Source organism: Streptomyces sp. NPDC053426 (assembly GCF_055585405.1).
The window spans coordinates 399,858-456,220 of record NZ_JBVJKE010000005.1 but is presented as its reverse complement, the minus strand read 5'-3'; the positions used below and the strand labels follow the sequence as shown (position 1 = coordinate 456,220).

General features: G+C 72.2%; 51 protein-coding genes and 2 pseudogenes (1 of these 53 only partly in view). 36 read left to right on the top strand and 17 right to left on the bottom strand.

Annotated elements, in window-relative coordinates; translation table 11 throughout:
• Positions 1-970, bottom strand: the 5' portion of a protein-coding gene (locus ACZ62B_RS13740; RefSeq protein ID WP_344564257.1) for a S1 family peptidase. 353 nt of this gene lie to the left of the window's left edge; only the first 970 of its 1,323 coding nucleotides appear in the window; the start codon lies at positions 968-970; its stop codon lies beyond the left edge, outside the window.
• Between the two features lie 91 nt (positions 971-1,061).
• Here ACZ62B_RS13740 and ACZ62B_RS13735 point away from each other — a divergent pair, with 91 nt between their 5' ends.
• Positions 1,062-1,364 (top strand): trypco2 family protein, encoded by a 303-nt coding sequence (locus ACZ62B_RS13735; protein WP_344564259.1) that lies wholly within the window; start codon positions 1,062-1,064, stop codon positions 1,362-1,364.
• Between the two features lie 264 nt (positions 1,365-1,628).
• Here ACZ62B_RS13735 and ACZ62B_RS13730 read toward each other — a convergent pair whose 3' ends face one another.
• Entirely contained in the window at positions 1,629-3,005 is a 1,377-nt protein-coding gene (locus ACZ62B_RS13730; protein ID WP_469690360.1) for an eCIS core domain-containing protein, read from the bottom strand.
• Between the two features lie 467 nt (positions 3,006-3,472).
• On the opposite strand from ACZ62B_RS13730, the gene ACZ62B_RS13725 reads away from it, so the two are divergent.
• Complete coding sequence (locus ACZ62B_RS13725; protein WP_469690358.1) at positions 3,473-4,546, top strand: hypothetical protein; 1,074 nt, start codon at positions 3,473-3,475, stop codon at positions 4,544-4,546.
• Positions 4,547-4,694: 148 nt separating this feature from the next.
• Here the strand turns inward: ACZ62B_RS13725 and ACZ62B_RS13720 are convergent, their stop codons facing one another.
• Entirely contained in the window at positions 4,695-5,162 is a 468-nt protein-coding gene (locus tag ACZ62B_RS13720; protein ID WP_344564263.1) for a hypothetical protein, read from the bottom strand.
• A 91-nt stretch (positions 5,163-5,253) separates the two neighbouring features.
• A complete protein-coding gene (locus ACZ62B_RS13715; RefSeq protein WP_344564267.1) occupies positions 5,254-5,478 on the bottom strand; it encodes a DUF397 domain-containing protein in 225 nt (74 codons plus the stop codon).
• 321 nt (positions 5,479-5,799) lie between these two features.
• Between ACZ62B_RS13715 and ACZ62B_RS13710 the strand changes: the two are divergent.
• The 3 genes and pseudogenes from ACZ62B_RS13710 to ACZ62B_RS13700 all read left to right on the top strand — a co-directional run.
• Positions 5,800-6,123: pseudogene (locus ACZ62B_RS13710) on the top strand (helix-turn-helix domain-containing protein); the annotation flags it as partial.
• A 300-nt stretch (positions 6,124-6,423) separates the two neighbouring features.
• Positions 6,424-7,632 carry an NAD(P)/FAD-dependent oxidoreductase gene (locus tag ACZ62B_RS13705; protein ID WP_468879395.1) on the top strand — a complete coding sequence of 403 codons (1,209 nt, stop codon included), beginning with the start codon at positions 6,424-6,426 and terminating at the stop codon, positions 7,630-7,632.
• A gap of 10 nt (positions 7,633-7,642) precedes the next feature.
• Positions 7,643-8,584, top strand: a complete 942-nt coding sequence (locus ACZ62B_RS13700; protein WP_468879392.1) for a sigma-70 family RNA polymerase sigma factor — start codon at positions 7,643-7,645, stop codon at positions 8,582-8,584.
• A gap of 340 nt (positions 8,585-8,924) precedes the next feature.
• Here the strand turns inward: ACZ62B_RS13700 and ACZ62B_RS13695 are convergent, their stop codons facing one another.
• On the bottom strand, positions 8,925-10,616 hold the full coding sequence (locus ACZ62B_RS13695) for a PE-PGRS family protein (protein WP_469690356.1): 1,692 nt from the start codon (positions 10,614-10,616) through the stop codon (positions 8,925-8,927).
• A gap of 290 nt (positions 10,617-10,906) precedes the next feature.
• Here ACZ62B_RS13695 and ACZ62B_RS13690 point away from each other — a divergent pair, with 290 nt between their 5' ends.
• Positions 10,907-12,100 (top strand): trypsin-like serine protease, encoded by a 1,194-nt coding sequence (locus ACZ62B_RS13690; RefSeq protein ID WP_468720098.1) that lies wholly within the window; start codon positions 10,907-10,909, stop codon positions 12,098-12,100.
• A 51-nt stretch (positions 12,101-12,151) separates the two neighbouring features.
• On the opposite strand, the gene ACZ62B_RS13685 is transcribed toward ACZ62B_RS13690, so the two are convergent.
• On the bottom strand, positions 12,152-14,062 hold the full coding sequence (locus tag ACZ62B_RS13685; protein ID WP_469690353.1) for an SMI1/KNR4 family protein: 1,911 nt from the start codon (positions 14,060-14,062) through the stop codon (positions 12,152-12,154).
• Positions 14,063-14,446: 384 nt separating this feature from the next.
• Between ACZ62B_RS13685 and ACZ62B_RS13680 the strand changes: the two genes are divergently transcribed.
• Entirely contained in the window at positions 14,447-15,511 is a 1,065-nt protein-coding gene (locus ACZ62B_RS13680) for a tellurite resistance/C4-dicarboxylate transporter family protein (protein ID WP_344564279.1), read from the top strand.
• Positions 15,512-15,775: 264 nt separating this feature from the next.
• A complete protein-coding gene (locus ACZ62B_RS13675; protein ID WP_469690391.1) occupies positions 15,776-18,151 on the top strand; it encodes a glycosyl hydrolase family 18 protein in 2,376 nt (791 codons plus the stop codon).
• Between the two features lie 134 nt (positions 18,152-18,285).
• Here ACZ62B_RS13675 and ACZ62B_RS13670 read toward each other — a convergent pair whose 3' ends face one another.
• From ACZ62B_RS13670 to ACZ62B_RS13650, 5 genes are all read right to left on the bottom strand, one after another.
• Positions 18,286-18,894, bottom strand: a complete 609-nt coding sequence (locus tag ACZ62B_RS13670; protein WP_468720102.1) for a dihydrofolate reductase family protein — start codon at positions 18,892-18,894, stop codon at positions 18,286-18,288.
• 81 nt (positions 18,895-18,975) lie between these two features.
• A complete protein-coding gene (locus ACZ62B_RS13665; RefSeq protein WP_469690351.1) occupies positions 18,976-20,556 on the bottom strand; it encodes a sodium/solute symporter in 1,581 nt (526 codons plus the stop codon).
• Positions 20,553-20,891 carry a hypothetical protein gene (locus ACZ62B_RS13660; protein ID WP_469690349.1) on the bottom strand — a complete coding sequence of 113 codons (339 nt, stop codon included), beginning with the start codon at positions 20,889-20,891 and terminating at the stop codon, positions 20,553-20,555. Before ACZ62B_RS13660 ends, ACZ62B_RS13665 begins: the two co-directional genes overlap by 4 nt.
• A gap of 259 nt (positions 20,892-21,150) precedes the next feature.
• The gene (locus ACZ62B_RS13655; protein WP_344564289.1) at positions 21,151-21,543 is read right to left on the bottom strand and encodes an ester cyclase; all 393 of its coding nucleotides are present in this window, start codon (positions 21,541-21,543) and stop codon (positions 21,151-21,153) included.
• A 322-nt stretch (positions 21,544-21,865) separates the two neighbouring features.
• Positions 21,866-22,564 (bottom strand): SDR family NAD(P)-dependent oxidoreductase, encoded by a 699-nt coding sequence (locus ACZ62B_RS13650; protein ID WP_468879366.1) that lies wholly within the window; start codon positions 22,562-22,564, stop codon positions 21,866-21,868.
• Between the two features lie 112 nt (positions 22,565-22,676).
• Here ACZ62B_RS13650 and ACZ62B_RS13645 point away from each other — a divergent pair, with 112 nt between their 5' ends.
• The 6 genes from ACZ62B_RS13645 to ACZ62B_RS13620 all read left to right on the top strand — a co-directional run bounded on the left by ACZ62B_RS13645 (position 22,677) and on the right by ACZ62B_RS13620 (position 29,376).
• Positions 22,677-23,546, top strand: a complete 870-nt coding sequence (locus ACZ62B_RS13645) for a helix-turn-helix transcriptional regulator (protein WP_344564293.1) — start codon at positions 22,677-22,679, stop codon at positions 23,544-23,546.
• Positions 23,543-24,205 carry an NADPH-dependent F420 reductase gene (locus tag ACZ62B_RS13640; RefSeq protein WP_469690347.1) on the top strand — a complete coding sequence of 221 codons (663 nt, stop codon included), beginning with the start codon at positions 23,543-23,545 and terminating at the stop codon, positions 24,203-24,205. Before ACZ62B_RS13645 ends, ACZ62B_RS13640 begins: the two co-directional genes overlap by 4 nt.
• Before the next feature lie 172 nt (positions 24,206-24,377).
• Positions 24,378-27,134, top strand: a complete 2,757-nt coding sequence (locus ACZ62B_RS13635) for an ATP-binding protein (RefSeq protein WP_469690345.1) — start codon at positions 24,378-24,380, stop codon at positions 27,132-27,134.
• Positions 27,135-27,274: 140 nt separating this feature from the next.
• Entirely contained in the window at positions 27,275-28,099 is an 825-nt protein-coding gene (locus ACZ62B_RS13630) for an alpha/beta fold hydrolase (RefSeq protein ID WP_468720122.1), read from the top strand.
• Between the two features lie 81 nt (positions 28,100-28,180).
• Positions 28,181-28,873, top strand: coding sequence for an SDR family NAD(P)-dependent oxidoreductase (locus ACZ62B_RS13625; RefSeq protein WP_468720124.1), 693 nt, complete (start codon positions 28,181-28,183; stop codon positions 28,871-28,873).
• Between the two features lie 110 nt (positions 28,874-28,983).
• Positions 28,984-29,376 carry an ester cyclase gene (locus ACZ62B_RS13620; protein ID WP_344564302.1) on the top strand — a complete coding sequence of 131 codons (393 nt, stop codon included), beginning with the start codon at positions 28,984-28,986 and terminating at the stop codon, positions 29,374-29,376.
• Between the two features lie 145 nt (positions 29,377-29,521).
• Here ACZ62B_RS13620 and ACZ62B_RS13615 read toward each other — a convergent pair whose 3' ends face one another.
• Positions 29,522-30,247: an SDR family NAD(P)-dependent oxidoreductase gene (locus ACZ62B_RS13615; RefSeq protein WP_468879354.1), complete on the bottom strand. Its 726-nt coding sequence runs from the start codon at positions 30,245-30,247 to the stop codon at positions 29,522-29,524.
• A gap of 1,151 nt (positions 30,248-31,398) precedes the next feature.
• Here ACZ62B_RS13615 and ACZ62B_RS13610 point away from each other — a divergent pair.
• The 9 genes from ACZ62B_RS13610 to ACZ62B_RS13570 all read left to right on the top strand — a co-directional run bounded on the left by ACZ62B_RS13610 (position 31,399) and on the right by ACZ62B_RS13570 (position 40,029).
• Positions 31,399-32,493: a hypothetical protein gene (locus tag ACZ62B_RS13610; RefSeq protein WP_344564305.1), complete on the top strand. Its 1,095-nt coding sequence runs from the start codon at positions 31,399-31,401 to the stop codon at positions 32,491-32,493.
• Entirely contained in the window at positions 32,490-32,972 is a 483-nt protein-coding gene (locus ACZ62B_RS13605) for an NUDIX hydrolase (RefSeq protein ID WP_344564307.1), read from the top strand. The genes ACZ62B_RS13610 and ACZ62B_RS13605 overlap by 4 nt, the downstream gene beginning before the upstream one ends.
• Positions 32,973-32,996: 24 nt before the next feature.
• The gene (locus ACZ62B_RS13600; RefSeq protein WP_344564309.1) at positions 32,997-33,776 is read left to right on the top strand and encodes an SDR family NAD(P)-dependent oxidoreductase; all 780 of its coding nucleotides are present in this window, start codon (positions 32,997-32,999) and stop codon (positions 33,774-33,776) included.
• 514 nt (positions 33,777-34,290) lie between these two features.
• Positions 34,291-35,403, top strand: a complete 1,113-nt coding sequence (locus ACZ62B_RS13595) for an inositol-3-phosphate synthase (protein ID WP_469690342.1) — start codon at positions 34,291-34,293, stop codon at positions 35,401-35,403.
• Positions 35,396-36,430, top strand: coding sequence for a phosphotransferase enzyme family protein (locus tag ACZ62B_RS13590; RefSeq protein ID WP_469690340.1), 1,035 nt, complete (start codon positions 35,396-35,398; stop codon positions 36,428-36,430). Before ACZ62B_RS13595 ends, ACZ62B_RS13590 begins: the two co-directional genes overlap by 8 nt.
• Positions 36,427-37,395, top strand: coding sequence for a phosphoenolpyruvate carboxykinase (ATP) (locus tag ACZ62B_RS13585; protein WP_468890134.1), 969 nt, complete (start codon positions 36,427-36,429; stop codon positions 37,393-37,395). Before ACZ62B_RS13590 ends, ACZ62B_RS13585 begins: the two co-directional genes overlap by 4 nt.
• A complete protein-coding gene (locus tag ACZ62B_RS13580) occupies positions 37,392-37,919 on the top strand; it encodes a P-loop NTPase family protein (RefSeq protein WP_344564317.1) in 528 nt (175 codons plus the stop codon). Before ACZ62B_RS13585 ends, ACZ62B_RS13580 begins: the two co-directional genes overlap by 4 nt.
• Positions 37,916-39,202, top strand: coding sequence for a DegT/DnrJ/EryC1/StrS family aminotransferase (locus tag ACZ62B_RS13575; RefSeq protein ID WP_468720134.1), 1,287 nt, complete (start codon positions 37,916-37,918; stop codon positions 39,200-39,202). The genes ACZ62B_RS13580 and ACZ62B_RS13575 overlap by 4 nt, the downstream gene beginning before the upstream one ends.
• A gap of 98 nt (positions 39,203-39,300) precedes the next feature.
• The gene (locus ACZ62B_RS13570) at positions 39,301-40,029 is read left to right on the top strand and encodes a helix-turn-helix domain-containing protein (protein ID WP_344564323.1); all 729 of its coding nucleotides are present in this window, start codon (positions 39,301-39,303) and stop codon (positions 40,027-40,029) included.
• Positions 40,030-40,058: 29 nt separating this feature from the next.
• Here the strand turns inward: ACZ62B_RS13570 and ACZ62B_RS13565 are convergent, their stop codons facing one another.
• Positions 40,059-41,021 (bottom strand): class I SAM-dependent methyltransferase, encoded by a 963-nt coding sequence (locus ACZ62B_RS13565; protein WP_344564325.1) that lies wholly within the window; start codon positions 41,019-41,021, stop codon positions 40,059-40,061.
• Positions 41,022-41,085: 64 nt separating this feature from the next.
• Positions 41,086-42,360 carry an aspartate aminotransferase family protein gene (locus tag ACZ62B_RS13560; protein WP_469690336.1) on the bottom strand — a complete coding sequence of 425 codons (1,275 nt, stop codon included), beginning with the start codon at positions 42,358-42,360 and terminating at the stop codon, positions 41,086-41,088.
• A gap of 238 nt (positions 42,361-42,598) precedes the next feature.
• On the opposite strand from ACZ62B_RS13560, the gene ACZ62B_RS13555 reads away from it, so the two are divergent.
• From ACZ62B_RS13555 to ACZ62B_RS13500, 12 genes are all read left to right on the top strand, one after another.
• Positions 42,599-43,639 carry a hypothetical protein gene (locus ACZ62B_RS13555; protein ID WP_344564329.1) on the top strand — a complete coding sequence of 347 codons (1,041 nt, stop codon included), beginning with the start codon at positions 42,599-42,601 and terminating at the stop codon, positions 43,637-43,639.
• Positions 43,636-44,196: a hypothetical protein gene (locus ACZ62B_RS13550; RefSeq protein WP_468879344.1), complete on the top strand. Its 561-nt coding sequence runs from the start codon at positions 43,636-43,638 to the stop codon at positions 44,194-44,196. Before ACZ62B_RS13555 ends, ACZ62B_RS13550 begins: the two co-directional genes overlap by 4 nt.
• Positions 44,186-45,187 carry an ABC transporter ATP-binding protein gene (locus ACZ62B_RS13545; protein WP_344564333.1) on the top strand — a complete coding sequence of 334 codons (1,002 nt, stop codon included), beginning with the start codon at positions 44,186-44,188 and terminating at the stop codon, positions 45,185-45,187. Before ACZ62B_RS13550 ends, ACZ62B_RS13545 begins: the two co-directional genes overlap by 11 nt.
• Positions 45,180-45,965, top strand: a complete 786-nt coding sequence (locus ACZ62B_RS13540; RefSeq protein WP_344564335.1) for an ABC transporter permease — start codon at positions 45,180-45,182, stop codon at positions 45,963-45,965. Before ACZ62B_RS13545 ends, ACZ62B_RS13540 begins: the two co-directional genes overlap by 8 nt.
• 44 nt (positions 45,966-46,009) lie before the next feature.
• Positions 46,010-46,663: an HAD family hydrolase gene (locus ACZ62B_RS13535; RefSeq protein WP_468879334.1), complete on the top strand. Its 654-nt coding sequence runs from the start codon at positions 46,010-46,012 to the stop codon at positions 46,661-46,663.
• Positions 46,664-46,852: 189 nt separating this feature from the next.
• Positions 46,853-48,025: an acyl-CoA dehydrogenase family protein gene (locus ACZ62B_RS13530; protein ID WP_468720141.1), complete on the top strand. Its 1,173-nt coding sequence runs from the start codon at positions 46,853-46,855 to the stop codon at positions 48,023-48,025.
• 66 nt (positions 48,026-48,091) lie between these two features.
• Entirely contained in the window at positions 48,092-48,538 is a 447-nt protein-coding gene (locus ACZ62B_RS13525) for a type II toxin-antitoxin system RatA family toxin (protein WP_344564341.1), read from the top strand.
• The gene (locus tag ACZ62B_RS13520) at positions 48,535-49,551 is read left to right on the top strand and encodes an NAD-dependent epimerase/dehydratase family protein (RefSeq protein ID WP_344564343.1); all 1,017 of its coding nucleotides are present in this window, start codon (positions 48,535-48,537) and stop codon (positions 49,549-49,551) included. The genes ACZ62B_RS13525 and ACZ62B_RS13520 overlap by 4 nt, the downstream gene beginning before the upstream one ends.
• Positions 49,552-49,599: 48 nt before the next feature.
• A complete protein-coding gene (locus ACZ62B_RS13515; protein ID WP_468720144.1) occupies positions 49,600-50,790 on the top strand; it encodes a methionine adenosyltransferase in 1,191 nt (396 codons plus the stop codon).
• Positions 50,787-51,788: a hypothetical protein gene (locus ACZ62B_RS13510; protein WP_468720146.1), complete on the top strand. Its 1,002-nt coding sequence runs from the start codon at positions 50,787-50,789 to the stop codon at positions 51,786-51,788. The genes ACZ62B_RS13515 and ACZ62B_RS13510 overlap by 4 nt, the downstream gene beginning before the upstream one ends.
• Positions 51,785-52,573, top strand: a complete 789-nt coding sequence (locus tag ACZ62B_RS13505; RefSeq protein ID WP_344564349.1) for an SDR family NAD(P)-dependent oxidoreductase — start codon at positions 51,785-51,787, stop codon at positions 52,571-52,573. Before ACZ62B_RS13510 ends, ACZ62B_RS13505 begins: the two co-directional genes overlap by 4 nt.
• 4 nt (positions 52,574-52,577) lie before the next feature.
• Entirely contained in the window at positions 52,578-53,393 is an 816-nt protein-coding gene (locus ACZ62B_RS13500) for a histidinol-phosphatase (RefSeq protein ID WP_469690330.1), read from the top strand.
• A 121-nt stretch (positions 53,394-53,514) separates the two neighbouring features.
• On the opposite strand, the pseudogene ACZ62B_RS13495 reads toward ACZ62B_RS13500, so the two are convergent.
• Positions 53,515-54,165: pseudogene (locus tag ACZ62B_RS13495) on the bottom strand (hypothetical protein); the annotation flags it as partial.
• A 296-nt stretch (positions 54,166-54,461) separates the two neighbouring features.
• Positions 54,462-54,836 (bottom strand): peptidase inhibitor family I36 protein, encoded by a 375-nt coding sequence (locus tag ACZ62B_RS13490; RefSeq protein ID WP_344564353.1) that lies wholly within the window; start codon positions 54,834-54,836, stop codon positions 54,462-54,464.
• Positions 54,837-55,259: 423 nt separating this feature from the next.
• Here ACZ62B_RS13490 and ACZ62B_RS13485 point away from each other — a divergent pair, with 423 nt between their 5' ends.
• Complete coding sequence (locus ACZ62B_RS13485; RefSeq protein WP_469690328.1) at positions 55,260-55,571, top strand: hypothetical protein; 312 nt, start codon at positions 55,260-55,262, stop codon at positions 55,569-55,571.
• Between the two features lies 1 nt (position 55,572).
• Here ACZ62B_RS13485 and ACZ62B_RS13480 read toward each other — a convergent pair whose 3' ends face one another.
• Positions 55,573-56,211 (bottom strand): TetR/AcrR family transcriptional regulator C-terminal domain-containing protein, encoded by a 639-nt coding sequence (locus tag ACZ62B_RS13480; RefSeq protein WP_344564357.1) that lies wholly within the window; start codon positions 56,209-56,211, stop codon positions 55,573-55,575.
• Positions 56,212-56,363: the final 152 nt, after the last annotated feature.

Genomic DNA, 56,363 nt, shown 5'->3' with positions numbered 1-56,363 from the left:
GACCCGGCTGCGGCTCCTCGTCGAGCCCGTCGACGAGGACCGTGACCGGCCGTACGGGCGCCCGGTCGGCAGCCCGCTCCGGCCGGGCCTTGGCACCGCGCAGCCAGTCCCAGTACGCCAGGTACTCACCGGCCGGGAAGGTGACCTGGTCCAGCGCGTGGTCGATGAGGTCCGGCCTGCTGGCGCCGCCACGGTGGACGACATGGGCGCGGTGCGTCAGATGGCGCAGTGACCGGTCCTTGCCACTGCCCGGGGTCACCACGGTGATCTTCACCGGGTCCTCGTCCGGATCGTCGAACCACCGGGACAACCGCTCCTCGAAACCGTGGTCCCAGGCGCCCGGACTGCTCAACTCCTTGATGACCGGTGAGAGTTCGGCGATGCGTCCGATGGGGATCAGATACGAGAAGGAGAGCCGGTTGTCCTCGGGCAGGGCCGCGCCCAGGTCCCCGCGCCAGCTCACGACGAGCCCCACCACCCGGGCGGGCCGGTCCTCCCGGGGCCGGGTGCACACACCGGCGCCGCTGAACCCGGCGCGCACCACCTCCGACCTGGTGACGGCGTCGAGCTGCACCCGCTCACCGCTGGCGCCGCCGATCCGCCCCCACAGGCTCATGCCGTCGTCGAAGCCCTCCGCGTAACCGGTCGCGTACACCTCCATGCCGCCCCACAGCCCGGTCTCCAGCGGAGCACGGCGCGCCTGCGGGCGGGGGCTGTCCAGCCGCAGCACGGCGACGTCCTCGCCGCCGGCGCCCTCCGCCAGCCAGCCGCCGGGCGCGACCCGCGCCGAGACCGGTTCGAGCCCGCCGTTCTCGGCGAACTCCAGCCACATGACGGCGTCCGGCCGACGCACCACGTGCGCGCAGGTCAGCGCCGTGTACTGGTCGACGAGCACGCCGGCGCCGCAGACGGGGCCGTGCGCGTCCTCGCGTCGCAGCCTGAGTCTCCAGTCCGCACGCAGTTCCCCCATGCCGTCTCACACTACGTGCAAAGCGTGGGGCGTCCCTAGACTTGTGAGCAGGGTGGATCGGTCAATCAGCCGAAAGTGGCGGTGTGTTGATATGGCGAATGCGGAACCGATCGGTCTGGCGGAGGCCATCGGCACGGTGCGCGCGGAGCTGGCGCGGGCCCAGGCGGAAGGCGCGGAGAGCGACTGGCGGTTCCACGTGGAGCAGGTCAGCCTGGAGTTCTCGGTCCAGTTCCACCGGGCCGGCGAGGGCGGCGCGGGCCTGCGCCTGGGCGTCGTCGAGGCCCGCCTGGGCGGCTCGGTGAGCCACGACTCCACCCACCGCATCGAGGTGGCCCTCAAACCCCTTCCCCGCCCCGACGGCCGCCACCACGAGGTCGGGCGCGAGGTGCGCTGACCCGCGGGGTGGTGGAGACCGCGCCGACGAGCCGGATGCCGGCGTCGACGGCCATCCGGTGACGGGTGGGGCAACGACATGCGACGCACGCCTCGCTCATGATCGGGCGCGCGTCGCCCCCTCCGGCGCCGTGGTGTCGTCCCGGCACCGCGCGGCGAAGCGGGAACCGTCCCCGCCCACGAGGGCGAGGACGTCAAGGACGAGGTACCGCGTCCCAGGTGGGACGGCAGGCCGCGCGGTGGGCGCGGCGTGGACCGGAGACGCTCATTCCTCCTCGGAGGAGTCGGACATTCCCTCCAGCGTGGCCAGCGTCTGTGACGACAGCTGGGGATCCCCCCGGAACGACCCCGCGCCACCGGGCTTCGCCATCGGGAAATTCTCGTAGAACTCTTCCACGGAGTAGCTTCCGCCGTTCTTCCTCAACGCCGCGCGCAAGGCCTTGCTCGCTCCGGGGAACCGGAGCTCCTCGGAGTTGTGTGCCACGCCGTATATGACGGCGGCGGCACGCTTCGCCTTGACGTCGTCCTTGAAGAGGTGCTCGTCGTCGGCGGCCAGCGAGCCCTTCCCCACCGCGTTCGCGAGGGCCACTCTCTGCGCGGGGCTCAGCTGCGGCAGGAGGTGGGCGTACCTCTCCCAGTCCCGCCCCTCCGTCCCGGGGTAGTCGTCCTTTTTGCTCTTGACCACGGTCCCCAGGTCTCCCTGGTATCCCTGGTTCAGGGAAACCGCTCCGAACGGCGTCTCCGGCTTGCTCCCGACGAGGTCGCCCTTCGCCGGCACTCCGCGCTTCGTGCGGCGTGCGTTGGCGCGCTTCAGGCGGGACGCGCCGTCCGTGGGCTTCTCGACGGGATTCTCGGCGGGTTCCTCCGCCGTCACGGTGCCGGGAGGGGCGAAACGCAACGCATCGTCGAACGCGAATTCGTAATCCATTTCTTCGTCCGATGCGTCGATGTCCCTTTCGTTCATCAGTTCGTCGAAATCCTCGTCCCTCATCCGCTGGATCGTGGTGGACGGTGCGAGGGGTTGGTCGACGATCCGCTGGACGGGGGCGTGGTCCGCCAGCACCCGGTGAGCGTTCGCTTCGGCTTCCCGTTCGAAGGAATCGGAAGGGTCGGAGATTCTCAGGCCGCTGCCGTTGTCGGTGCCGGCGACCGGGCCCTGCCGCTGCTGGATGACGTGGGTGAGCTCGTGGGCCAGGGTGTGTTTGTCGGCGCCGCCTTCGCCGATGACGATGTGGTGCCCGGAGGTGTAGGCGCGGGCGCCGACCTCGGCGGCGGAGGCACGGGCCGCGGTGTCGTCGTGGACGCGGACACCGGAGAAGTCCGCACCCATCCGGGGCTCCAACTCGGCCCGGACGGCTGGGTCCAGGGGGCGGCCCGGAGCGTTCAGCACGTCGTGCACGCTCGAGCGCTGCACCACCGGTGACGGCTGCCCGCCGTCCGAGCCGGCACGCCGTTCCTCGAGCATGCGGCGGACGGCGGCGTTCCCGGCGGAGCGCTGAAGGGCCTGCAGCGACGCCGGGTTCACGGCGGAGAGCGGACCGCCGGGCAGGGCCGCTGCGGCGGAGGCCGGCCGCCGCACGTTCCCGTGGGCGGAACGGAGCATCTCGTCGTCAGTCTGCTGGGCGGTTCGCTGAGCGCGCATGACATCCTCCGGTGACCTGCTGTGCCGGGCGTCCACTCTCGTGCACGGCCGGACCTACGTACAGAGCCGGGCGGACGGAAACGAGGGCACGAACCGCTGCCCGAACGGACACATCCCGGCATCGCGCCCGGATCCTGCTCGCAGGTCGAGCACGTACACTCCGCGACGCCCGGTACGGGAATCCGGTGACACCACCGTAACCGACCCGTTCCGGCCCGCCGTTCAAGGCGTGCGGGGCGGCACCGGGGAGCTCCGGGGCGTCCACGAGCGCGCCGTCCGCCCGGAGTTCCGCCCGGAACCGGCGGGCGTGGCGGCCGAGCCCCGGCGTGGACGACCAGGGCGGCACGTTCCGCGCCCGGGTCGGTCGAGCGGTTCGGCGGTCGGCGGGAAGCCTTCGCGGTCGGTTGAGCGTGGACCCCGATCGAGGCGGCGGGAGACTGTCGGTGGCTGGTGGCAGGATCACCGGCATGGTTTCCGTACGGACTACTCCGCCTCGGCCCGTCGAGGTGACCGCGGTCTTTCCCGAGTTGGCTCCACTGGCGCGTCCTGCGATCCGGCTGCATCCCCGCCCGGGAGCGCCTTCGGTCGGGGACAGCTCGGTCGGGGGCCCGTTGCTGTGGCCGGCCGAGGAACCCTGGCCGCACTGTGAGGACTCGCACCTGCACGGTGACAGTGGGTTTCGCCAGTCACCGGCGGAAGTGCGGCTCGACAGGCACGGTCTGGCCCAGCGGCATGAGGACCCCTATGGTCCCTCGTTCACGCCCGAAGAGCAGGCGGCCATGGAACAGAAGGCCGCGAGGCTCGCGGAGCGACTCGACGCCGGCCCTCCCTGGCCCGCGGAGTGCCCGGTCCCCCTGTTGCCCGTGGCTCAGCTGTACGTGCGCGACGTCCCCCTGTTGCGGCCGCCCGGAGAGGCCGATCTGCTCCAGGTCCTCTGGTGCCCCTACGACCACGAGCCGGACTGGAAGCCGGCGACCGCGGTGTTCTGGCGGTCCGCCGCCTCGGTCGTCGACGTCCTCGCCGCGCCACCGGAACCGTACGAGGCCAACTACCCGGGCTACGTGCCGGAGCCGTGTCTGCTGGCACCGGAAGCGATCACCGAGTATCCCGACAGCCTCGACCTGAGCCCGGAGCTGCGGCAGGTGGTGGGGGACTGGAGCAGATGGCAGGCAGCCGGTGCGGAGGTGGACGACTCGTACGCGGACTACCCGGCGGAGTTCTACGACGGCAATCTGGCCGACGCCCCCGGCTGGAAGGCCGGTGGCTGGCCGCCGTGGGGCCGCACCGACCCGGTTCTCCGGTTCTGCGCCGTCTGCGACGCCCGGATGGTCCCGCTGCTGACCATCGCCTCCTTCGAATGGGACGGCGGTACGCGCGGCTGGGCGCCGTCCGAGGACCGGGCCGCCGCCTACGCCGCCGGTCACCGCGCCGGTCTGTCCCCCGCACAGCCGACGAGGGTGGAAGTGGGCAGCACCGACAACATGCAGCTCTACGTCTGCCCGACCTCCCCCGAGCACCCGCACACCGACCTGATCCAGTGAACCGCCGGCTCCGGGGCGGGCGGGCACGGAAGTGCCGGTGACGGAGATGTCCAGGCGCGCGGCAGCACGCCCGGGAGCGCCGAGGCGAAGGAGACGTTCGCCGCCCGAGCCGCGTGCGGTCAAGGCGGGGGTGAGTGCCGGGTCCGCTCTACGCGCAGGGGCAGGACAGTTCGGGCATCGTACGGTTCGGGGAGCACGTGACCACGGCCAGGGTGAGGTACGAGGGGCGTTCGAGGTAGTGGCCGTACGACACGTCGGCGCCCGCGCGCAGGCGTTCGGCGGCGGCGTCCACCAGCCGGGCCAGGCGCGCGGTGTCCCGGTCGCCCTCCGCCGCGAACCGGGGCGTGTACTCGGCCAGCCGCTCACCGAGCCAGGCCGCCGCCTCCTTCGCCTCGTCCCAGGTGCCCCGCACCAGTGAGCGGGGCTTGACGAGCCAGTACGCCGTCTCCAGGGGCGGGAGGTCCGACGTGCGGAACTCCGCGGCGACCTGGCGGTAGCGGTCGATCAGTTCCGGCCTGCTTCCGGGCGGAGGCGGATCGGGGTGCGGGGGCCGCCGCAGGGCCTCGTCGTCGAAGCGTGCCTTCGGGCCGGTCCAGAGGTAGGCGTGGTGGTGCACGTGCTGCTCCCGTTTCGAGGAACGCCGGCGGCCGGACGCGGGGAGGAACCCGGTCCGGCCGGCGGCGGGGAGGGGAGGGGAGGGGGAAGGGTCAGGCGCCGAGGCCGAAGCGCGCCGGGTCGATACCGGCGGCGTCCAGCTCCTCGGTGGTGAACCGCAGCGGCTGCGCGTCCGGCCGCTTGCTGTCGCCCAGCGCCCAGGCGTCCTCACCGATCCGGGCCAGGGTCACGCACCCCTCGGTGCAGGGGCCGCCGCACGCCTTCGTGAACGAGGCCCCGCTGATGTCGAGCGCGTAGAGGTCGGTTCCGTTCCGCATGACTGCACCTTCCAGCTCGTCTGACGCGGCCAGGTCCGGCCGCCGCCGCCCGTGGTGGGCGGGAGTGCACGGGAGGGGAGACGGTCGCCCGCGCGTTTCCGCAGGTGAGCGGTGGACGCGGACGGTTTCTCCCGGCTCTTCGTGATCTCAGGGTGGCGGTCGGGCGGGGGCGGGGACGAGTGTGGCACCCCGTACGGTGAGTCAGCGTACGGACACGAAGAGTGGACGGTACGTCTGATGATCCGTCAGGCTGGAGGTGGACGCGGGCGGCGCGAGGAGCCGTCGTGGTGCGCGGTGCGGAGGAGAGGAAAGGGGCGGCGGATGGACGTGGTCGGGGTCGAGGGGGAGGCGGCCGGGAGCGCCGGCGGTGCGCGGGCGGTTCCGGCGGGGGAGTGGGAGCGGGAGCCGCATCCGTCGGACAGCCTCCGGACGTTCGGGGCCGTCGTCCAGGCGTTGCGCGAGCACGCGGGGCTGAGCCGGGTCGACCTGGGCGCCCGGGTCCAGTACTCCAAGCACACGGTGGAGTCGGTGGAGCTGGGGCGCCGGATGCCGGACGAGGCGTTCGTGGAGCGGGCGGAGGAGGCCCTCGGCAACACCGGTGCGCTGCGGAAGGCGGCACGGCATCTGACGCGGGGGGAGGCGGGCGGCGGCGAGTGCCGCGTCCCGTACGCGGAGTGAGCGTACGGATGTGAAGAGTGAACGGTGCGCCGGATCTTCCGCAGGGCTGGGCGGGGAGCGCGGGTGTGGTGGCGGCCGGGGGATCGGTCCTTCCGGTCCGTGGGCGGCCATCGCCCCGTCGTGGCCGCCCGGTGCGGGGCCGGGAGTCCGCAGGAGGCCCGGCCGTCCGTCCCTGCTCGGTGACCCACGTCACATCCGGATGCTGTCAGCAATCGGGGAGCCGTCTCGTTCAAGGGGCACGCGAACGAGACAGGCAGGAGCATCGCCATGAAGCACCGCATCGTCGTCCTCGGCGCCGGATACGCCGGGGCCTTCGCCGCCGGGAACCTGGCCCGTCGGCTCTCTCCCGCGGACGCCGAGATCACCGTCGTCAACGCCGCGCCCGACTTCGTCGAGCGGATGCGGCTCCACCAGCTCGCGAGCGGCCAGGACATCACGTCCCGCAAGCTCGCCGACGTGTTCGAGGGCACCGGGGTGCGGCTGCGCGTGGCGCGCGTCACCGGCGTCGACCCCGACCGCGGGACCGTCGCCGTGACCGGCGAGGACGGCGACGGCGAACTCGCGTACGACACGCTCCTCTACACGCTCGGCAGCTCCGTCGCCCACCACGGCGTCCCCGGTGCGGCCGAGCACGCCTACGACGTGACCGGCGCGTCCTCGGCGCTGCGGCTGCGCGAGCGCCTGGCCGGTCTGGGCGAGGGCGGCACCGTGCTGGTCGTCGGCGAGGGGCTGACCGGCATCGAGACCGTCACCGAGCTGGCCGAGTCCCGCCCCGACCTCTCGGTCGCGCTCGCCGCCCGCGGCGAGCCGGGCGCCTGGCTCTCGCCCAAGGCCCGCCGCCACCTGCGCCGGGCCTTCGACCGGCTCGGCGTCACCGTCCACGCGCACACCGCCGTCGAAGCCGTCGAGCCGACGCGCGCGATCGCCGCCGACGGCACGTCCGTCCCGGCCGACGTGACCGTGTGGTCGGCCGGGTTCGCCGTGCACCCCCTCGCCGCCGCAAGCGGCCTGGAGGTCGCCGGAACCGGCCAGATCGTCGTCGACGGCACCATGCGCTCGGTCTCGCACCCGGACGTCTACGCCGCCGGTGACTGCGCCTACGCGATCGGCGAGAACGGCCGGCCGCTGCCGATGTCCTGCGCCTCGGCCGGCATCACCAACATGCAGGCGACCGCCGCGATCATCGCGCGCCTGACGGGCGGCGAGGCCCCGACCACCGCGCTGAAGTACTACGGCAACCACATCAGCCTCGGCCGGCGGGACGCGATCGTCCAGATGGTGGACGGGGACGTCCGGCCGAAGTCCTGGTACCTGGGCGGCCGGACCGCCGCACGGTTCAAGTCGGGCGTGCTCAAGGGGGCCGGGTGGGGCATCGCCCACCCGACCTTCGGCATGCCGAAGCGCAAGCGCCGCCTGACCACCGCGCCCGGCCCGGCCGGTGCACCCGACCGGGCCGGCGCGAGGGCCGCCGCATAGGCTGCTCCGCATGGACAGCGCAGCCGTCGAACGCTTCGAGGCCGGCCGGGGCCGGCTGGCCTCGCTGGCGTACCGCCTGCTCGGCTCGGCCGCCGACGCCGAGGACGCCGTGCAGGACGCGTTCCTGCGCTGGCAGGCCGCGGACCGCGAACGGATCGAGGTGCCGGAGGCGTGGCTGACCAAGGTCGTCACCCACCTCTGCCTCGACCGGCTCCGCTCGGCGCAGGCGCGCCACGAGCGCGCGGCCGGCGCCTGGCTGCCCGAGCCGCTCCTCGAGGGCGACCCGATGCTCGGCCCCGCCGACACCTTCGAGCAGCGCGAATCGGTGTCCCTGGCCGTACTGACCCTCATGGAGCGCCTCTCACCGGTCGAGCGGGCCGTCTACGTCCTGCGCGAAGCCTTCTCGTACAGCCACGCCGAGATCGCCCGGATCCTCGACGTCACCGAGTCCGCGAGCCAGCAGCACGCCCACCGGGCCCGGGTCCGGGTCGCCGCCGAGCGCCGCCGCGGCAGCGAGGAGGTGGACCCCGCCTCCGCGCGCCGGGTCGTCGAGGAGTTCCTCGCCGCCGCCACGTCGGGACGCACCGAACGGCTGGTCGAGCTGCTCACCGACGACGTGACGGCGGTCTCGGACGGTGCCGGACGGGCCAAGCGGCTGCTGCGGTTCACGACGCGTGAGCGCGTCGCCTCCTTCGTGCGGGCGGGGTTCAGGCCCACGCCAGCGAAGCGGCGGCTGGCCGGCGGCTCGCCCGTGTTCCACATCGCGCCGGTCAACGGCTCCCCGGCCCTCCTCGCCGTGATCGGCGACCGGGTCGCGGGCGCCGTCGCCTTCGAAGTCGACGGCGGCAAGGTCGCGTCCCTGCGCGGCATCGCCGCCCCGGACCGGCTCGCGCGCCTCAACCAGGCCTGGCGGCGGCACGAACCCGACGCCCCGGTCCTCACCGCTTGGTGACCGACGCCAACGGGATCCGGTGACGCCTCCGGACCACCACGGTCACGGCCACGGGGCCGTGACCAGGCCGGGCCGCCGCCTCCTTCGCCTCGTCGCCGAAGCGTTCCTCCGGGCCGGTCCGGCGGGGTGGGGACGAGCACGGCACTCCGTACGCCGAGTCGGCGTACGGACGCGAAGAGGGGACGGCCCGTCAGCCTGGAGGCGGGCGCGGGACGGTGTGAGGGGCCGTCCGCGGTACGGAGGAAAAGGGCGCCGGATGCCGGACGAGGCGTTCGTGGAGCCACCTGCGTCGGCTTCGGTCCGGAGGTCCGGTCGGAGAGGGCTCTTCGACGGCTCCCTCCTACTCCCGCCGGCCGACCAGTGTCTTGTAGAGCTCCCGCTTCTCCTCCGAGGTCCTGGCCGCCCGGACCCGGTCCGCCCAGTCGCTCTTGATCTCGTCGAGGAAGGCGTGCCAGCTCTTGCCGTCGCCGCCCATCTTCGCCAGTTCCACCAGCCGCTGGTTGTTCTTCATCTTGCCGTCGCCGATCTTGTCCGGCTTGTGGCCGTGCAACGCGGACTCGGGATTGGCGGTCGTCTCCGTGGACTTGACGCCGTGGTGGTAGCCGACCGGGCTGGAGGCGCCCGGCGCGATCGTCTCGATGCCGACGAGCAGGGAGCCGTCCGCGGACGTGGTCGGTGCGGTGAACACCAGGAGCATGTGGCCGTAGGAGCCGTTGGGGAGGATGACGTCGCCGTTCCAGTCCTTGGTGCCGATGCCGCCGATCGCCTGGTCGATCCCCAGCAGCTTCGGGGTGGTCACGCCCGGGACGGCCTTCGACGCCACATTCGTCAGTGACGCCCCGAGGCCGCCCTTCTCCACGAAACGGCCGGACGTCCCGCCCTTGTTCGGGCCGATGGAGGAGCGGTGCGTGGCGAAGCCGCGTTCCTTGACGTGCTCGTCCTGCTTGCCGTCCTCGGTGACGCCGAGGAATTCGAGCAACTGATGGGGGTCGTCGCCGTCCTGGAGGGCGGGGATGCGGATGTTCACGCGTCCGCCGTGCGCGAGGGCCCGGATGACGTCGCCTTCCCGGTAGTCGACGTGCTTCTTGTCCTTGGTGTACTGCAGGCCGTGCCGCAGGATCAGCAGGACGTTGGTGAGGATCTTCCGGGCGAAGGCGTCCTGCGACTCGTGCTCCGGCGCGAGTTCGTTCGCCCCGGGGTGCTTCCGGTCCTCCGGCACGCTCTCCGGGACCAGGGTGTCGAGGGCCGTCTCCCGGATCTGCGCGTCCCGCTCCGCCTCCAGCTCCCGGCGCTCCTCACTGTCCTCGGCGAGCCCTTGGGTCCGCATGAAACGGCCCAGGGTGTAGGCGGGGTTGACCGGGACGGGGGCGCCGGGGGCGGGTCGCTGGGTCCGGAAGGCGAGCGTCGCGGCGAGGATGCGCCGGCCCGGAGAGAGCTTCAGCCAGTCCGAGTAGTCGGGCTTCTCCTCCGTGGCCTTGTCCTTGCCCTTGTCCTCGGACGTGCTTGCCTTCGCCGCGGCGGACCTCCGACCCTCGGCGATCCTGAGGCCCTCCGCCATGGTGCCGATGCCCACACGGTTCAGCCACCCCGGCCGCTTCTCCGACAGCAACTCGATGTCCTTGAGCTCTTTTTCCTGGAAGACCTCGCCGAGGACCAGCCGCCGTTCCAGGACCCACCGCAGTTTGGCGTCGGGAAGCAGCCAGTCCTCCGGCCACTTCTTGTGCGGCTCCCAGACGTTGAACTTCCGCTTCTTCTGACGCGCGTGCTCCTCGCTCGACCGGGCCAGCCGCACGATCGCCGCGTCCGGGTCGGTGGACGTCTCCAGGGACGCCTCGTCGGCAGGAGGGGCCGCCTCGGTCTCCTCCTGCCGCACCCGCTGGACCGCTGTGGTCACGGCCCGGTTCCCGGCGGTGTGCTGGAGCGCCAGCAGGCCGGTGGGGTCGTCCACCGTCCGCGACGGGAAGCCCGATCGTCTCTGCCGCGCGTCCCGGTCCTGCTGCCGCTCCTGTCGCTGCTGCTGCCGTGTACGCATCCCTCAGACTGACCTGTCGCCGGTCCCGCCGGAAGGGTGGATGGGGCATCTGCCGGGGCAGAGCGTTGCCCTTTCGTTCGCTCGGCGTATGCGAGGAGTTCCGCTCCCGGCGGGAGCCCGTACCCGCGTGGGCGGACAGGCGCCCCGACGGGCGTGGAGCCAGGTCGCCTTCCGGCCCGCCGGAGGCCCGGGCGGTGTGGATCATCTGTGGATCGAATGTGGATCGGGGCCCATGAGGATGCCCGTGACGTCTGGTCACGGACGGCTACGGCAAGAGGAAAGGCATACTCATGGGATACAGCAGAACCGGTCTGTGGGCCGCGGGTTCGGCCCTGACCGCGGCGATGGCGCTCGTCGGCGCCCTCGCCCCGGGAGCCGGCGCCGAGCAGCAGCACGACGGTGACGGCGAGAAGGCCGTCCCGATCTCACAGGCCGTCGGCGCCGACCACCTGCGGAAGATGAACGAGCAGCGCCCCCTCGTCGCCGCTGCGAGCATCCTGGCCAAGGCCCAGGAGCGGGGCCACCACGAGGGTTACACCGGCATCGGCCTCCAGGAGGACCACGTCACCCTGTGGTGGAAGGGCGATCTGCCCGAGCCCGTACGGCGGACCGTGGAGCGGGCCCGCGAGACCGCCCCCGTGCGCATCGTCGCCGCGGACCACTCACTGGCCGAACTCAAGGACGCCTCCGAGCTCTTACAAGCCCGACTGGAGAAGGACCCCTCACTCGGCCACAGCGTCAAGATCCCCACTGACGGCAGCGGACTGGTACTGACACGGGACACCACCCGCGCGGCACGCACCGCCTCGGCCGCGCAGGACCACGGCACGGTCGGCCCGATCGCCGGCGTGCCCGTGAGGACGATCAGCGAGGAGCCCCTCCAGGAACGCTCCCGTGTGAACGACGGCGCGCCGTGGTCGGGCGGAGCGCAGATAAACTTCAACGGCGGTGCGTGCACGGCCGGGTTCGGTGTGCGTGACGTGAACACGACCTACCTGCTCACCGCCGAGCACTGCGGCCGGAGCGGCAATCGGTTCACCAACCCGCAGGGCGCCTACATCGGCACCTCCACCAAGTCCAGTGACGCCCACGACGTGATGCTCATCCCCACGAACTCCGACAACTTCATGTACACCGGAGGACCCGACAGCAACGCGGGCGTGCGGGTCGACGGCTGGGACCACGTCTTCCCGGGCGAGTACCTGTGCCAGTCCGGGATCACCAGCGCCCGGGTCACGGGCGGCCCGGTCTGCAACATCAAGGTCCTCTTCTTCTACAACGACTCCGAGGACCTGGTGGAGGCGGAGCAGATGAACGGCCAGGACGTGGCCCGCAGCGGTGACAGCGGCGGTCCGGTCTACACCGCATCGGCCGGCGGCGGCGCGATCGCCAAGGGCACGGTGACCCGCAGTGCGGGGGCGCGCCTGGGCTTCCAGGACTTCTACACGGCCACGCGGGACTTCGGCATCTGGATCAACAGGTAGATCCGTCCTCGCGGCCCGTGCCGCGGAGCGCTCGGGCGGCGTGCGTCTTCGTCACAGGCGCCGCCCGACGTGGACCGTGACGTACGCGTAGGACTCGCCCTCCCGCGGCGCGCGGTTCCAGGACCGTGTGGTCAGGTGCGGCAGGATGCCCTCGGCCAGGGCGTGCCGGGGCAGGGAGAGACCGAACTCGTCCTGTACGGCGGTCAGCAGGCACCGTTCGCGGTCCGCCTCGTCGACGCCGCGCAGGACTTGTTCCGGGTCGAGGGCGCCGGGCACCGGTCCCGAGCGTTCGACGTCCGCGCCGCGCAGCGTGTACGCGTACAGCTCCTCGCCCCGTTCGGCGACCGACAGGTGGAACACCGTGAGGCCCTCGTCGCGGGTGCGGCGCGCCCACAGCACCACCGCGCGTCCGTCGCGCGAGGCGGCGGCGGCCGGGGAGACGAAGAAGTTCCCGGGCGTCGACGTCCGCGGGGCCGTGTCGTGGCCGAACGCCCACCCGGAGCCCGTCCGGCCCACCGCCAGCACGGCCCGGTCCTCCCACGGCGCCGAGTCGTCCCGCTGCTGCCAGGAGTCGTAGGGGAACCACCCGTCGGGGCGGACGGGCGGCGGGGTCAGGCCCTCGCCCCCGTCCTCCCCGATCAGGCCGGGCAGCGCCTCCGGCTCCGCGCCCTCCACCCACACGCACCGGTAGGAGCCGTGCGGGGCGTTCCACCGCTGAGTCTCCGCCAGCCAGCGCAGTCCCGGCGGATCCTGGTCCGGCACCGGATCGGGCACCGGGCCCTCCCGGCCGGCCCGAGGCGTGGCCAGCAGCTCCAGGCCGCGCTCCCGCGTCACCACCGGACCCAGTACGGGGTCCCCCAGCAGACCGAGCGGTGCCAGCAGGTCAGGACCCGGCGGCGACCACGACGGCAGCGCGGCACGGATCACCCGCCACGCCGTGTCCGTGTCCCCCCGTCTCGCCGACTCCCACGCCTCGGCCACCGCCTGCCCGAAGGCACCGCCCGGCGCGTAGCGGTAGGACCGGTCACGCACTTGGGCGAGGATCACGTCCGCGGCAGCGGTGACGTCGTCGTCGGTCCCGGTGCCCAGCACGAAACGGTGGGGAACGGAGCCGGGGCGGTGGTCCCGCAGGTGCGCGGCGGCCAGCACGGGCACCAGCTCGCCCGTGTAGCGCGGATCGGCGACGAGTTCACCGAATCCGTGGTGTCCGCCGCCGTTCGACAGCGCCGCCAGCTGTTGCGCCATGCCCCGGGCGCGGGGCCGTCCGTGGCGCTCCGCCCCGGTGAGCAGCTCCCGGGCGGTCTCCCACCTGCCGCTCAGGGCCTCCTCCCGCGCACGCTCCACGTCGGCGTCCAGGGCGCGGGTGGTGTCGTTCACGAAGCCGGGGAGGCCCGCCCGGTCGGAGTGGAAGTCCTGGTACATCCGCTGCATATAGGCGTGGAACGACGGATACCGGTCCGGGTGTTCGCCGCTCCACCCCTTGTAGACGTACAGGGCCCACTCGCCGTCCTCGTCGGTGTCGCCCGGGTCCAGCAGGGCGTAGGACATGTCCGAGTCGGTCTCCAGTTGCAGTGCCCGCCGCCACATCCCGGCCAGCAGCACCTCCTGCTCGGTCGAGCGCTCGGTCAGCCCCTCCTGGTAGGCCGGGGTCATGCCGAACGGATCCCCGAACCAGTCGATCTCGTGGGCCGCGCCCAGCCGGTAGACGGATCCCCCGTCGAGCCGCCAGCCGTTGCTGGCCCCGAGGAACCGCCGGTAGGACGGAGGGAGCCGGGTGCCCAGGCGCTCCTCGGCGGCGGCTATCTCCGCCTCGGCCGCGGGCGGGGCGGCGAGCGCCAGGTCGGCGAGGGTCACGCCGCCCTCCGCCATGTCCTCCACGTCGTCCTCGGCCGGGACCCATTCCTCCTGCCAGCGACGGAGGAACTGCTGCCAGTCGAAGCGGTTCTCGGTCTTCTCGATCACGTGCCGATTGTGGCAGCCGCCACTGACAACGACGCGGGTCCCCGGATTCCGGTGGTCAGGAGAGGACGAGCCGGCCGGGTGACTCACCGGGGACGGCGGGAAGGACGACGGGGATGCCGCACGCACACGGGACGGAGCGGATCGGGTCCTCTCGCGGTGGCCCGCACCGCTGACGGGCTTCGTCGACGAGGAGGCCGTGTCGCACCACCCCATCGGCGGGGCCGTCCGGGCGGTGTCCGCCGGGCACGCCGTCGAAGGGAACCGCTGAACCGGTGTCGTACGACCGTGCCCCGGTGCTCCGTTCGAGGCCGGGACACGTCCTTCGTCCCCGAGAGGGCCGAACGTCCCAGGACCAGCGGGGTCCTGATCACATACGGTGCCGGAGTGCTCTCCACCCCACTGCCCCCGTCACCCCGGCTGGCCGGCCTGGCACCGGCGCGTCTGTCCCCCGGGTACTTCGCCCTCGTCATGGCCACGGGCATCCTCTCCGTCGGCTGTCAGCTGCGCGGCTGGACCCTGACGGCCCGGTCCCTCCTCGTCCTCACCGCCGTCGCGTACGGCCTGCTGGTCGTCCTCACCGTCTGGCGCTTCGTCGCGCACCGCCGTGAACTCGCCGCGGACGCCCACGACACCCGCAAGGCGTTCCTCTTCTTCACCTTCGTGGCGGGCACCGACGTGCTCGCCGTCGGCCTGGCCGGCCAGGGCCACTTCGTCCCCGCCGCCGTCCTCCTCGTGATCGCCGCGCTCACCTGGGTGGTCCTCGGCTACACCATCCCCTGGGCGGCGGTCCTGGGCCGCAGCGAACGCCCGGTCGTGGCGGCCGCCAACGGGACCTGGTTCGTCTGGGTGGTCGCCAGCCAGTCGGTCGCCGTGGCCGCCGCGACCCTGGAGCCCCACTACGAGGCCGCACGCCACGGCCTGGCCGTCGTCGCGGTCTTCTCCTGGTCGGTCGGCTGCGTCCTCTACGCCGCCTCCGCGATCTTCGTCTCGCTCCGCCTGATGCTCTACCCCCTCGAACCGCGCGAACTCGACCCGCCCTACTGGGTCTCCATGGGCGCGGTCGCCATCACCGTGGTCGCGGGAGCGCGCATCGTGGAGATGGAGAGCGCCCCCATGGTCGACGCGGTGCGCGGACTGGTGGCCGGCATGTCGGTCGTCTTCTGGTGCTTCGCCACCTGGCTCATCCCCGTACTGATCGCCGTCGGCGTCTGGCGCCACTACGTCCACCGGGTACCGCTCACCTACGAGCCCACCTGGTGGAGCATCGTCTTCCCCCTCGGCATGTACGCCGTCGCCGGCATGTACCTCGGCCGCGCCGACGACCTCCCCATCGTGGAATGGATCGGCCGGACCTGGCTCTGGGTCGCCCTCACCGCCTGGACCCTGGTCCTCCTCGCCATGCTCCACGCCCTGTTCACCACCAGGTCGCGGGAGCCGGAACGGACCTGATCGGCTGTCGGCCGTCACCTTGCCGTCCGGATCCGTGACCGCCGGGAAGCCGACGAGAGCGAAGGCGGTGACAGGGGGTTCGGTGTCCGACCGGACCTCTTTCGGTGTCAGTCCGGACCTATTGACGCATTGGTCCAGACCTTCTACGTTGTGGGCGCCCGACCAGAGGCGGCTCCCGCCGCGATCAGGCCGGCCTCCGTCAGGGCATACGCACGCGCACGGTTCGTCTCACCCCTGTACCACCCCACCATGACAGGGAGAGCCATGTTCCACAGGCGCAGACCACTTTCGGGAAGAAGTCCGCGGCGGGGAAGAGGACCACTTCCCGTCGCGGGCGCGCGGCGCCCCTCCGGCACGCACGGCACCGCACGACCGCGGCGGCTGATCGCCGCCCTGGCCGCCGCACTGCTCCTGCCCTTCGCGGCCCTCACCACCCTCGCCTCACCCGCCCACGCGGCCGGGACGCTGACGGCCACCTTCACCACCCAGGACAACGGCTCCTGGTGGAAGGGAACGTACGTCGTCCACAACAGCGGCACGGCCGCGGTCAGCGGCTGGACCCTGGAGTTCGACCTGCCCGCCGGGATGACCGTCACCGGGAACTACCACGGCGACGTCACCGTCTCCGGGCGCCATGTGACCGTCGAGAACGCCTTCTACAACGCGAACGTCCCGGCCGGCGGCAGCACCGAGCCGTACAGCTACTGGTTCACGGCGACCGGGACGGCGGGGACCCCGACCAACTGCACCGTCAACGGCGACAAGTGCGACGGCACCCCCGACGTCCCGCCGACGGCCCCCGGCACACCGGAGGCGACCGCGGTCACCGCGCACTCCGTCGCGCTGGGCTGGGGCGCCGCCCGGCCCGGAGACCACCCCGTCACCTCCTACGAGGTGCTGAACGGTTCGGACACCGTCGCCACCACGAGCGGCACCTCCGCGACCGTCACCGGCCTGACCCCCGCGACGCGTTACACCTTCACCGTCCGGGCCAAGGACAAGCGCGGGAACACCGGACCGGCCAGTGAACCGCTCACCGTCGAGACGGTGGACCCGTCGACCGACCCGACCCCGCCGACGGCGCCGGGCAACCTGCGCTCCACCGGCGAGACCGCCTCCAGCGTCGGTCTGGCCTGGGACAGGTCCACCGACAACGTGGCCGTGGCCGCCTACGACGTCTACCGCGGTGACACGCTGGCGAAGACCGTCGGCGCGGACACCACCACGGCCACGGTGGACGGACTCTCCCCGGCCACCGCCTACACCTTCACCGTCCGGGCCCGGGACACCGCCGACAACTCCTCGGCGGCCTCCGAAGCCGTGCGGGTGACCACCGACGACGTGGCCGGCGAGGGCAAGCAGCTCAAGGTGGGGTACTTCGTGCAGTGGGGCATCTACGGGCGCCAGTACTTCGTGAAGAACCTCGACACCTCCGGCGCCGCGGCCCGGCTCGACGTCATCAACTACGCCTTCGAGAACCTCGACCCGACCGACCTCACCTGCCAGGCGGGCGTGACCAAGGGCACCTCCGGCAACCCGCAGGACCCCGACGAGGGCACCGGCGCGGGCGACGCGGACGCCGACTACGCACGCCCCATGTCCGCCGCCCAGTCGGTCGACGGGGTCGCCGACGACGGCTGGGGCAAACTGCGCGGAAACTTCAACCAGTTGAAGAAGCTCAAGGCCAAGTACCCGCACCTGAAGGTCGTGGTGTCGCTCGGCGGCTGGACGTACTCGAAGTTCTTCTCGGACGCCGCCGCCACGCCGGAATCCCGGAAGAAGTTCGTCGAGTCCTGCATCGACGTGTGGATCAAGGGCAATCTGCCCGTCTACAACGGCGCGGGCGGCCCGGGCACCGGGGCGGGCATCTTCGACGGCATCGACATCGACTGGGAGTGGCCGGGCTCGGAAGGCCACCCGGGCAACCACTACGGCGCCCAGGACAAGGACAACCTGACCGCCCTGCTCGCCGAGTTCCGCAAGCAGCTCGACGCGCTCGGCGGCGAGCACAAGCTGCTCACCGCGTTCACCCCCGCCGACCCGGCGAAGATCGAGGCCGGCTGGGACCTGAGCCGGATCTTCGACTCCCTCGACTACGCCAACGTGCAGGGATACGACTTCCACGGCGCGGGCAGCGACAACTCCTGGGAGCCGAACCGCACCGGGCACGCGTCCAACCTCCACGCCGACGCGGAGGACCCCTACCCCTTCCACTTCAGCATCGAGAACGCGATCCGGACGTATCTCGACGCCGGAGTCAACCCACGCAAACTGACGGTGGGCTTCCCCTTCTACGGGCGCGGCTGGCAGGGCGTCACCGACGGCGGTGCCGACGGCGAGTGGCAGGACGCGAACGGCGCCGCACCCGGCCAGTTCGACACCGAGGCCGGGGTCCGCGGCTACGACAACCTGATCACCAGCTTCCCGAACATGACCGTCCACCACGACGAGGAGTCGGTGTCGACGTTCGGCTACACCGGCCCGAACGGCCAGTGGTGGTCCTTCGACGACGTGTGGTCGATCGAGAGGAAGACGGCCTGGACCAAGTCCAAGGGCCTGCTGGGCGGTTTCGTCTGGGAGATGTCCGGCGACACCCCGGACGGCCGGCTGATGACCGCGCTGGACAACGGGCTGAAGTGACGCAGCGGTCCCGGAACTCCCGGGGCCGCGAGGAATCCCCGGGCGGACGGCCGGCGTGTCGTCCGCCCGGGCCGGCGTCCCGCCAGGAGCCGCGTGCGCGGCTCCGGCGCGCCGGCACCGGTACGAGAACCGGCTCACTCCCCGAGCGTGGTGACGGCCTCCTCGTAACCGCCCGTCGGCGGCGCGGTGTCGGGTCCGTACACGAGGTTCAGCACGCCCGTCGTGAACGTCTGGGACTTCAGCAGCTTCAGCGGGATCGACGGCTCGCCCTCGTCGAAGAGGCGCATGCCCTTGCGCACGGCGATGGGGTGGACGAGGAGGTGCAGTTCGTCGAGGAGGCCCGCGGCCAGCAACTGCCGGACGACGGAGACCGAGCCGCTCAGCGAGACGTCACCGCCCGGCTCGCCCTTCAGCGCGGCGGCGACCTCGGCGACGTCGCCCTGCGCCTGCTCGGAGTTCCGCCACCGCAGGTCGAGCCGGCTGCGTGAGAACACGATCTTCCGCATGTCGCCGAGCTGCTTGGCGAAGCCCGCGTCCTCGCCGCCCGCCGCCTCCCGCTCGGGCCAGGCGCCGGCGAAGCTGTCGTACGTCCTGCGGCCGAAGAGCAGGACCTCCGTGGTGTTCATGCTCGCGCCGACGGCGGCTCCCATCTCGTCGTTGAAGTACGGGAAGTGCCACTGATCGGGCGCCTCGACGACGCCGTCGAGCGAGATGAACAGGCTGGCGGTGATCTTCCGCGGCATGGTGTCCTCCGAATCCGGTGCGTGTACCGGGTACGACCGTGCCACCCACCGAAAGTCATCGGTAGGCGGCACGCGGATCGTTCAGACGGTGTCCATCTGCCTGCGGCGCTGCGGCCCCGGCACGTCGCCCGCCGCCCGGCGCGGATCCGTGACGCTGCCCAGCCAGCCCAGCAGGAACCCGGCCGGCACCGTCACCAGGCCCGGGATCGTCACGTCCCAGACCCTGAAGTCGTACTCCGGGAAGATCGACCCGGGTGCGCCGGACACGTACGGCGACAGCGCGAGCGCCACGATGCTCAGCGCCGTGGCCCCCCACAGGCACCACAGCGCACCGCGGGCGGTGAACCCGGGCCAGTACAGGGCGTACAGCAGGACGGGAGCCAGGGCGGCGCCGCAGACGGCGAGCCAGAGCGTCGAGACGACCACCAGGTTCCAGTCGGCGGCGACGACCGCCACGAGCGCGGAGAGGGCGCCCGTCAGCGCCGCCGACCACCGCGACGCGGCACCGTCCGCCTTGCCCGCCGGGAGCCTGCCGGAGAGCCTGCCGGACGCACCCAGCACGTCCCGCCCCAGGGCGATGCCGGCGGCGAGGGTCACGTCCACCACGGCCGCGAGCGCGGTGAGGAAGAGGACGCAGGCCAGGGCCGCGACCAGGACACCGCCGCCGTCGAGCGCCCGCCCGAGCAGCAGCGGCGTGAACACCTGCGCCGCCGGACCGGCCTCGCGCAGCGCCTCGCCGACGAGGGCCGCCGCGCCGACACCGACGACGGCGAGCGCGCCGTACAGCAGGGTGAGTTCGCCGAGCATCCAGCGGCCGCCGGACCGGGCGCCGCGCGGGCTCTTCGCCGAGATCGCCCGCATCAGCACGGCGGGCATCGCCAGCGTGGCCATCGACATGCCGAAGGTCTGCCCGATCCGGTTCACGGCCCCCACCCACCCCTCACCGGTGTAGCCGCCCGGACGCAAGTACGCCCCGCCCGTCCCCGAGCCGCGAGCGGCGGCGTCGAGCAGCCGCCCCGGATCCCCGCCGAAGCGGTGGAGCACGAGCACGGCGGCGACCACCAGCACGGGCAGGGCGATCGCCGACTTCGCGATCATCACCACGCCCGTGCCCCGGATCCCGCCGCTGACGGCCAGCGCCGTCATCACGCAGCCGATCACCACGATGCAGCCGGTCCGCGCACCGGGCTGCCCGATCAGCGCCGCGGCGACGTTGCCGACCACCACCAACTGCACGACCAGCAGCGGGAAACAGACGAGCAGGGTCACCACGCCCCACGAGACGCGTACGGCGGGCCCGCCGCTGCCGCGCGCGTCCAGCATGTCCGCGGCCGTCAGCGAGGCGTGCCCGCGCAGCGGCTCGACGATCAGCACGAGGAGCAGCATGACCCCGATCAGGCTGCCCAGCATGACGCCGAGGCCGTCGAAGCCGGACGTGGCGACCATGCCCACCAGTACGGTGACCGTCGCGACCGTGGTGGTGTCGCCGCCCATCGCGATGCCCTGCTGCCAGGAGCGCAGCTGGCGGCTGTCGGACCGTACGAGGGCTCGGTCGTCCTCGTCGGCGCCGGTGACGACGCACAGCATCAGGCAGATCACGACGAACACCGAGAACACGGCGAGGACGAGGGACCGGGACGAGGGATCGAGCAGCGCGGTCACGACCACCTCCGGACGTCCGGCCGCGGTTCGAGCCGGTCGACCCGTCGCCCGTACACCACCAGCGCGTGCACACCGACGGCGAGGGGCGCCACGGCCAGGAGCGCGCCGAGGCTCACCGGCCCGGCGATCCGCGTGCCGTACACGGCCGGTACGAGGGCGGCGGGCAGCACGTAGAGCAGCCAGGCGACGGCGATCCGGACGCCGAGCCGTAGCCCGACGGCCAGCCGCGCCGCCTCCCCGTCGTCGTGTCGCTCGTGCTCCGCCGGAGGACGGGCGCCGGCCGCGGGCTCGTCATGGTGCGGCGGCCCGTGCCGGGGCTGCGGTCCGAAGGACATGTGGGCGGCTCCGCTCACGTCGATCCGGCACCCCGGAAGGGGCGCGGGTACGGGTGTGGGGGTGGGCGCACGGAGTCAACCAGACCTCCGCACGCCTCCGTGCGCCGCGGAGGCGGAATTGTTCTCCCGCCCAATCCGGAGCCGTGCGGACGGTGAACGGGCACTGCGCGGGCGGGAACGCGAAGGCACCCGGATGCCTCGGAGGTCCCGGAGAAGTGCCGGAGGACTCCCCGGGACACCGCGCCGGCGCCGGCCGAGGTCAGGCGGCCAGCTGCCGCAGCAGGTCGGACGAGTCGTGCAGCGCCGTCATCTGCACGAAGCGGCCGTTCTCGACCTTGTAGATGGCGTACTCGACGATCTCGAAGGAGGCGCCGGAGGGGGGAACGCCGAGCCACTCCTTCACCGGGGTGCCGGTGTTGACCGCGCGCACGGCGATCCGGTCCCGGTCGAACAGCAGCTCCTCGACCTCCCAGTGGAGGTCCGGAACGGCGTCGATGTCCTGCTTCTGGACCGTGATGACGTCGTCGCGGACGCCCGGTTCGCCGTTCAGCACGACGTCGTCGGCGATGAACTCGTCCATGCCGTCGAACTCGTGGGCGTTGAGCGCCGCCACGTAGCGCAGGTACCAGTCCTTGAGGCCGGAGTCGGTCATCGGTTTCTCCTTCTGGGGTGTCGGTCCCTGTGCGGGGACCGAATCGATGGGGAGCGGCGGGGATCGGTGCCCCGCTCGACTCACCACCGAGGTTAGGAACGGCGACGTTGGCGGCCCAGAGCCCTCCCGAGCCTGGGGACCGGGAGTACCACGTTCGCCGCGCCGTACGAGGTCGCCCGTGCCGGGCCGAAGACGCGTGCGCCCCTCCCCGTCCGGCTCAGTGCCTGCCGGACGGGGAAGGGCGCGCCGCACACGACGGGGCAGCAATTGGCTCCCGCGTGTCCGGTCGAGGTCGCGTACGACGGTCAGGTCCCGCTCCGCTTCACCAGGTGAGGGGGCCGTAACGGTCGATGATCCGGCCGGTTCCGGCGCTGGGGTTCTCGGTGGCCAGCGTCACGATGGCGTCGGTTCCCTCGGTCACGGTCTGGGTGCCGGTGTGGCCGTTGAGGTCGGTCGCGGTGTAGCCGGGGTCGACGGCGTTGAACCGGATGTCGCCGAACGCCTTCGCGTACTGCGTGGTCAGCATCGTGACGGCGGCCTTGGAGGCCGCGTAGACGGGGGCGATCACCTTCGACTCGACCCGCTCGGGGTCGTGGGTGAGCGCGACGGACCCCAGGCCGCTGGTGACGTTGACGACGGCCGGAGCGCCGGACGCGCGCAGGAGCGGCAGGAAGGCCGCGGTGACCCGCACGACGCCGGCCACGTTGGTGTCGAACACCACCGTGGCCTCCGCGCCGGTCAGCCCCTCGGCGGACACGACGCCGCCGGTGATGCCGGCGTTGTTGATCAGGACGTCGACCCGGCCCTCGTTGGCCGCGACGTCGGCGGCCGCGGCCGCGACCGAGGCGTCGTCGGTGACGTCGATCCGTACGAAGCGGGCGCCGAGCTCGGCCGCGGCACGGCGGCCGCGGTCGACGTCGCGGGCACCGAGGAGCACGGTGTGGCCGAGTTCGGTGAGGCGGCGGGCGGTCTCGAAACCGAGGCCCTTGTTGGCGCCGGTGATGAACGTGGTCTTGGACATGCCCCAAGCCTTCGCCGGGCCTGCCGGACCAGCCAGGGAACGGTTTTCGGTAGGAACAGCAGTACCACCCGGGCGAGCACCGGGACGGACATGAGCTGCTTACGATGCGGTGGTGAACAAGGGACACGCCGTCGACAACCAGCTGGGAGCGACACTTCGGGCCTGGCGGGACCGGCTCTCGCCCAAAGCCGTCGGACTGCCGGTGGACAGGGCGCGCCGGTCGCCGGGCCTGCGACGTGAGGAACTCGCCGAGCTGGCCGGTCTCTCCGTCGACTACCTGGTGCGGCTCGAGCAGGGCCGGGCCGTCAGCCCCTCCGAGCAGATCGTCGTCTCGTTGGCCCGCGCGCTGCGGCTCTCCCAGGACGAGCGGGACCACCTCCACCGGCTCGCCGGATTCCGGCCGCCGCAGGACCAGCGGGTCGTCCACGACATTCCGCCGAGCATGCGACGGCTGCTGGCCCTGCTCGACTCCACTCCGGTCGCGGTCTTCGCCGCGGACTGGCAGCTGGTCTGGTGGAACCCCAGGTGGGCGGCGCTGTTCGGCGACCCCACGCGGATCGGGACCGAGGAGCGCAACCTGGTGCGGCTGCGCTTCCCGGTCGCCTCGGACCGCGGCCGTCTGACGAGCTGGCCGGTCATCCCGGTCAACGCCGAGGCCGCCGACCGGGCACTCGTGGCCGACCTGCGCCGGGCCGCGGCCCGGTTCCCCGACGATCCGCGCGTGACCGAGCTGGTGGCCGGCAGGGTCGCCGGCAACCCCCGGTTCGCCGCGTTCTGGGCCGACGCCGCCGTGGGCCGGCACGCCGAGGACCGCAAGACCATCCGGCACCCCGACATCGGGGAAGTGAACGTCGACTGTGACGTCCTGACGGACGGGGACACCGACCTCAAGGTCGTCGCCTACACGGCGGTCCCCGGCAGCGAGGACGAGTCCAGGCTCGAGAGCGCCGGCATCATCTCACCCCCGAGGAGCGACGCGTGAGGACGATCGGAATCATCGGAGCGGGCGAGGTGGGCAGCCAGCTCGCCCGCGCGGCCGTCGCCCACGGCTACCAGGTGGTCATCGCCAATTCACGGGGACCGGAGACGCTGACGCGCCTCGTCGACGAACTCGGCCCCTCGGCCCGGGCCGCGACAGCGGCCGACGCCGCCGAAGCGGGCGACTTCGTGATCATCGCCGTCCCCCTCAAACCGGTCAACGACATGCCGGTGGAGCAGCTGGCCGGCAAGATCGTGCTCGACACCAACAACTACATGCCCTGGCGCGACGGCCACTTCCCGGCCGTCGACTCGGGGGAGAAGACCGTGCACGAGCTGCGGCAGGAACAGTTGCCCGCCTCGAAGGTCGCCAAGGCGTTCACCCACATCCAGGCTCCGCGCCTCTTCCTCTCCGCCGGCCCTCCGGGCACCCCCGGCCGGCACGCGCTCTCGGTCTCCAGCGACCACCCCGAGGCGGTGGAGCTCGTCACGCGCCTGTACGACGAGTTCGGATTCGACACCGTCGACAACAGTCCGCTCAGCGAGTCCTGGCGCAGCGGACCGGGCCAGCCCGCCTGGCAGTCGCACGCCCACCAGACGCGCGAGCGGCTCGCCGCCAACCTGGCCAACGCGCGCAGGATCAAATACCCCGTCCGAGGCTGAGCCCGGCGTCGGACGGCCCCGGGCGCCGGGCCGGCTCGCGACAGGGTTCCCTCGCGCGCACCGCCCGCCGGTGAGATACTTTCCGGCCATGTGCGCAGCGGGCCGTTCGACCGCTTCGCGCGGCAGGAGGAGCGGCACGGCGGATGCCAGGCGGGCGGGAACAGTGACAGGCGTGGACTTCGATCCGACCGGGCTGGTCGGCCGGGACCGCGAGCTCGGCGAGCTCGCGATGTTCCTGGACAAGGCCGCGTCGGACGGAGCCACCGTCCTGCTCACCGGTGAGCCGGGAGTGGGGAAGACGGCGCTCCTCGACACGACCGCCGAGCTGGCACTCGCGAAGGGAACCCGGGTCGTCCGCGGGAGCGGCGTCGAGTACGAGACGGACATCAGCTTCGCGGGGCTCCACCAGCTCGTCGCCGCACTGCCGTACGAACTCGGGCGTCTGCCGCCTTCCATGCGGGAGGCCCTCGAGGTCGCCCTCGGTCTCGGCCTCGGTCCCGCGCCGAGCCGGATCACCGTCCTGAACGCGGCACTGTCGCTTTTCGAAGAGGCCGCGAAGGAGCAGCCGCTGCTCCTCGTGGTCGACGATCTCCATGTCGTCGACCACGCGAGCCGGTCCGCGGTGGGATTCGTCGCCAGGAGACTGGGCGGTCGCCGCATCGGGCTGATCGGGGCCCAGCGCGCGGAGTCCGGCGAACCCCTCCGGGCCACCGGCCTGACGGAGGTCGAGATCGGGCCGCTGAACGACGCGGACGCACTGCGACTGCTGTCCCGACGCTTCGCCCACCTCCCCCCTCGGGTCCTTTCGACCGTGGCGCGAGAAGCGCAGGGAAACCCCCTCGCCCTGCTCGAGTTCGCCGGGTCCACCAGTGTGTCCGGAGACCGGAACGGCAGCGGGGCGGGGTGGGCGAGCGGCCCGGGGCGAGACGTCCGTGCCCTGTACGGCGCCCGCGTCGAACGGCTGCCGCAGAGAACGCGCGACCTGCTGCTGCTCGCGGTGCTCGAAGGCTCCGGCGACATCGGCGTCCTCGAGGTGGCCGGTGGGCCGGACGGGCTCGGGTCGCTCGCTCCGGCGGAGCGCGACCACCTGGTCATGGTCGCGGAGAACGGCCGTACCGTGCGCTTCCGGCATCCGCTGGTCAGGTCCGCGGTGGTCGACGGCTCCACCGGCGAGCAGCGGCGCAGCGCCCACCGACGGCTGGCCGACGCGCTGGCGGACCAGCCCGAGCGGCGCGGCGATCACCTCGCGAGAGCCACGACGGTGCCCGACGAGGCGGTCGCCGCCGTGATCGAGTCGGCGGCCCGAAGCAGCCTGCGGCGCGGCGACGCCGACGGCGCGGTCGTGAGGATGCGGCGCGCGGCCGAGCTGAGTCCCGACCGGGCGGACCGCAGGCGCCGGATGTCGCAGGCCGCGTACATCGCCGTCTGGATCACGGGCCACCTGGAGACCTCGCACGAGATCATGCGCGAGGTGCGGGGCGATCCGGCGGCCCGGTCGCTCTCGGCGGCCGCGGCCGCCGGCTACCTGGTGCTCGTCACGGAGGGTGACGCCGACACGGCCCACGCGCTCCTGATGAAGGCGATCGAGCAGGCCCCGGCCCCGTCCGGCCCGCCGCACGGCGAGCTGGAGACCGCGCTCTTCACCCTCACGATCGTCAGCGAGTTCTCGGGCCGGCGGGAGCACTGGCAACCTCTGGTCGACGTGCTCGCCCGGTTCCCCGAGGCATCGCCCGCCGCCGCGATGTCACTGGGGCGCATCCACCACGACCTCGGCTCCGTCACCGACGACACGCTGCGCCGCCTGGACGAGGAGATCTCGCGGCTGAAGGGCCAGACCGACGCCGACGTGGTCGTCCGCACCGCCCTGGCCGCCTCGTACTTCGACCGGCTCCCGGGCTGTCGCGAGGCCGTGTCCCGGGTGATACGCGACGGCGGCGCGGTGGGGGCGAGCATGCCGGCCCTGGTCTTCGCCGCCCTCGACGACCTGTACGCCGGCCGGTTGCAGGCGTCGGCCGACGCCGCGGCCGAACTCATCGCGCTGTGCGAGGAGACGGGGTACCACCTGTTCGCCCAAGGGGGGCACTACGTCGCCGCGATGGCCGCAGCGCAGCGCGGCGACCTCGACGCGTGCCATGAGCACTGCGGGAACCTCCGGGACTGGTCGGGGCCCAGGCGCCTGCGGCGGCTGGAGAACCATGCCCACCAGGCGTTGGCCCGGGCGGCCCTCGGCGCCGCGGACTTCGAGACGGCCTACCGGCACGCCACGGCGATCTGCGCCCCCGGCACACTGCCGCCCTTCAACCACGAGGCGGTGCTGTCCGCACCGGACCTCGTCGAGGCCGCCGTGGGCTCCGGGCGGCACACGGAGGCGCTGCGGCACGCGGACGCGATACGCGACGCCGGTGTCGGCCGCCTGTCGTCGCGGCTGGCGCTCTGCGCGGCCACGATCACGGCGATGACATCGGCTCCCGAGGCCATGGCCGAGCGCTTCGAGGAAGCCCTCGCACTGCCGGGCATCGAACAGTGGCCCTTCGAGGCCGGCCGCGCTCATCTGGCATACGGCGAGCGGCTGCGCCGTCAGGGACTCAACCGCGACGCCCGGACGCAGCTCACCGCCGCCCGCAGGCTCTTCGAGGAGCTCGGGGCCCACCCGTGGGAGGACCGGGCAGCGGCGGAACTGAGGGCCACCGGAATGACGCGGACGTCCCGGGGCAAGGCGGGAGAGGCCCTCACCCCGCAGGAGCTGGAGGTCGCCAGGCTGGCGGCGACGGGGCTGTCGAACCCGCGGATCGCGTCGCGCCTGTTCCTGTCGCCGCGGACGGTGTCGTCCCACCTCTACCGCGTGTTCCCGAAGCTGGGCATCACCTCACGCGCCGAGCTCCGCGACGCTCTGGAGGCGTTGCCCCCCGAACCGCCGGCCGGGCTGTAGTACTGCTCCGGCCCCGACGTAAGCAATCCGTCGGCCGGATGTCAGTCAGCTGACGGAGGCTGTCGGCACGGCGGCCGAGCCACTCTCGTGGAGACAGCGAAACCGCCCGGCACCCCGGGCCGGACCACGAGGAGCAGACCATGCCGTACGTCACCACCGGCGACGGAACCGAGATCTTCTACAAGGACTGGGGTTCGGGCCGGCCCGTCATGTTCCACCACGGCTGGCCGCTGAGCTCGGACGACTGGGACGCCCAGATGCTGTTCCTCGTCCAGCGGGGCTACCGCGTCATCGCCCACGACCGCCGGGGGCACGGGCGCTCCGCACAGGTCGGCCACGGGCACGACATGGACCACTACGCGGCGGACGCCGCCGCCGTGGTGGCGCACCTCGGCCTGCGCGACGTCGTCCACGTCGGCCACTCCACCGGTGGTGGAGAGGTCGCCCGGTACGTCGCCGGGCACGGTGCCGGGCGGGTCGCCAAGGCCGTCCTCATCGGAGCGGTCCCGCCGCTCATGGTCCGGACCGAAGCCAATCCGGGAGGGCTGCCGGTCGAGGTCTTCGACGGCTTCCGCGAGGCCGTGGCCACCAACCGCTCCCAGTTCTACCTCGACATCGCCTCCGGGCCGTTCTACGGGTTCAACCGCCCGGGCGCGGATGTGTCCCAGGGGGTCATCCGGAACTGGTGGCGCCAGGGGATGGCCGGTGGCGCGCAGGCGCACTACGAGGGGATCAAGGCGTTCTCGGAGACCGACTTCACCGACGACCTCCGGGCGATCGACGTGCCCACGCTCTTCATGCACGGCGACGACGATCAGATCGTTCCGATCGCCGCCTCCGCCGAGATGGCGGTCACGCTGGTCAAGAACGCGAGCCTGAAGGTCTACCCGGGGCTGTCGCACGGCATGTGCACCGTGAACGCCGCGACCGTCAACGCCGACCTCCTCGACTTCATCGAGAGCTGACACCGGCCCGGTACCGGCGGACGGTTCACCGGCGCGGTACGGAGACTGGCCGCACCGAAGACGCGTACAGGAGAGCAGGACATGACGACCACATTGATCACCGGTGCCAACAGGGGGATCGGTTACGAGACGGCGCGCCGGCTCGTCGAGGCGGGCCAGAGGGTCTGGATCGGAGCCCGGGACGCCGAGAACGGCCGCAAGGCCGCCGACCGGCTCGGCGCCGACTTCGTCCGGTTGGACGTGACCGACGACGCGTCGGTCGACGCGGCGGTCGAGACGCTGCGCGCGCGGGCCGGCCACCTGGACGTCCTCATCAACAACGCCGGAATCCTCGGTGAAGTGACCACACCCGAGGACATGACGGCCGGTCAGCTCCGTCACGTCTACGAGACCAACGTCTTCGGGCTGGTACGCGTCACGCACGCGTTCCTGCCTCTGCTGCGCGCGGCGACCGTTCCCTCCGTCATCAACGTCACCAGCGGGCTCGGGTCGTTCACGCTGGTCCAGGACCCGGAGCGGGTCGAGTCGCAGTATCCGCTCGCCGCCTACGGCTCGTCGAAGAGCGCGGTCACCATGCTGACCGTGCAGTACGCCAAGGCGATCCCCGACGTCCGCTTCAACGCGGTGGACCCCGGCCAGACCGCGACCGAGTTCACCGGCCTCATCGGGCACAGTGTCGAGGAGGGTGCCGAGGCGGCGGTGCGCATCGCCACCCTCGGGCCGGACACGCCCACCGGCACGGTGACCGACCGCGCCGGTGTGCTCCCTTGGTGACACGCGCCGCCGACCGGCCCCCAAGCCGCCATCACCACACTCTGCTCGCCCCGGTTCCGGGGCCCACAGAACCCGCCCCGGTTCCGGGGCGCACAGAAAGGGAAAGACTCATGTCCGACACCGACCTGCGCGACTTCTACCAGCGTTACGTCGACGCGCTCAACGCGCGCGAGTTCGACCGCATGGACGAGTTCGTCCACGAGTCCATCGTCATGCACAGTGAGCCGAGCTCCCGCGAGGCCCTCGTCGCACAGCTGAACAGCATCGTCGACGCGGTCCCCGACTTCCACTGGGAGGTCCAGGAGCTCGCCATCAACGGCGACAACATCGCCGTCCGCGCGATCAACACCGGCACCCCCGCCAAGGAGTGGCTCGGCGCGGCTCCCACCGGCAAGTCGATCGAGATCGTCGAGTACGCCATCTACCGGGTCCGCGACGGGAAGTTCCTGTACATGTCGGCCGTCCACGACGCCGAGGCCCTGCGGAAGCAGCTCGCGGGCTGACCCGGTCGGATCCCGCCGACGCGGAACCCGACACGAGCGGGGTGCCCCGGCCAAAAGGCCGGGGCACCCCGCTCCGTTCGACGCCCGGCACGCCCTCCACACCACCGGGAGCGGTGCCGCGACGCGGTCCGCACCCGAACCGGGCTCAGTCGGTCCTGAACTTGTCGGCGAGCCGGAACTCGAACTCCTCGGGCAGGTCGTAGTGGAAGACCTCGGGGGCGTCGCGCTCGACGTGGGCCTTCCAGTAGAGGTCGGCGATCACGTCCGGCTCCGAGTCCGGCCGGCCACTCCCGATGTGCGCGCCCAGGGCGACGTGCGCGACGTGCACTCCGCGGTCGGCGAGTGACTCGTTCAGTGCGAGGAGCCAGTTGCGCATGGCGGCGTTCGCGACGTTCGCGTTGGCGACCTGCGGGACGACCATCGGGCCCGACCCGGCACCGCTCGTACCGATGATGGTGCCGGCACCACGGTCGATCATGCCGGGAAGCACCTGGCGGACAGCGGCGACCGCGCCGAAGAAGTTGGTCTCGAGCTCGGGCAGAACCGCCTCGACGGTGAGATCGACCGCGGAGACGAGCGGCCGGTCCGCCAGGTCCGACAGGGTCGGGGCGGGTGAGTACTCCAGGACGTCGATGGACCCGAAGTGCTCTTCCGCGGCCACCAGCGCCTTCTCGAGACCCGGGCGGTCAGTGACATCGGCCGCGAAAGCGGCAGCCGACACCCCTGCGCTCCGGAACCTGTCGACCATGGCGGCGAGTTGCGCTTCACGTCGCGCCACGAGCGCCACGTTGAAGCCGCCCTTCTCGGCGAACTTCGCACCGATGGCGAACCCGAGTTGCGGCCCCGCCCCCACGATCGCGATGGTCGACACAGTCCGTCCTCCAACAGCAGATCCGCATGTTCCGGTGCCGGCCGGAACCGGGTCCGGCTCACCGGCCAGCCGATGCCCGACCTCGCCGTCGAGCTCCTGCCGACCATGGTGCCACGGTTTTCTCCCTTCCCCGGAGGACGACCACCACCGGCTCGTGGCGCACCGGACCGACGGACCGGAGCAGCGCTGACGGCGACGAGCACGCGGCTCGGACTCCCGGGCTCACAGGGCTCGCCGCCGACGGCCCGACCTCCCCGGCGTCCGACCGCACGGCGTGTCCACTTCACACGGGTCGGCAGGGGTGCGGCAAGGCACTGCGGTCGGGGGTGCCGAAACCCACGGCGCGCAGGAAGTGGTCCTCGTCATATCCGGTACCGCAGTCCTCCCATGAACGACCGCCCCACGGAGGCGGGTTTGACGATCACCCCTCGACAACCGGCCAGTGACATCGCGAGTTCAGGCTCAATAGCGCCGCGCGGTCGATCCGCCGGCCAATGACAAGAATCGCGCCACGGCAGGTGTCCATCAGTCGGCCCCGGCGCTCGGACCGGCATCGTTCGGCCGAGGTCAGAAAAGGTTGAATCCGCCCACGCAGGACAAGTCTGCGCCGATTTCACGCCACATTATCGGAAGGGGTGAGGAGGTCGGGCCGGTGTGCCGATGGCGCTTCAGGCGGGAAACCGCCCCGCTCGTCCTCGCCGAAAGGGAACTGGAGCGTTGAAAGTTACAATGATGTTTGAGAGGATCTCCTGCAGTCCGTAAACCCACGGGGCCGGCAGGTGAGACCCGGAGACCAACGGGTCAGTAACTTACCAGCCAGTTAGCACTTTGCCCAGTCACTGAGAACCGATAAACGCCGCCCGGCCTCTCCCATATCTTTCGGGAGGCGATATGGCCATGCGGTGAGGGTCTGCCGCGGCATGAAGACAAGTGCCGCAGTGGATATCCGCTGAGGTGATCACTGTCTGTCGCAACAGAAAGAAGCTGAATGCTGAAGAGAACGCGCTCCTGCGCAGAAGCAGCTCCTGCGGAGACGCCCGCCACAGGAGAATCGGTCGTGACCGCATTCGGCTCCGGTACGCGGGGGAGATAGAGCACCCGCGTACCGGGGCCGCACGATCACTTCTTCTGCGTCATGGAGGCGTTCCACCTTGGGATTACCACGCGAGACCCGGACGACCTGGCACGACCTGGAGTTACGGGTCCGGGCCGAGGACCCCGAGGTCCTCGGCTACGTCAGCAGCCAGCACCAGCTCGCCCGTGAGGAACCGGAACGGGCTGCCACGCGGATCGACATCGAAGCCGTCAGCTCCCCGTCGCGACTCGCGGGGCTGACCGCGAGACCGGCGACCGAGCGTCGTGAGTCCTACGCCGGCTGGTGGTACGGCTGCCACCGGAACGAGGACGGAGCGTTCGTCCTCGTCTCGCAGGAGGGGCACGAGTTCTCGCACGCCCTGATCACCACCGACTTCCTCACCTGGGAGATCGTCGCCGCGCACGAGCACGAGCTGGGACTCGTCGTCACCCGCACCATGCGGGAACTGGTGCGCGAGCACTTCGTCGACCGCGGCGCGCTCATGCTGCACGGCGCGGCGGCCGTCCTGCCCGACGGCACCGGGGTGGTCCTCGCCGGTCCCTCCGGCGCCGGCAAGACCTCGGCCTCCGTCCAGCTCGCCCGCGCGGGCGGCCACTGCGTCGCCACCGACCGGTGCCTGCTGCTGGCCGACGGCCCCGGATGGACCGTGGTCGGTCTGCCGCTGTCCACCCGCCTCACCCGGGAAGCGGCGGCCGGTCTCGGTATCGGGCCCGGCGAGAAGGACGGACTGATCAGACACGGTGAGGCGGCCGTCCGCAGGCCGGACCCCAAAGGCAAGATCTCGCTCAGCAACGGGGAGATGCGGCGTCTGGCCGGTGTCGAGTTCCTGGCCTCCACGCGGATCGACACGCTGGTGCTGCTCGAGAACACCGGCGCCCCCCGGCCCCTGTCCGGCCCGGTTGCCGAGGGGGAGGTCGTGGCCGCCCTGGCAGAGCACATCCTCGTACCCGACACGGCGTACCGCGGCCGGTGGCTGTCCGCGGACGCGACCCCCGAACCGGCCGGTGACATCAAGGGCCGGCTCGGCGAACTGGCCGCCGCCGTGCCCGCCCGGCACGGCACGTGGACACCGGCCACCTACAAGAGCGACGTTCTGACGGCCTGGCTCGCCCCGCGCGCCGGTGCCGGGAAGACAGGAGACCCCTCGTGACGACCACCCCACAGATCCGTTACAGCGCCCGGGCCCTGCTGCTGGACGAGGACGACAGACTCCTGCTGTTCTCCAGCGTGGACGACGCCGACGGCGAGACCTTCTGGTACCCGGTGGGCGGTGGCATCAAGGAAGGGGAGTCGCCCGAGGAGGCCCTGCGCCGGGAGGTCGAGGAGGAGACCGGACGTACGGAGTTCGAGATAGGCCCCCAGATCTGGTACCGGAAGGCCGTCGCCTCCTGGGGCGGCAACACCTACGACTGCCGCGAGCGGTTCTACCTCTGCCGCGTCCCCCACTTCTCCGTCGACACCAGCGGCTTCAGCCAGGGGGAGATCGACACGGTCTCCGGTCACCGGTGGTGGACGCTGGACGAGCTGGACGCCGCCACGGACCGGCTGGTGCCCGCCGATCTGGCACCCCGGCTGCGCGCCGTGCTCACCGACGGCGCCCCCGCCGAGCCCGATGTCGTCGGCAGCTGAGCACGGAACCGGAGGGACCAGCACGTGAAGGGACTGCGAGGACGGCCCGCCCTGGTGACCGGCGGCGCCCAGGGTATCGGCAGGGCGGTCGCCGAGCGCCTCGTCGAGGAGGGCGCCCGCGTCATGATCATGGACACGGACGAAGAGTCCGGGAAGTCCGTGGTCGTGGAACTGGCACGGCGCCCGGGCGGTGAGCGCGTCGGCTTCGTACACGGCGACATCTCCGACGAGAGCGACGTGGTGGCCGCGGTGGAGGCGACACGGACCGCGTTCGGCGGTGTCGAACTCCTCGTGAACTGCGCCGCCGCGTTCATCACGCGCGGGATCGAGGCCACCGTGGAGGAGTGGCGGCGCGTCACGGACGTCAACATCATGGGCCACGCCCTGATGGTCAAACACAGTGCGCCCCTGATGGAGGCCGCCGGCGGCGGCAGCGTCGTCAACGTCTCCTCGATCTCCGCGCACATCGCGCAACCCCGGTCCGTCACCTACAGCGCCACCAAGGCCGCCATCATCGGCATGACCCGGTGCATGGCCACCGACCTGGCCGAGGCGGGAATCCGGGTGAACGCGGTGAGCCCGGGAACGGTCTGGAGCGACAACCTCGCGCGCCGCTACAAGGAGAAGTACGGAGTGTCGCGCGAGGAGGCGGACGCCCGTCCGGACATCGGCGGCCGGCACATGCTGCACCGCACCGCCGACCCGGAGGAGATCGCCTCCGCCGTCGCCTTCCTGCTCTCTTCGGAGGCCGGTTTCATCACCGGTGAGAACCTCATGGTCGATGCCGGGCTCACCGTGACGTGATGCCGTCGTGCCGTGCGAGGGCCTTCACAACGCGACGGCACATCGTGATGCGGGGCTGCTCCGTCCGGAAAGGAGCTGCCGCCCCGTTCTCTTGTCCGGCACCGCTCACCCGACGCCGATGATCTCGTGAACCCGCACCCGCCGTAGAACTCTCCTGTTTTTTTACCCGAGGTTTGCGGGCAGCCTGTGGTGCCCATTTTTTCACTCCCTTTCCCTGCGCTTTTTCGGGGGGCGTGCGTGAGACGCTCGAATTCGGCGCGATGCACGATGAAGTGCGTTTGATGATATCGGCGTCACGCGGGGCGGAGAGATGCCCTCAAGGGCTTTTTCGATTCATCCGGTGGATAAATCGAGTTCACTGATATACGTTTGTCGTAACCGGGCGAACATTGCTGGACCAGATCCACTGTTCGCACCGATCCGCGGCCGAGTGAGATGCCTCGACGCCGTGTGAGATGCCTCAGTACGTCGAGTAATCCCTGTCGATCGTCAGGTATACGTCCGGAGGAATACATTGAGTAACAACGTGATCAGGGTCGCGCTGGCCGGCGTCGGTTCCTGCGCCTCCAGTTTCGTGCAGTCCGTGGTCCTGGACCGGGAGCGGCCCGGCCCCTCCAACGGCGTGATGCACGAGTACATCGGCGGACACCGTCTCGGCGACGTGGAGTTCGTCGCGGCCTTCGACGTGGACGCCCTGAAGGTGGGCCGGGACCTCTCGGAGGCCGTGTACGCGGGACGCACCGCCGCCGTCCGCCATGTGGACGTGCCGCACCTGGGCGTCACCGTCCAGGCCGGCCCGCTGCTCGACGGCCTCGACGGCGCGCTCGGCGACGCCGTCGACGCCCATCTCGCCACCGCCGTCGCGACCCCGGAGTCGCTGGCCGCCGCCCTGGCCGCCGCACGGCCCGACGTCGTTGTCTGCCTGCTGCCCACCGGCTCGACCGAGGCCGTCCAGACGTACGCCAGGGCCGCCGCCGAGGCGGGCGCGGGCTTCGTCAACGCCACCCCCGAGCCCGTCGCCAACGACCCCGCGCTGGTAGCCCTGTTCACCGAGCGCGGCGTCCCCCTCCTCGGCGACGACCTGCGCAGCCACCTCGGTGCCACCACCCTGCACACCGCCCTGATCGAGCTCTTCCAGAGCCGCGGTGTCGAGGTCAAGGACAACTACCAGCTCAACGTCGGCGGCAACACCGACTTCCTGAACCTCTCCGACCCGGCCAGGTCCCGCTCGAAGCAGGTCTCCAAGCGCAAGGCCCTCGCCAACGCCGGCATCGACTCCCGCGAGGTCGCCGCGGGCCCCAACGGCTTCGTCAAGCACCTCGGCGACCGCAAGGTGTGCTTCCTGCGCATCGAGGGCGAAAGCATCATCGGCGCCCCCGTGCACATGGAGTTACGCCTGGAGGTGGAGGACAGCCCCAATGCCGCCGCGGTGCTGGCCAACGCCGTCCGCGCCGCGCACAGCGCCTCCCGCCAGGGCATGGTCGGCATCATCGACCCCGTCTGCGCCTTCCTGTTCAAGAGCCCGAGGACGGGGGCCAAGGAGTCCGAGGCACTGCACGACTTCCAGGGCTTCGTGCGCAAGGCCGGCGAGCACCACGCGCTGCAGGCGGTCGACGGGAATGCCTGACCCCGCCTCCTGGCTGCCCGCTCGCGATCCCGCCGTAGCCCGCGTCCTCGACCGGAGCTACGGCCTCGGTACCCACCGGGCGTGGTCACTGAACCGGGAGAGCGTCAACACCGTCTGGCGCGTGACCACTTCGCAGGGGGAGTACGCGCTCAAGCGGCTCGGACGGGACGTCGCCCCGCAGTGGCTGGCCTTCGAGCACGCCGCCCTTCCCCGGCTGACCGCCGCCGGCATCCCGGTCGCGGCTCCCCTGCCGACAGCGGAGGGAGACAGCTCGGCCGTCCACGACGGCTCCGTCTGGCAACTGCGGCCCTGGCGGGAGGGCCGGCCCTTCGACGTGGGCCGGCCGGGCGACATCCGACAGGCCGGTGCCTTCCTGGCGTCACTGCACCGCGTCCCGGTCGACGGACTGCCCGCGGACGGCCGGAGCTCCACCCGCAACCTGGAGTTCTGGCTCACCACCGAGCGGCCCCCGCACGCGGCGCTGGACGAGGTCGACGAGATAGCCGCCCCGTACGTGAGCGCCACCGTGCGCGCCCACGCCAGGCGCGCCTACGCGGCGGTGCTGCGCCGGGCCCGCACCGAACTCGCCGGGTACGGGGACCTCCCCGAGGTCCTCACCCACGGCGAGGTCGCGGGGTCCAACCTGCTGTACTCCGACAGCGGGGAGCTGGCCTGCGTCCTCGACTGGGACGCGCTGCAGCTGCGCTCCCGCGTCTACGACGTGGCGCGGGCGCTGCTGTTCCTGCCCCGCGAGGCCCGCGGCAGCTTCCAGGTCCTGCCGGACCGGGCCCGGGCGGTCCTCGCCGCCGCGACGGCGCGGGAGCCGCTCACACCGGACGAACTCGGCTCCCTCATCCCGGTGCTGGAGCTGAACTTCGTCCCGTCACCCGACTACCTCCGGCAGGTCGCGCGGCGCGCCCCGGGCATCCTGGAGTGGTACCTCGGCTGGCGGGCCGAGGGCGCCGGCGTGGTCCGCGGCATCCTCTCCGAGGTCATCGCCACAGCTCCGCAGGGAACTCCGCGATGACACGGTACGTGTGCCGCACCTCGGGGCACGCGGTGGCGTTGGACGTGAGCCGCGACTCGGCCGCGTACGTCCGGGAACTGCTCGGCCCCTACGTCCGGGTCGCCACCGGGCCCGGCGGTCCCGACGACGCCCGCTGGCGGATCGGGACCGCGGACCGGAAGCGGCCGGCGGGGGAGGAGGTGGTCATCACCAGCGCCACCGAACCCCCCACCCGGCTCTGGTACGACGGAACGGCCCGCGAGGTGCTGTTCGACCCGGCGATGCCCCGCTCCTTCCTGCGGCACAACCTGGTCCGGTTCACCCGCATCCTGCTGCGGCTGATGCACACGGAGGAACCGGAGGTCTTCCTGCACGCCGGGCTGGTCGCCCGGGACGACAGGCACGGCGCGCTCGTGCTGGGCGCGAAACGAGCGGGGAAGACCTCCACCGTCCTGTCCGCCCTGCGTCACGGGCTCCGCTTCGTCGGCAACGACGACGTCTCCGTCCGTACGGACGCCGGCGGCTGGACCGGACGGGGCTGGCCCCGCCGGGTCTCCGTGCGCGGCGACACCTTCGCCGCCGTCGGACTGCCCGGCGACACCGACCGCCTGCTCCACCCGGCGGAACTGCGCGACCTCGCGGGTGGCCCTCCGCTGCTGGCCGAGGCGCCGGTCAGGGTCCTGGTCTTCCCCCGGTTCCACCCCGAACCCGGTGTCGTGCCCCTCGGCCCGGAGGAGATCCTGGCCCGGCTCACGGCCAACGAACTGCCCACCGCGGTCAAGCACGCCGACTTCCTGTTGCCGTTCTTCGGCCCCGTCCCGCCGGCGGTCCGGCAGGACCTCCTCGCCCGCCTGGCGGCACAGGTGCCCGGCGTCGAACTCCGGCAGGACTTCTCCGCCCTGCACGACGGAACCGCCGCGCTGACCCGGCTCCTGGACGGAGACGTCCCCGTACCCCCCGCAAGGGAAGGAAGGCGAAGAACGTGAGCACGACCGGTAGCCGGGTGTGGGTGGTCGGCCCCTCGGGCGCGGGCAAGAGCACCGTCGCCCGCGCCCTCGCCGAGGCTCGGGGACTGCCCCACTACGAGCTGGACGCCATGTTCTGGGCGCCGGGCTGGCAGCGGCGTCCCGAGGACGAGTTCCTCGCCGACGTCGCCGCCCTGGACCGTACCGACGGCTGGATCGCCGACGGGCAGTACGGCGCGGCCCACCCGGTCCTCGAGGAACTCGCCGACACCGTCGTCTGGGTCGACCCGCCCCGCGGCGCCACCACGGCCCGGCTGCTGCGTCGCACCGTACGACGGCTGCGCACGCGGGAGGAGCTGTGGAACGGCAACCGCGAACGCCCCGGCAGCGCCGTGCAGCTCGTGCTCTGGGCCCACCGGGAGTTCCCCGTGGTCCGGCGCACCAACACCGACCTGTTCGCCCGCATGCAGGCCCGCTCCGTGCCCTGCCTGCGGCTGCGGACCCCGCACGACATCCGAGAACTACTCAGTAAGGAACGGGCATGACGCGACTCGCGCTCCTCGGCGGAGAGCCCCTGCTGACCCCGGCCGAGCGGCCCAAGTGGCCGAACATCACCGAGGAGGACATCGGAGCGGTCACCGCGATGCTGCGACGCGGTGAGATCACCTACAACGGCAGCGAAGGCGAGGTCCAGGCCCTGGAGAACGGCTACCGGGAGCGCCTCGGCGCCGCCCACGCCCTCGCCGTCAACTCGGGCACGTCCGCCCTGCACTCGGCCTTCTTCGGCCTGGACCTGCGTCCCGGCGACGAGGTCATCGCCCCGGCCTACACCTTCCTCGCCACCGCCATGCCGGTCATCACCTGCAACGGTGTCCCCGTCCTCGCCGACGTGGACCCCGACACCGGAATCCTCGACCCCGACGGGCTCGCCGCCCACCTCACGCCGCGCACGAAGGCCGTCGTGGTCACCCACCTCATGGGCTTCCCCGCCGACATGGAGCGCATCACCGCCTTCGCCCGCGCACACGGCCTCGCGGTCGTCGAGGACTGTTCCCAGGCGCACGGGGCGGAGTGTTCGGGCCGGCCGGTCGGCCGCCACGGTGATGTCGCCGCCTTCAGCCTCCAGGCCAAGAAGCAGGTCACGGCCGGCGAGGGCGGCGTTCTCGTCACCGACGACCGCAGGATCTACGAGCGCGCGGTGATGCTCGGCCACTGCATCGACCGCGGCGAGGAGGACGTCACCAGCGACGAGTACGGCGCCTACGGCCGGACCGGCTTCGGCCTCAACTACCGCATCCACCCGGTCGGCGCGGCCCTCGCCCGGGGCGCCCTCGCCCGGCTCGACACCGTGCTGACCGGACGCGAGCGGAACTACGGCCGGCTCGGCGCCCTCCTGGACGACATCCCCGGCATCACCCCGCCGGTGCGACAGCGGCACGTCGACCGCGTCGCCCACTACGTCAGCTACCAGCCCCTCTACGTCGCCGAGGAGCTCGGCGGCCTGCCCGTCGACGTCTTCACGGCCGCCGTCAGGGCCGAGGGCGTCCCGCTGACCCGGCCCACCTCGCCTCCGCTGCACCGCGAGGCCGCCTTCCGGAGCCCGTCCTGGCACCCCGGCACGTACCACCCCGGGGACAACACCTACCGCGTGTACCGGGGCGACGAGTTTCCGGGCGCCGACGCCTACATCGCCCGCGTGCTGCGGCTGCCCACGTACTCCGACGAGCGCCCCGACCTGATGGACGCCTGGGCCGAAGGCATCCGCAAGGTCGTCACCCACGCCGAGGAACTGCGCGACCGGCACGCCGCCGGTGCCCTCGCCGCGTAGCGGCTCCCCCTCTCGGAGCCCGCGCCGGCCCGGTACGCCCGGTCGCGTACCGGGCCGGCACCGCACCACCGCTCCGCCCCGACACGGAGGTCATCCTTTTGTCCGTCGATAACAGCTCCCGCTCCATGCTCGCGCGCGGTCTCGGCGTCCTCCGCGCCTTCCGGCCCGGCGAGCCGGAACTCCCGCTCTCCGAGATCGCCCGCCGGGCCGACATGCCCAAGGCGACGGCCCACCGCATCATCACCGAGCTCGTCAAGGAGGGCATGCTGGAGCGCGGGGAGAAAGGACTCAGGCTCGGCATGGGCCTGTTCATGCTGGGGGCCCGGGTGCCCCGTCAGCTCATGCTCCGCGACATCGCCTTCCCGCACGCGGAACAACTGCACCGGCTCACCCACGGCAGCGCGTTCGTCTTCATCGCCGATCCCACCGGTACGGACGCCGCCCTGGTGGACGCCGTACGGCGCACCCACGAACCCGGCCGCGGACTGGGCATGGAGGAGACCCGGGCCTCCGCCCGGGCCGCGACGAGGGTGTTCCGTGCCTTCGGCGCCGAGGACGACACCGTGGCCGGCCGGGGCGCGCGCGTCCGGGAGGTCGAGCCGGCCCGCGTGCGGCATCAGGGCTTCGCGGTCGTCCGCGGCGTGCCCGGCGTGGTCGGTGCCGCCGCCCCGGTGCTGACGGCATCCGGCGCGGCCGCCGGGGCACTGGCCGTCGCGGGGCCGCGGGCCGGTTTCCACGTGGGCCTGGCGGCCGCGCACCTCAAGGCCGCGTGCGCCGCCGTCTCCCGCGCCCTGCGGCGCAACCCCGAACTGCTGACCGCCTCCTGACGGCGTACGACGTCCGCCGGTCTTCCCGGCTACGGCTTCCCGGCCACGAACAGCGTGGGCAGCAGCCTGCCCGCGAGGTACTCCTCCCGGGCCGCGGTCAGGGTGTCCCGGATGAGGTCCGCCGAGGTTCCCCCGTAGATGGCCGCGACGCTCCCGCGGAAGATGCGCACCACCTTCAGCCGGTCGGCGAGCAGTGCCACGGCCCAGTCGGTCAGGTCCTTCCGCTCCACGTCGCCGAAACCGGCCCGGGCCAGCTGGTCCGTCCGGTCGGTCAGCGACGTGGTGAAGAAGACGCCGCGCGGATGGAGCGCGCGGAACGCCTCCGAGGGCTCCTCGCCGTCCGGCGTGAGGCTCACCTCCTCGGTGAGCACCAGCAGCCCGCCGGGCCGCAGCAGCCGTGCCGCCTCGCGCAGTACGGCGCCCGGGTCGGGGAAGTGCGGCATCGAACCCGTGACCAGCACCAGGTCGAGCGAGGCGGTGGGGAGGGGCACGGCAGTGGCCGAGGCGCACAGCTCCGTCATCGTGGTGCGGCCCTGTGCGCGGCTGATCCGGGCGCTGACCTCGCAGTGCTCGGCGACGAGGTCGACACCGTAGGAGCGCCCCACCTCGACGCCCGCGGCGGCGAGCTTGTCCACGGTGTAGCGCAGCGCGCCACCGAAACCGCTGCCCAGCTCGCACAGGTCCACCGCACGGCCGGAGCCCAGGCGGGCGACGACGGCGCCGGCCACGGCGTCGCAGCCCTGTGGGCCGAAGTGACCCATCTGGTCCAGGCCCAGGAGCCCTTCGGGTCCCTGCTCGCCGGTGAACTCCACGATGGCCCGCTCGGTGTTCTCCCAGTCGTGCAGCGCGGGGAACAGGTCGCGGTGGTAGCGGTACTGGACGCCGGTCTGGTCGGGCGTCGCCCGTGTTTCCTGTGCGCTCGGTGTCCCCCGAGTCCTCTGTGTCCCTTGTGCTTCCCGGGTTCCGGCCGGGGCGCCGGGTTCCGTGCTCATCTCGTCCTCCTCGCGTTGTTGCCGGGGCCCGGCCCGGACGGTCGTGGAGCGGGGCGCCGGACGGTCAGGGCCGGGCCGCGGCGGCCGGCGTCCGGAACTCGTCGGGCACCGCCGAGCAGACGGCGTCCAGCAGGGAGAGCGCCTCCTCGGCGTCCTCGTCCGTGGCGACCAGCGGCGGCAGCAGCCGCAGCACCTCCGGCCGGCCCAGACAGGGCGAGACGACCAGACCCCGGCGGCCGAGCTCCATCAGGACCTCGCCGGCGGCGGCCCGCGTCGCGAACTCGACGCCCCACAGGAGGCCCTGTCCGCGCACCGTGGTGACCAGACCGGCGTAGCGCTCCGCCAGCCGGGTCAGGCCGGAGCCGAAGACCTCCGCCAGGCGCGCGCCGCGCGGGGCGAGTTCCTCCACCACCTGCAGCGCCGCCACACCGGCCGCGGCACCGAGCGGGTGCCCGGAGAACGTGGTCGTGTGCACGAAGGGGTCCGCGGCGAGCGGCGCGTACAGCTCCGGCGTCGCCACCACGGCGGACACCGGCTGCACCCCGCCCCCCAGTGCCTTGCCGAGCAGTACGGCGTCCGGCTCGAGACCGAGGCCGGTGCTGACCAGGCGAGGGCCGCAGCGGCGCAGCCCGGTCTGCACCTCGTCGGCGATGACGAACGCACCGTGGGCGCGGGCCGCGCCGGTCAGCGCCTTCAGGAACGCGGGGTCCAGGGGGCGTACGCCGCCCTCGCCCTGCACGGGCTCGAACAGCACGGCGGCGACCTCCTCGCCCCCGAAGGCGCCGGGTACCGCAAGGACGTCCGCGGGAATGTGGGTCACCCCGCCGAGGAGCGGCTCCAGGGACTCGCGGTAGCGGGCGTTCCAGGTCGCGGCCAGCGCGCCCATGGACTTGCCGTGGTAGGCACCCTCGACCGCGATCACCCGTCGGCGGCCGGTGGCCCGGCGGGCCAGTTTCAGCGCCGCCTCCACCGCGTCGCCGCCGTTCAGCCCCAGCCACACCTTCGTCAGGCGGCCCGGGTCGGCCCAGCCGGCCAGCGCCGCGGCGAGCGCCGCGGTGGCCCGGTTGCCCAGGACCCGGCTGGACACCGGCATCGCGTCCAGCTCGTCACGCACCGCCGTCACCACGGCCGGGTGGCGCTGGCCCAGCAGCGTCACCGCGTAACTGCCGAAGTCGAGCACGGTGCGGCCGTCGGACAGGCGCATCCGCGCGCCCTCGCCCCGCGCCTCGACGGCGCCGGAGCCGTTCATGCCGTAGACGAGGGCCAGTTGCGGCGAGAGGTGCCGCCGGATCGCGGCGAGTGCCTCCCGGGCCGTCCCGTCACCGATGTTCGCGGTCATGTGCGCGGCCGTCCTCTTCCGTGGTCCGGCGGATCGCGGACCGCGCGACGCGGTGCCCCTCCGGGAGCGCAGCCGGTCGGCGGGGCGGACGGTCCGCAGCTGTCGGGACACGGTTCTAGCCCCCCGCGCGCGTCCCTGAGAAGCGGTGTTCCGGCTGCCGGAACACGCGTTGAACCCGGACGACGCCCTTGACAGGGTGATCATCCTCGCCGTCCGTATCCGAAAGGTGCACCGACGCATGGAGACCACTTCCCCGGGCGCTGTGGCGTACCCCGAACCGGACGTCCTGGAGAGGCGCCTCGCCGCCTTCCTCGACCTGCGGGGACTGAGCAGGGACGCCGTGCTCAAGGAGGCCGACCAGGGCATGGGGGCGCCGGTCCTCGCGGTGGCCGCCGGATCGGTGCTCGCGGGCTTCGGCAACGTGCGCAGCGACCTGGATCTCCTGGTGCTCGTCGAGAACGAGAACCTCAAGCGCTTCCCCATCCAGTCCCACGAGCACGGCACGCTGATCGACGTCGGCATCCGCCGGGCGAGCACCGTCCGCGAGAGCACCGCCGCGCTGACCGCCGAGCCGTGGCCGCGCTTCGAGAGCGTCACCGAGGACGCCTGGAACCACCGGCGCCGCACCCTCAGCACCGTCTCCCGGCTCGCCCTCGGACTGCCCCTCGCGGTCGTCGAGCCCTGGGACGTCTGGCACGCGGGGCTGCGCGGGCCGTGGCTCGGGGAGGTCCTGCGGGAGTGGTGGGTGGTCGAGGCGCACCGGCTCGCACAGGCCGCCCGCTGGCTGCTCGACGCCAAGCCGCTGACAGCCGCGGTCCGGGCCCGCGAGGCGGTCGTCGCCGCGCTGAACGCCCGTGCGGCCGACGGCGGGGAGCTGTACTTCGCCGCCAAGTGGGCGGGCGAGAAGCTGAAGGTGCTCGGCGACCACGAGAACCTGCGGCTGCTCCGCACCGTCCTGACGCCCGCCGATCCCCGCGAGCGGGTGCCGTTCTGCCTCGACGCCGTCGAACGGCTCGTCGGCCCCGCCGGGACGCTGCACACCGTGCTGCGCTGGGCCACCGGCGCCGGGGCCATGGAACTGGACGACCGCACGGTCGTGGACCGCTGGCAGCTGCGGGCCCTGGAAGTACGGCGGCTCGGCCTGCCGGCCGTCGACAGCGACGGCGTCGTCTGGTCGGGACCGGCCGGCACCTCGCCCCCCGAGGATCTTCTTCCGCTCTTCACGCACAACATGGTGTGGCTCGGTGTCGCCCACCCGGCTCCGGAGGTTCCCGCGTGACACATTCCCCCACGACCGCGACCGGCGACACGGCCACCGGTCCCGCCGACGCGTCCGCCGACCTCCGGCGGCTGCTCACCTTCCGCGGCCACGGCGCCGCCCGTCTCCTCCTGGGCTGCCGGGCACGCCTGGAGGACGTCGAGGGCGCCGTCGCCGCCGGACAGGGCGAGGTCGCCGTCCTCATGGCGTACGACCTGATCCAGCTGTCGCTGTCGATCCGCGGGCTGCGCACCGAGGGCGAGCTGATGTACGGCCACGACGAGGCCGCCTTCGATCCGTTCGCCGGTCTTCCCGCCGAGGAGACGGAGGCCGGGACGGCACTCGCCGCCGAAGGGCTGGACGCGGCCGGTGAACGCGGTGAGGCGTGGCTCCAGCGGCTGCGCGACCACCTCGCGGAGACCGAGGCGCAGCTCGGGTACACCGAACCGCTGCCCGACGTCCGGTCCGGCAGCGGCATGATGAAGGGCTTCAGACTCGCCCGTACCTGGCAGGCTCTGATGGACCGCGTCGGTCTGCCCCCGCTGCTGCCGGACGCCTGGACGCGCCGTGCCGACTGAGCCGGGGCCGGTCCGGGGCACGGACCGGCCACCGGCCCTCTCCGTGCGCGGAGCCGGCAAGAGCTACGGCGGCACGATCGCCCTCGACCACGTCGACCTGGAGATCGCCGAGGGCATGATCGTGGGCCTGCTGGGACACAACGGCGCGGGCAAGACCACGCTGATGTCCCTGGTCGCGGGCCTTCTGCGGCCGGACGCCGGGGAGATCGAGGTGCTGGGTCACTCCGTGACGCGGCACCCGCGCCGGGCTCGCCGCGAACTCGGCCTGGCTCCGCAGGAACTGGGCATCTACCCACCCCTGACGGTACGCCAGAACCTGCAGTTCTTCGCCGAACTGGCCGGTCTGCGCGGCAAGGAGGCCCGGCGGCGCACCGAGGAGGTGGCCGAACCCCTCGCGCTCACCGGGCTGATGGACCGCCCCGCGTCCCGGCTCTCCGGCGGTCAGCAGCGCCGTGTGCACACCGCGATGGCACTGATCCACCGGCCGCGGCTGGTGCTCCTCGACGAGCCCACCGCGGGTGTCGACGTGGAGACCCGGGCCCGCCTCGTCGCCCACGTACGGGAGCTGGCCGCGCAGGGCACCGCCGTCTGCTACTCCACGCACTACCTCCCCGAGATCGAGGACCTCGCCGCGGACGTGGCGGTCCTGCACCGGGGGCGCGTCATCGCCCGCGGCTCCGTCGACGAACTGGTCCGGCGGCACGGCGACAGCGCCGTGGAACTGGTCTTCTCCGGCGCGCCTCCCGAACTCGACCTGCCCTGGCCGGTGGCCCGGCAGGGGGACACGCTCCTCGTCCGGGTGGAACAGCCCCACCTGGTCACGGCCCGGGTGCTGGCCGCCCTGGGCGACGCCGCCGCCCGGCTGTCCGCCCTGCGCGTCGTCCGGCCCAGCCTCGACAACGTCTTCCTGAGGCTCACCGGAGGACAGCACGGCGGCGACGGGGAGGACCACGCGAGCACGCACGGGATCGAGGCGGAGCAGCATGCGTGACGGGGCACCGACACGGATCACCGCCCTCGTCCGGCAGGACGTCCGGCTGCTGCTGCGCGACCCCGCGCCCCTGGTGGTCCGCACGGTCATGCCGCTGCTCATCATGGGCTTCATGCAGCCGCTGTTCCGCGCAGCCCTGCGGGCCGGCGGTGAGACCGCCGACGTCAACGGCGCCGAACAGGGCGTCCCCGGCATGGCGGTGATGTTCCTCTTCTTCCTGGTGAACGTGGTCGGCTTCGCCATGTTCCGCGAGCACGGCTGGAACACCTGGGACCGGCTGCGCGCGAGCACCGCCCGCCCGGTCGAGCTGCTGGCCGCGCGCATCGTCGTGCCGCTGGCCGCCGCGGTGCTCCAGCTCGCCGTCATCTTCGGGGCCGGGGGAGTGCTGTTCGACCTGCGAGTGACGGGTTCCTGCCTCGCCCTGGTGGTGGTGGCGCTGCCGCTGGCGCTCTGCGTGGTCATGGTGGGCATGGCGCTGGTCGCGCTGTGCCGCACGATCTCCCAGCTCAGCGTCATCGCCAACATCCTGGCCCTGGTCTTCGCGGGACTCGGCGGCGCCCTGACCCCCCAGTCGGCGATGCCGGACTGGGCGGGACCCTTCGCTCCCGCCGTGCCCAGCTACTGGGCGATGCGTGGCTTCAACGAGGTCATCCTGCGCGGCGGCGGAGTCGCGGACGTCCTGCTGCCGGCGGGTGTCCTCTGCGCCTTCACGGCCGGCCTCACCGTCGTCACCCTCGCCTTCTTCCGGGCCGACCACCGCAAACTCTCCTGGTCCTGAGCCGTACGCCGCCGGATCCGGTACGCCGTCAGAGAGGGACACCCATGTCCGCGCTCGTCGTCCTCGACTGTTTCGACACCCTGGTCACGTCCCGGCCGCTGCCGGGCCCGGAACGGTTCACCGTCGTCCTCGCCGACGCGCTCGAGCTGGACACCGGGTCCGCCGGCGCCGTCGTGCACACCGTGTACGGCACCCTGTACGAGGCCATGACGGACCCGGGCGCCTCGCAGCCCGCGACCCTCGACCTGATGGAGGGCGCGCTGCGCGCCCAGGGCGCCGTCCGGGAGCGGGCCGCGGTGGAGGGGGCCCTGTGGCGAGCGCTGGGCTGCGCCGACCCCGACGAGTACGTCCTGTGCGCGCCGGTCGCGGAGGCCGCGCTCCGGGCGCACGAGGCGGGTCACACGCTCCGACTCCTGTCCAACTGCTACCTGCCCGGCGACCTGATGTGGGATCTGCTGCGCCGGGCCGGGGCACCCGACATCTTCGACCGGGGACTGTTCACCGCCGACGGCGGCCCGAAGAAGCCCGACGCCCGCGCGTTCCGGCGGATCGGCGAGGGCGACTTCGAACGCCGGGTGATGGTGGGTGACTCGGCCGAACTCGACCTCGTACCCGCCGCGGCCCTCGGCTGGGACACCGTCCGCGTGACGCCCGGTGCTCCCGTGCCGGACGCGTTCTTCACCCTGCTCGGTCTGTGACGACGGGCCGGGCGAGGCCCGTGCCGGACCTGTGACGGCCGGCGGGGCCGCATCCGCGCGATCTCGCGTTCCGCACAAAGAAACACCCGCTGAACCACGGCGTTCGCGCTGCCTAGAGTCGATCCGTCACGGCGAGCCGGGCACGCGGACCACCGGGCCGGCCGGTCCGTGACGGGCGAAGGGAGAACCATGGGCACGGCTGCCGAGAACACGGCAAGACCCCCTGACGACGACGGCGTGCCGCCGCACCGGGCGCTGCTGGACGCCGGCTGGAGCACGGCGTGGACGCCGCCCCGGCTCCGTGAGGGAGTCACCGGCGCCGAACGCATCAAGGACCTCGCCGCGGGCGGATACGCCGCGCTGCCGATCCCCGAGGAACTCGGCGGCGCCGGCGCGAACCTGGCCGAGACGGCCGCGGCGCAGCGCACGCTCGGCAGGCTCGACCCCTCCGCCGCGGTCGCCCTGAACATGCACGCCTTCACGGTCGGCCTGATGGTCGACTACTTCGGACGGCACCGCGACACCACGTGGATGCTGCTGGAGGGCATCGCACGCTCCGGCGCCCTCGTGGCGTCCGCGTTCGCCGAGCCCGGCGGCAGCCCCAACTTCATGACCAGCCGCTCCGAGGCCGTCCGGACCGAGAAGGGCTACCGCGTCAGCGGCGTCAAGTACCCCTGCTCGCTGGCCACCACAGCCACCCTGGTCTGCCTGACGGCCCGCGTCACCGGCACCGACGAGACCATCCTCGCCCTGATCCCGAGCAGTTCGCCCGGACTGGACGCCGAGGGGGAGTGGCCCTCGCTCGGCATGCGGGAGTCCGACACCGCCCGGCTGGTCCTGCGGGACGTCGAGGTCGACGACCGGCTCGTCTTCCACCGCGGCCCCGCCGACGTCATCGACGAGAACGTCACCTCCGGCATGGCCTGGTTCTCGGTGCTGCTGACCGCCACGTACCACGGTGTCCTCAGCGGCCTGCTGGACACGGCGTACCACGGTGTGAACGTCTCGCGGCGTTTCGGCCCGCGCACCGCCCTGCTCGGCCGCGCCACCCGCGAACTGCTGACCCTCGGCGGCGCCTGCCGTCAGCTCGCCGCGGACATCGACAACGGCGCCCTGGACGGAGCGGCGGCCATGGCCGCCGCGGTGGGCCTGCGCGCCACCCTCAGCGACACCCGCGACCGGGTGGTGTCCCTCCTCACCCCGGTCGTCGGCAGCCGCCTCTACGGGCGCGGACAACAGGCGGCCGGGCTCGCGCTCGACTCGCTCGCCGCCCACCACCACCCGCCGTCCCTCCTGGTCTGCGACGAGGTCGTCGGCAGCTTCGGAACGGGGCGTGAGATCACCTTCGACCCGGCCGACTGACGCCCCGCCCCTGCCGCCGGACGCCACGGAACCCACCCCGGGCACCACACAAGGAGACACACCACCATGCCGCATGTCGAGGTCAACCTGCCGATCAAGGCCCCGGCGGCCGAGGCCTGGACGGCCGTCACCCGCCTCGAGGACTACGCCGCCTACATGGAGAACGTCGAGTCGGTCACCGTGATCGGCGAGACCGACACCGGGGCCCGTACCAGTGAGTGGTCCGTCCTGCTCAAGGGCTCGGTCCTGGAGTGGGTCGAGGTCGACACGCTCGACCACGACGCGAGGGTCATGTCCTTCGACCAGGTCTCCGGGGACCTCGACGTCTTCAACGGGTACTGGCGCGTCGAGGACACCGGCGAGGGCACCTCGGTCGTCACCTTCGTCGTCGACTTCGAGATAGGCATCCCGCTCCTCGCCGACATGCTCAACCCGGTCGCCACCAAGGCACTGCGGGAGAACGCCGAGCACATGCTGCACGCCATCGAGCGGCGGATCACGGCGGTCTCGTGACCGTGCCCGCGAGGATCCTGGTCACCGGTGCCACGGGGGCGGTCGGCAGCGCCGTCATGCGTGCGCTGCGGGCGGCCGGCCACACACCGCACGGCGTCAGCCGCCGCGGCGGCGAGGGGGAGCACCACTCCGCCTGGCACATCGGCGCGGAGGAACCGCCGCGGGAGCTGCGCGGCCCCTGGGACACCGTCGTCCACTGCGCCGCCGACACCCGCTGGAACCTCCCCGACGAGGACGCCGAGGACGCCAACGTCGTGCCGTTGTACGCGGTGCTCTCCCTGGCCGGCCCCGAGGCCCACTTCGTCCACCTGTCCTCGTCCTTCGTCACGGGCCTCGAGGGCGACATCGCCTCGCCCTCGCGCGACGCCTACCGCAACTCCTACGAGTGGTCCAAGGCGCGTGCCGAGCGGATCGTCAACGCCGAGCGGGACGGCGCCGACATCGTGCGCTTCCCGATCGTCACGGGGGCCCGGGCGGACGGCGCGCTCGACCGCTACAGCGGCTTCTTCTGGCTGCCCGCCGCCATGTGCAACGGCGCCGTGCCCGCGCTCGTCGCGGAGGAGAAGGGCCTGCTGGACATGGTCAGCACCGACGACGTCGCCGAGCACGTGACCCGGCTGCTCGCCTCCGGTCCACCACAGGGGCACCGGCTGTCGGTGCTCGGCCGGGGCGACGGCGCCCAGCGGGTCGGCGACGCCTTCGACACCATTCTCGAGGCCCTGAACGACTGGCGCGCCGAGCACGACGTGCCCCCGCTGGACCGGCTGCCGTACGTGACGCCCGAGCAGTGGAACCGCTTCTACCTGCCGTTCGCCGAGGAGTACCTGGACCGGGCGCAGTTGCTGAAGGTGACCGCGTTCCGCGCCTACCAGGGCTACCTGTCGGTGACCGACCCCTTCGACGTCACCGTCCGGGTCCCGGACACGCGGGACGTGCTGTACCGGTCGGTCCGGCGCTGGGCCGACACCCACGAGGTCTCCGCCCGCCGGGTACCGCGCCCCTGGGGCGCCTGACCGTTCCCGTTCTCCCGCCTCCCCCTCATCACCCGAGAAGAGATGGCCATGCTGTCGATCGAACGAGACTCCCGCACCGTCGAGGACCTCCCCTACGAGCTCGTCGAGCGCAAGGGCGTCGGTCACCCCGACACCATGTGCGACGCCATGGCGGAGCGCATGTCCCGCTACTACTCCCAGCACTGCCTGAAGGAGTTCGGCGGCGTCGCCCACCACTGGTTCGACAAGGTCACGCTGTACGGCGGCGGCGCCGACGTCGACTTCGGGCGGGGCGAGATCACCGCCCCGTACCGCGTCAAGGTGTTCGGCAAGGGCGCCTACCGCGTCGGCTCCACCGAGATCCCGGTGCACGACATCATGTTCCGTGCCGCCGCCGACGTCCTCTCCGAGGTCACCACCGGTTTCGATCCCGGGCGTCACCTGGTGGTCGAGCTCGGCGTCGTCGACCACCAGGGCTCGGGCCGCGGCGTCTCCCGCTACCAGCCGGCCTCCGCGGCCGACCTGGTGCCGCTGCGGGCTTCCGGTCTCGTCTCCAACGACACCAACCTGCTGCACGGCTACGCGCCGCTGTCGCGCCTGGAGACGGTGGTGCTCGGCCTGGAGAACCTCGTCAACGGCGCCGACTTCAAGAAGCGTCACGCCGACACCGGATGGGACGTCAAGGTCTTCGGCAGCCGCCGCCGGAACACGTTCAGCCTCGTCGTCAACATGCCGTTCCTCGCGGCCGACATCGAGACGATGGACCAGTACTGGGCCCGCAAGTCCGTCATCCAGCAGGAGCTGGAGGCGTACGTGGCCTCGCTCGGCATCCAGGACGTGCAGATGCTGATGAACGCCACCGACCGCAACGGCCGCCCGTACCTCACCGCGATCGGCTCCGTCGCCGACACCGGTGACGTCGGTGTCGTCGGCCGCGGCAACCGCGTCAACGGCCTGATCACCCCGATGCGCCCGATGAGCATCGAGGCGCCCGCCGGCAAGAACCCGCTCGACCACACCGGCAAGATCTACAACGTGATGGCCACGCGCCTGGCCCGCGAGGTCCACGAGCGGTTCGGCGGCCCCTCCCAGGTGCACATCTTCACCTCCAAGGAAGCCCCGCTGGAGGCCCCGGACGAGGTCGTCGTCACCTCCCCCGACGCGGACGAGACCGCGCTGAGGGAGCTGGTGGAGAAGACGGTCGCGAGCTCCGGCGACCTGACGGCGGAACTGATCGAGACGGGCATCACCCTGTGGTGACACCCCAGGAGGTACGCGCCCTGTCGGCCGCGGCGCTGGACACCCGGCGCCGCGCCGACAGCGGCCGGCCGCAGGCACCGGCGCCCGAGGGCGGCAGCCACGTCGCCGTCGTGGTCAAGCCCGAGGTCATGGCCGCCCCGCACGCCGCCGGCATGTCGACGGCGGCGGTGGAGGCGCTCGGCCGCCAGGGAGTGTCCGTCCTGCGCTGCGCGGTGGTCCCGGCCGCGGACTTCGCCGCCCGTGGCGATCTGCTGCTGCACTATCCCCGCCTGCACCGGGTGGCCGTCGACGGCGCCGCCGCGCTGACCTTTGGTGCTCGTCGCGAACTCGACGCCCTGCGGGAGGGAACGGGCGTCCACGACGTCCTCCCGGCCTACGTGGCGATGGCTCATGACGGCCTGTCGCCGCGCGCGCTGGAGGACCGCTGCCGGGAGGCGGGCATCAACAAGCTCGGCTCCGGCTCGTACGCCTCCGTCACCGAGGTGGGCGGCCGGCCGACGGTGGTCCTCAACGGCTTCCTGCCGGCCCTCGACCAGGGGTACCGCACTCCGAACGCCCTGGTCGGCCTGCTGGAGTGCCACAGCGAGCGACCCGTGGCGGAGCTGCGCGACGAGGTACTCGGCGAGCTGCACCCGTTCCAGGCCGCCCCCGGATCGCTGCGGGGTGCCCTCGGGGCCCTCGCCCGCGAGCACGGCATCGAGCTCTCGGAGGGGCGCAACGCCGTGCACCTGTCCGCGGGACACCTGGAGGGCATGTTCCAGAACTGGCGGTACTTCACCGCCGGGGACGGCGACGGCCTGGACGGCACCTCCTTCGGCCGGGCCCTGGGCCGGGCGGGCGTGGATCTGGGCGCGGTGGCCGCGCTCGCCACCGACCCGGACGTCACCGACGGCACCGGGCGGACGCTGTCCCCGCACGGAGCCACCGAGAATCTGGACCGCGACGAGGCCGTCCGCCTCGTCGGACGATGGACCACCACGAAGGAGTTGGCGGGATGAGGGGCCGGGCACGAGGACTCGCCGGACGCACCGCGATGGTGACCGGCGGCGCGCAGGGCATCGGAGCCGCGGTCGTCGAGCGCCTGTGCTCCGAGGGCTGCCGGGTCCTGGTCTACGACAGGAGCGTGGAGCACGGCCGGGCCGCGGCAGAGAAGTGGACGGCCGAGGGGTACGAGGTCCGGCTCGCGGTGGGCGACGTCATGGACACCGTGGCCGTCAAGGCCGCCTTCGCGGGCCTCCCGGACGACTGGGACCGGCCGACACTGCTGGTCAACCTGGCTGCCGGGTTCGTCTTCAAGGGGCTGGAGGCGACCGCCGAGGACTGGCACGCCGCGCTCGACCCGACCATCGTCGGGCTCTCGCTCGTCACCCGTGAGTTCGTGGCGGGCCTCCCGGAGCGCGACGCCGACGCGGCCGTCGTCAACATGGCCTCGATCTCGGCGCACATTTCGCAGAGCGGCTACCTGACGTACAACACGGGGAAGTCCGCCGTACTGGGCTTCACCCGGTGCACGGCCGAGGAACTGGCCCCGCGCGGCATCCGCGTCAACTCGGTCAGCCCGGGCACCGTCTGGAACGCCAACAACGAGCGCTTCCACCGCGAGGCCCTGGGCCTGGACCGGGCGACGGCCGAGGCGGCGCCCGAACACGGCGGGAAGTTCCTGCTGAAGCGGTTCGCCGACCCCGAGGAGATCGCGGCGCCGATCGCGTTCCTGCTCTCCGGTGAGGCGAGCTTCATCACCGGCACCGACCTGCCCGTCGACGGCGGATACCTGGCGGTGTGAGCCGGTGATCGACCTCCACACGCACCACGAGCGGTGCGGGCACGCCACCGGTTCGCTGCGCGACTACGTCACGGCGGCGCTCGACAAGGGCGTCAAGGTGCTCGGCCTGTCCGACCACACACCCATGTTCGCGGAGGAGGCCGACCACGCGCTGCCCCCGGTGGCGATGCCCAAGTCGGAGTTTCCCTCGTACGTCGCCGAGGCCCTGGCGCTGAAGGAGGAGTTCGCCCGCAGCATCGAGATCCTCGTCTCCACCGAGGCGGACTTCTTCCGGGGCCGGATGGACCCCTACTCCAGGGAGCTGGCCGGGTACCCGCTGGACTACGTCATCGGCTCCGTCCACATGTTCGAGGGCCGGGACATCTTCGACACCACCCGCTGGGAGACCGTCGAGGGCGGCGAGGACGGACTGGCCGCGGTCAAGGGACGGTACTTCCGTGCGGTGGCGGAGTGCGCCCGCTCGGGGCTCTTCCAGGTGATGGGGCACGTGGACGCCCTCAAGGGCAACCACCCGGAACTGGGGACCGTCCCCGCGCCGGCCGCGGCCGACGAGATGCTCCGGGCGATCCGCGACGCCGGTGCCGTGATGGAGGTCAACACCTCGGGCGGCACCAAGATGCACGGCGGCTGGTACCCGGAGCACGACCTCCTGGAGCGCGCCCACCACTTCGGCGTGCCCCTCACCTTCGCCTCCGACGCGCACGTCCCCGAGCGCGTCTGCGACCAGTACCCGGACGTGGTGCGCGTGCTGCACGACATCGGCTTTCGCACCTGGACGGTGTTCCGCCGGGGCGTGCCCCGCACGGTCCCCCTGGCCTGACGCCGGCCGGCGGGGAAGCCCCAAAGGCGCCGCCACGGCCCCTCTCGCCTTGTGCTTACGCGGGTGGGAAGGGGACATGGCGGCACCTTTTCGAAGGGTGTCAGATGTCCCGGGAGAGCCAGCCAGCTTTGTGACCTGCGGAAATGGCCTGGGTGAGGCCGGCGTTCGACGGCTGCGCGGCCGAGCGCGAGGCCGTTGGTGAAGCAGTGGGGACGAGGCAGCTGGGCCGTGCGGACACCTGCGATCCACGGGGTGAGTTCCTTGGTCCCGGAGGTGGTCGGGGCGGGTGAGCGGGTGACGGGCCGGCCATCGCGGGGTGGTGACGGGCTGGTCGCCTTCTGCACGGCCCTGGGTGATGCAGCGGTGGAAGAGGCCGAAGCTGCCGGCGCAGCCCTGTGGATTTCCCGGAACAGCTGTTTCACGGGGACGGCGGGAGCGGCTGCCCGGCGTTCGCGGGTGGTCTCTCGTGGACGCCGGCCGGGCGGGGCGGGTTCGCGGTGGCCCGGCGGGCGCTGTGGGAGCGGACCTCGGCCAGGGTATGGCGCACGGCCTCGCCGTGGGCGCCGGAGCCGTCGCGGCCCGGGAGTACGTCGATGCGTTCGCCGGTGTCGGCATCGATCAGGACGGTCGCGTAGCGGCGGCGGTGTTTGAACGCGAAGTCCTCGACGCCGAGGACGCGCGGCACCCGCACCACGGGCAAGAGCGGGCGGGCCACAAGCCGCAGGGCGGTCGAGCGGGATGTCGCCGCAGCCAGGACACGGGAGAGGCGGGCGCCGGTCCCGTGTCCGGCCCGCGCCCGGATGACCTCTCACGGGACAGAGCCGCTCGTGACAGACCCACGGTGATCAGGTGGGGGTACAGGCGCAGACCCGCCGACGTGAAGCGGCTCCTCACGTCGACCCAGGGTGGGGAGCTGCTTCATGCTGCTTCATACCAGGGTGGCGGGGCCGGCCCCGAGTGTGCGGCGTCCGGCGTCCGGACGTGGCTCCGGTGCCCAGCGGTCCCCGGTCCGGTCTCCCGGTGGTCCTGGCGGTGCGGGCGGTTGAGGTGTCCGGTCAGCCAGTCGGCTCAGCCCCCGCAGCCACCGTACTCAAGGGAACTCACCGCGTTGTCGTAGAGGAACAGAAGTTCCTGCTTCTCACCCGGCGGGATGGTGTAGTGGTAGCCGCGGTAGTCGGCGTCAGTGTAGATGCAGACGAACCCTTCGCCACGGTTCCACACCGAGCTGGCTCGGTCGTTCCACGCCCAGCCGAGGTTGGGGGTGTCCACCCGATACTGGAGCTGCAGGTTGCTCCCGGTGAGGTTGTGGCCGTCATAGAGGCAGATCTGGCCTACTTCGCAGCGGGTCACGGGTTCATCGGCCGATGCGGTTCCCGGAGCCGCCAGTACGGCGGTGGAGGCGAGGACTGCTCCTAATACCGAGGTCTTGAATGCCAGGTTCATGACTACCCTTTCCCGTTGTTGCGCGTTGGTGTCTGTGGAAGCGCGGCCATGGTCCCGCCTCCTACTGCCCGGGGCTTGACCCGAGAGCGTGAACACCGGTTCATGCGGCGGCAGTCAGCGTAACTGATCATTGTTCGAAGGCGTTCGGGCTGATCCGGCCGACGCAGGAGTGCCTCCTCCTGGTGTCGTGGCGGGTGGCCCGTCGGAAGGGGCCGCTCGGGCGTCCGGCCGGCGTTTCCTTCCCTGAAGCGTCTCGCGTGTCATGGTTGCGCTACTGACTACGGCTCGCCGGGTTCGGCGAAGTCCCTGATGGGCCTGGGGCGGTGGGGCTGCATCGAACACCTTGTTGAGGAACTCGGCGTCAGCGCCGCGTTGTTGGCAGTCAGCAGCCGCCACGCTGCGCTCCCGACCGGGAGCACCGGGATGCCCACGAACATCCCGAACGTGGCCGACGGCCCCACCGCGATCCCGGCGAGCGGCGTGCGCGCGACCGTCATGACACCGCCCGGAAGCCACGGTGTGATCGGCAGCCTGCCGACGGTCGTATTCTGCGTCGGGTCGGTCGTGCTCAACTTCGTCGGCGTGATGCCGCTCAACGCGGCAGCCACCGACTCGCTCGTCGCGGGGGTCACCGCGAACTCCCTGGCCGGGGTGCGGCTCCAGACCCTGATGGGTGGCGCGGCGCTCGTCGCGACCGCGGTGCTCGCGACGGTGCTGGTGCGCAGGCGCGGGTGAGTCACGTGTCCAGCCGGGCGGCGATCCCGTCGAGGACCATGCCGAGGAGCCGTTCGAACCGTCGGTCGCCGTCGTCTTGGAGGTGCCCGGCCTTCTTGACCAGTGACGCGCCTTCGCCGAGCCAGGCGTCGCGCTGGTCGATCGAGTAGCGCGACGGATCGGCCCCGGCGGCCTGGCGCCTCTCCTGCTCCTCGATGACGAAGCCGACGGCGAACGCGGTGACCAGGTCGATGGCGTCGTCCGCGTCGGAGACCGTCCAGCCGGACGCGGTCCAGCGTTCGAACAACGGCTCCTTCATGCGGACCACGTCCGGGTCGGTGATCCGGGTGCCGCTGAAGATGCGGGCCCCGTCGCGGTGGAGCAGGTACTCCGAGCGCAGCACGCGGGCGTAGGCGGCGAGGTCGTCGCGCCACCCGTCGCCCGGCGGGACCGCGGCGAGGGCGCCGGCCACGCGGCGCATGACCTTGGTGGCCATCTCGTCGAGCAGCTCCTGCTTGTTGCGCACATGCCAGTAGAGGGCGGAGGGGCGGACGTCCAGCCGGGAGGCGAGTGCGCGGACGGTGAGGGCGTCCATGCCCTGGTCGTCGAGGAGTTCGAGCGCCGCCGTGACGATCTGCTCCCGGGTGATGCCCTTGGTCATGATTGACAGCTTAACAGCGTTCAGTAATGCTGGTCGCAGAATTGAACTTAGTTAAGGAGAGCCCGTGATGCGTGCCGCAGTCGTCACCGTGCCCGATGCGTCGCCCGTCGGCGCCGACTTGCCCGAGCCGACGGTCCCGCCCGGTTCCGAGC

What these genes read in the sequence shown, in the direction of transcription:
- ACZ62B_RS13575 (WP_468720134.1), top strand. Translation starts at nt 37,916, where the DNA reads ATGACGCGACTCGCGCTCCTCGGCGGAGAGCCCCTGCTGACCCCGGCC.
- ACZ62B_RS13625 (WP_468720124.1), top strand. Translation starts at nt 28,181, where the DNA reads ATGACGACCACATTGATCACCGGTGCCAACAGGGGGATCGGTTACGAG.
- ACZ62B_RS13620 (WP_344564302.1), top strand. Translation starts at nt 28,984, where the DNA reads ATGTCCGACACCGACCTGCGCGACTTCTACCAGCGTTACGTCGACGCG.
- ACZ62B_RS13480 (WP_344564357.1), bottom strand. Translation starts at nt 56,211, where the DNA reads ATGACCAAGGGCATCACCCGGGAGCAGATCGTCACGGCGGCGCTCGAA.
- ACZ62B_RS13655 (WP_344564289.1), bottom strand. Translation starts at nt 21,543, where the DNA reads ATGACCGACTCCGGCCTCAAGGACTGGTACCTGCGCTACGTGGCGGCG.
- ACZ62B_RS13690 (WP_468720098.1), top strand. Translation starts at nt 10,907, where the DNA reads ATGGGATACAGCAGAACCGGTCTGTGGGCCGCGGGTTCGGCCCTGACC.
- ACZ62B_RS13730 (WP_469690360.1), bottom strand. Translation starts at nt 3,005, where the DNA reads ATGCGCGCTCAGCGAACCGCCCAGCAGACTGACGACGAGATGCTCCGT.
- ACZ62B_RS13735 (WP_344564259.1), top strand. Translation starts at nt 1,062, where the DNA reads ATGGCGAATGCGGAACCGATCGGTCTGGCGGAGGCCATCGGCACGGTG.
- ACZ62B_RS13505 (WP_344564349.1), top strand. Translation starts at nt 51,785, where the DNA reads ATGAGGGGCCGGGCACGAGGACTCGCCGGACGCACCGCGATGGTGACC.
- ACZ62B_RS13530 (WP_468720141.1), top strand. Translation starts at nt 46,853, where the DNA reads ATGGGCACGGCTGCCGAGAACACGGCAAGACCCCCTGACGACGACGGC.
- ACZ62B_RS13560 (WP_469690336.1), bottom strand. Translation starts at nt 42,360, where the DNA reads ATGACCGCGAACATCGGTGACGGGACGGCCCGGGAGGCACTCGCCGCG.
- ACZ62B_RS13650 (WP_468879366.1), bottom strand. Translation starts at nt 22,564, where the DNA reads ATGTCCAAGACCACGTTCATCACCGGCGCCAACAAGGGCCTCGGTTTC.
- ACZ62B_RS13695 (WP_469690356.1), bottom strand. Translation starts at nt 10,616, where the DNA reads ATGCGTACACGGCAGCAGCAGCGACAGGAGCGGCAGCAGGACCGGGAC.
- ACZ62B_RS13700 (WP_468879392.1), top strand. Translation starts at nt 7,643, where the DNA reads ATGGACAGCGCAGCCGTCGAACGCTTCGAGGCCGGCCGGGGCCGGCTG.
- ACZ62B_RS13590 (WP_469690340.1), top strand. Translation starts at nt 35,396, where the DNA reads ATGCCTGACCCCGCCTCCTGGCTGCCCGCTCGCGATCCCGCCGTAGCC.
- ACZ62B_RS13630 (WP_468720122.1), top strand. Translation starts at nt 27,275, where the DNA reads ATGCCGTACGTCACCACCGGCGACGGAACCGAGATCTTCTACAAGGAC.
- ACZ62B_RS13725 (WP_469690358.1), top strand. Translation starts at nt 3,473, where the DNA reads ATGGTTTCCGTACGGACTACTCCGCCTCGGCCCGTCGAGGTGACCGCG.
- ACZ62B_RS13515 (WP_468720144.1), top strand. Translation starts at nt 49,600, where the DNA reads ATGCTGTCGATCGAACGAGACTCCCGCACCGTCGAGGACCTCCCCTAC.
- ACZ62B_RS13705 (WP_468879395.1), top strand. Translation starts at nt 6,424, where the DNA reads ATGAAGCACCGCATCGTCGTCCTCGGCGCCGGATACGCCGGGGCCTTC.
- ACZ62B_RS13715 (WP_344564267.1), bottom strand. Translation starts at nt 5,478, where the DNA reads ATGCGGAACGGAACCGACCTCTACGCGCTCGACATCAGCGGGGCCTCG.
- ACZ62B_RS13585 (WP_468890134.1), top strand. Translation starts at nt 36,427, where the DNA reads ATGACACGGTACGTGTGCCGCACCTCGGGGCACGCGGTGGCGTTGGAC.
- ACZ62B_RS13670 (WP_468720102.1), bottom strand. Translation starts at nt 18,894, where the DNA reads ATGCCGCGGAAGATCACCGCCAGCCTGTTCATCTCGCTCGACGGCGTC.
- ACZ62B_RS13675 (WP_469690391.1), top strand. Translation starts at nt 15,776, where the DNA reads ATGTTCCACAGGCGCAGACCACTTTCGGGAAGAAGTCCGCGGCGGGGA.
- ACZ62B_RS13535 (WP_468879334.1), top strand. Translation starts at nt 46,010, where the DNA reads ATGTCCGCGCTCGTCGTCCTCGACTGTTTCGACACCCTGGTCACGTCC.
- ACZ62B_RS13525 (WP_344564341.1), top strand. Translation starts at nt 48,092, where the DNA reads ATGCCGCATGTCGAGGTCAACCTGCCGATCAAGGCCCCGGCGGCCGAG.
- ACZ62B_RS13660 (WP_469690349.1), bottom strand. Translation starts at nt 20,891, where the DNA reads ATGTCCTTCGGACCGCAGCCCCGGCACGGGCCGCCGCACCATGACGAG.
- ACZ62B_RS13555 (WP_344564329.1), top strand. Translation starts at nt 42,599, where the DNA reads ATGGAGACCACTTCCCCGGGCGCTGTGGCGTACCCCGAACCGGACGTC.
- ACZ62B_RS13540 (WP_344564335.1), top strand. Translation starts at nt 45,180, where the DNA reads ATGCGTGACGGGGCACCGACACGGATCACCGCCCTCGTCCGGCAGGAC.
- ACZ62B_RS13565 (WP_344564325.1), bottom strand. Translation starts at nt 41,021, where the DNA reads ATGAGCACGGAACCCGGCGCCCCGGCCGGAACCCGGGAAGCACAAGGG.
- ACZ62B_RS13485 (WP_469690328.1), top strand. Translation starts at nt 55,260, where the DNA reads ATGCCCACGAACATCCCGAACGTGGCCGACGGCCCCACCGCGATCCCG.
- ACZ62B_RS13490 (WP_344564353.1), bottom strand. Translation starts at nt 54,836, where the DNA reads ATGAACCTGGCATTCAAGACCTCGGTATTAGGAGCAGTCCTCGCCTCC.